General features: G+C 34.9%; 45 protein-coding genes and 2 pseudogenes. 16 read left to right on the top strand and 31 right to left on the bottom strand.

The window, feature by feature from the left end; translation table 11 throughout:
• The first annotated feature begins 183 nt into the window (after window positions 1–183).
• Together NPY00_RS05935 and NPY00_RS05930 are read left to right on the top strand one after the other, a co-directional pair.
• A complete protein-coding gene (locus tag NPY00_RS05935) occupies window positions 184–438 on the top strand; it encodes a type II toxin-antitoxin system RelB/DinJ family antitoxin (protein ID WP_269021157.1) in 255 nt (84 codons plus the stop codon).
• A complete protein-coding gene (locus NPY00_RS05930) occupies window positions 428–721 on the top strand; it encodes a type II toxin-antitoxin system RelE family toxin (protein ID WP_269021156.1) in 294 nt (97 codons plus the stop codon). Before NPY00_RS05935 ends, NPY00_RS05930 begins: the two co-directional genes overlap by 11 nt.
• Before the next feature lie 59 nt (window positions 722–780).
• Here the strand turns inward: NPY00_RS05930 and NPY00_RS06320 are convergent.
• From NPY00_RS06320 to NPY00_RS05920, 3 genes and pseudogenes are all read right to left on the bottom strand, one after another.
• Window positions 781–855 (bottom strand): annotated as a pseudogene (locus NPY00_RS06320) (hypothetical protein); the annotation flags it as partial.
• A 164-nt stretch (window positions 856–1,019) separates the two neighbouring features.
• The gene (locus NPY00_RS05925) at window positions 1,020–1,187 is read right to left on the bottom strand and encodes a nucleotide-binding protein (RefSeq protein ID WP_269021155.1); all 168 of its coding nucleotides are present in this window, start codon (window positions 1,185–1,187) and stop codon (window positions 1,020–1,022) included.
• Window positions 1,187–1,537 (bottom strand): TraK family protein, encoded by a 351-nt coding sequence (locus NPY00_RS05920; protein WP_269021154.1) that lies wholly within the window; start codon window positions 1,535–1,537, stop codon window positions 1,187–1,189. The genes NPY00_RS05925 and NPY00_RS05920 overlap by 1 nt, the downstream gene beginning before the upstream one ends.
• Before the next feature lie 420 nt (window positions 1,538–1,957).
• Here NPY00_RS05920 and traJ point away from each other — a divergent pair, with 420 nt between their 5' ends.
• From traJ to NPY00_RS05895, 5 genes are all read left to right on the top strand, one after another.
• On the top strand, window positions 1,958–2,326 hold the full coding sequence (traJ, locus tag NPY00_RS05915) for a conjugal transfer transcriptional regulator TraJ (protein WP_442864037.1): 369 nt from the start codon (window positions 1,958–1,960) through the stop codon (window positions 2,324–2,326).
• Window positions 2,275–2,553 (top strand): type IV secretory system conjugative DNA transfer family protein, encoded by a 279-nt coding sequence (locus tag NPY00_RS05910; RefSeq protein ID WP_442864036.1) that lies wholly within the window; start codon window positions 2,275–2,277, stop codon window positions 2,551–2,553. Before traJ ends, NPY00_RS05910 begins: the two co-directional genes overlap by 52 nt.
• On the top strand, window positions 2,550–3,086 hold the full coding sequence (gene traF / locus NPY00_RS05905; RefSeq protein WP_269021153.1) for a conjugative transfer signal peptidase TraF: 537 nt from the start codon (window positions 2,550–2,552) through the stop codon (window positions 3,084–3,086). The genes NPY00_RS05910 and traF overlap by 4 nt, the downstream gene beginning before the upstream one ends.
• 82 nt (window positions 3,087–3,168) lie before the next feature.
• On the top strand, window positions 3,169–3,384 hold the full coding sequence (locus NPY00_RS05900) for a hypothetical protein (RefSeq protein ID WP_269021152.1): 216 nt from the start codon (window positions 3,169–3,171) through the stop codon (window positions 3,382–3,384).
• A complete protein-coding gene (locus tag NPY00_RS05895) occupies window positions 3,377–4,132 on the top strand; it encodes an ArdC-like ssDNA-binding domain-containing protein (RefSeq protein WP_269021151.1) in 756 nt (251 codons plus the stop codon). Before NPY00_RS05900 ends, NPY00_RS05895 begins: the two co-directional genes overlap by 8 nt.
• Here the strand turns inward: NPY00_RS05895 and NPY00_RS05890 are convergent.
• Window positions 4,024–4,299 (bottom strand): hypothetical protein, encoded by a 276-nt coding sequence (locus NPY00_RS05890; protein WP_269021150.1) that lies wholly within the window; start codon window positions 4,297–4,299, stop codon window positions 4,024–4,026. The two genes, NPY00_RS05895 and NPY00_RS05890, sit on opposite strands and share 109 nt — an antisense overlap.
• A 337-nt stretch (window positions 4,300–4,636) precedes the next feature.
• On the opposite strand from NPY00_RS05890, the gene NPY00_RS05885 reads away from it, so the two are divergent.
• Window positions 4,637–5,269: a recombinase family protein gene (locus NPY00_RS05885; protein WP_269021149.1), complete on the top strand. Its 633-nt coding sequence runs from the start codon at window positions 4,637–4,639 to the stop codon at window positions 5,267–5,269.
• Between the two features lie 396 nt (window positions 5,270–5,665).
• On the top strand, window positions 5,666–6,775 hold the full coding sequence (locus NPY00_RS05880; protein ID WP_269021148.1) for a Fic family protein: 1,110 nt from the start codon (window positions 5,666–5,668) through the stop codon (window positions 6,773–6,775).
• Window positions 6,776–7,274: 499 nt separating this feature from the next.
• On the opposite strand, the gene NPY00_RS05875 is transcribed toward NPY00_RS05880, so the two are convergent.
• From NPY00_RS05875 to NPY00_RS05840, 8 genes are all read right to left on the bottom strand, one after another.
• Window positions 7,275–7,649 carry a HipA N-terminal domain-containing protein gene (locus NPY00_RS05875; protein WP_269021159.1) on the bottom strand — a complete coding sequence of 125 codons (375 nt, stop codon included), beginning with the start codon at window positions 7,647–7,649 and terminating at the stop codon, window positions 7,275–7,277.
• Between the two features lie 71 nt (window positions 7,650–7,720).
• A complete protein-coding gene (locus NPY00_RS05870) occupies window positions 7,721–7,936 on the bottom strand; it encodes a type II toxin-antitoxin system Y4mF family antitoxin (RefSeq protein ID WP_269021147.1) in 216 nt (71 codons plus the stop codon).
• Window positions 7,937–8,197: 261 nt separating this feature from the next.
• The gene (locus tag NPY00_RS05865) at window positions 8,198–9,316 is read right to left on the bottom strand and encodes a phosphoribosyltransferase (RefSeq protein ID WP_269021146.1); all 1,119 of its coding nucleotides are present in this window, start codon (window positions 9,314–9,316) and stop codon (window positions 8,198–8,200) included.
• Window positions 9,317–9,361: 45 nt separating this feature from the next.
• Window positions 9,362–9,535, bottom strand: a complete 174-nt coding sequence (locus tag NPY00_RS05860) for a hypothetical protein (RefSeq protein WP_269021145.1) — start codon at window positions 9,533–9,535, stop codon at window positions 9,362–9,364.
• Between the two features lie 103 nt (window positions 9,536–9,638).
• The gene (gene repC, locus NPY00_RS05855) at window positions 9,639–10,928 is read right to left on the bottom strand and encodes a replication initiation protein RepC (RefSeq protein WP_269021144.1); all 1,290 of its coding nucleotides are present in this window, start codon (window positions 10,926–10,928) and stop codon (window positions 9,639–9,641) included.
• 317 nt (window positions 10,929–11,245) lie between these two features.
• Window positions 11,246–11,638, bottom strand: coding sequence for a hypothetical protein (locus tag NPY00_RS05850; protein WP_269021143.1), 393 nt, complete (start codon window positions 11,636–11,638; stop codon window positions 11,246–11,248).
• Window positions 11,638–12,318: a ParA family protein gene (locus NPY00_RS05845; protein ID WP_269021141.1), complete on the bottom strand. Its 681-nt coding sequence runs from the start codon at window positions 12,316–12,318 to the stop codon at window positions 11,638–11,640. The genes NPY00_RS05850 and NPY00_RS05845 overlap by 1 nt, the downstream gene beginning before the upstream one ends.
• A gap of 143 nt (window positions 12,319–12,461) precedes the next feature.
• On the bottom strand, window positions 12,462–13,469 hold the full coding sequence (locus NPY00_RS05840; protein WP_269021140.1) for a transcriptional repressor gene korB: 1,008 nt from the start codon (window positions 13,467–13,469) through the stop codon (window positions 12,462–12,464).
• Window positions 13,470–13,614: 145 nt separating this feature from the next.
• Between NPY00_RS05840 and NPY00_RS05835 the strand changes: the two genes are divergently transcribed.
• The 4 genes from NPY00_RS05835 to NPY00_RS05820 all read left to right on the top strand — a co-directional run bounded on the left by NPY00_RS05835 (window position 13,615) and on the right by NPY00_RS05820 (window position 15,268).
• The gene (locus tag NPY00_RS05835) at window positions 13,615–13,998 is read left to right on the top strand and encodes a helix-turn-helix domain-containing protein (RefSeq protein ID WP_269021139.1); all 384 of its coding nucleotides are present in this window, start codon (window positions 13,615–13,617) and stop codon (window positions 13,996–13,998) included.
• Between the two features lie 203 nt (window positions 13,999–14,201).
• Window positions 14,202–14,633 carry a hypothetical protein gene (locus tag NPY00_RS05830; protein ID WP_269021138.1) on the top strand — a complete coding sequence of 144 codons (432 nt, stop codon included), beginning with the start codon at window positions 14,202–14,204 and terminating at the stop codon, window positions 14,631–14,633.
• 84 nt (window positions 14,634–14,717) lie between these two features.
• Window positions 14,718–14,978, top strand: coding sequence for an entry exclusion lipoprotein TrbK (gene trbK, locus NPY00_RS05825; protein ID WP_269021137.1), 261 nt, complete (start codon window positions 14,718–14,720; stop codon window positions 14,976–14,978).
• An 8-nt stretch (window positions 14,979–14,986) separates the two neighbouring features.
• On the top strand, window positions 14,987–15,268 hold the full coding sequence (locus NPY00_RS05820) for a hypothetical protein (protein WP_269021135.1): 282 nt from the start codon (window positions 14,987–14,989) through the stop codon (window positions 15,266–15,268).
• A gap of 9 nt (window positions 15,269–15,277) precedes the next feature.
• Here NPY00_RS05820 and NPY00_RS05815 read toward each other — a convergent pair whose 3' ends face one another.
• The 4 genes from NPY00_RS05815 to NPY00_RS05800 form a co-directional block, all read right to left on the bottom strand.
• Window positions 15,278–15,571, bottom strand: coding sequence for a hypothetical protein (locus tag NPY00_RS05815; RefSeq protein ID WP_269021134.1), 294 nt, complete (start codon window positions 15,569–15,571; stop codon window positions 15,278–15,280).
• A 161-nt stretch (window positions 15,572–15,732) separates the two neighbouring features.
• Window positions 15,733–16,077, bottom strand: a complete 345-nt coding sequence (locus NPY00_RS05810; protein ID WP_269021133.1) for a type II toxin-antitoxin system HicB family antitoxin — start codon at window positions 16,075–16,077, stop codon at window positions 15,733–15,735.
• A complete protein-coding gene (locus NPY00_RS05805; RefSeq protein WP_269021132.1) occupies window positions 16,055–16,297 on the bottom strand; it encodes a toxin HicA in 243 nt (80 codons plus the stop codon). The genes NPY00_RS05810 and NPY00_RS05805 overlap by 23 nt, the downstream gene beginning before the upstream one ends.
• Before the next feature lie 84 nt (window positions 16,298–16,381).
• On the bottom strand, window positions 16,382–16,588 hold the full coding sequence (locus NPY00_RS05800; RefSeq protein WP_269021131.1) for a helix-turn-helix domain-containing protein: 207 nt from the start codon (window positions 16,586–16,588) through the stop codon (window positions 16,382–16,384).
• A 308-nt stretch (window positions 16,589–16,896) separates the two neighbouring features.
• On the opposite strand from NPY00_RS05800, the gene NPY00_RS05795 reads away from it, so the two are divergent.
• Window positions 16,897–20,001, top strand: a complete 3,105-nt coding sequence (locus tag NPY00_RS05795) for a hypothetical protein (protein WP_269021130.1) — start codon at window positions 16,897–16,899, stop codon at window positions 19,999–20,001.
• Window positions 20,002–20,808: 807 nt separating this feature from the next.
• On the opposite strand, the gene NPY00_RS05790 is transcribed toward NPY00_RS05795, so the two are convergent.
• The 11 genes from NPY00_RS05790 to NPY00_RS05740 all read right to left on the bottom strand — a co-directional run bounded on the left by NPY00_RS05790 (window position 20,809) and on the right by NPY00_RS05740 (window position 31,400).
• Entirely contained in the window at window positions 20,809–22,473 is a 1,665-nt protein-coding gene (locus tag NPY00_RS05790) for a BID domain-containing T4SS effector (RefSeq protein WP_269021129.1), read from the bottom strand.
• Between the two features lie 251 nt (window positions 22,474–22,724).
• Entirely contained in the window at window positions 22,725–23,795 is a 1,071-nt protein-coding gene (gene virB11, locus NPY00_RS05785) for a P-type DNA transfer ATPase VirB11 (RefSeq protein WP_269021128.1), read from the bottom strand.
• Complete coding sequence (gene virB10, locus NPY00_RS05780) at window positions 23,792–24,964, bottom strand: type IV secretion system protein VirB10 (protein WP_269021127.1); 1,173 nt, start codon at window positions 24,962–24,964, stop codon at window positions 23,792–23,794. Before virB10 ends, virB11 begins: the two co-directional genes overlap by 4 nt.
• Window positions 24,957–25,823: a P-type conjugative transfer protein VirB9 gene (gene virB9, locus NPY00_RS05775; protein WP_269021126.1), complete on the bottom strand. Its 867-nt coding sequence runs from the start codon at window positions 25,821–25,823 to the stop codon at window positions 24,957–24,959. Before virB9 ends, virB10 begins: the two co-directional genes overlap by 8 nt.
• Entirely contained in the window at window positions 25,820–26,488 is a 669-nt protein-coding gene (locus NPY00_RS05770; protein ID WP_269021125.1) for a virB8 family protein, read from the bottom strand. Before NPY00_RS05770 ends, virB9 begins: the two co-directional genes overlap by 4 nt.
• A 63-nt stretch (window positions 26,489–26,551) precedes the next feature.
• The gene (locus tag NPY00_RS05765) at window positions 26,552–26,788 is read right to left on the bottom strand and encodes a type IV secretion system protein VirB7 (RefSeq protein WP_329958001.1); all 237 of its coding nucleotides are present in this window, start codon (window positions 26,786–26,788) and stop codon (window positions 26,552–26,554) included.
• Window positions 26,789–26,994: 206 nt separating this feature from the next.
• Window positions 26,995–27,951 (bottom strand): type IV secretion system protein, encoded by a 957-nt coding sequence (locus NPY00_RS05760; protein ID WP_269021124.1) that lies wholly within the window; start codon window positions 27,949–27,951, stop codon window positions 26,995–26,997.
• Window positions 27,951–28,400 carry a type IV secretion system protein VirB5 gene (locus NPY00_RS05755; RefSeq protein ID WP_269021123.1) on the bottom strand — a complete coding sequence of 150 codons (450 nt, stop codon included), beginning with the start codon at window positions 28,398–28,400 and terminating at the stop codon, window positions 27,951–27,953. The genes NPY00_RS05760 and NPY00_RS05755 overlap by 1 nt, the downstream gene beginning before the upstream one ends.
• Entirely contained in the window at window positions 28,397–30,742 is a 2,346-nt protein-coding gene (locus NPY00_RS05750; RefSeq protein ID WP_269021158.1) for a VirB4 family type IV secretion/conjugal transfer ATPase, read from the bottom strand. Before NPY00_RS05750 ends, NPY00_RS05755 begins: the two co-directional genes overlap by 4 nt.
• A gap of 14 nt (window positions 30,743–30,756) precedes the next feature.
• The gene (locus NPY00_RS05745) at window positions 30,757–31,068 is read right to left on the bottom strand and encodes a type IV secretion system protein VirB3 (RefSeq protein WP_269021122.1); all 312 of its coding nucleotides are present in this window, start codon (window positions 31,066–31,068) and stop codon (window positions 30,757–30,759) included.
• 14 nt (window positions 31,069–31,082) lie between these two features.
• The gene (locus NPY00_RS05740) at window positions 31,083–31,400 is read right to left on the bottom strand and encodes a TrbC/VirB2 family protein (protein WP_269021121.1); all 318 of its coding nucleotides are present in this window, start codon (window positions 31,398–31,400) and stop codon (window positions 31,083–31,085) included.
• Window positions 31,401–31,741: 341 nt separating this feature from the next.
• Between NPY00_RS05740 and NPY00_RS05735 the strand changes: the two genes are divergently transcribed.
• Window positions 31,742–32,488: a hypothetical protein gene (locus NPY00_RS05735; protein WP_269021120.1), complete on the top strand. Its 747-nt coding sequence runs from the start codon at window positions 31,742–31,744 to the stop codon at window positions 32,486–32,488.
• A 141-nt stretch (window positions 32,489–32,629) separates the two neighbouring features.
• On the opposite strand, the gene traG is transcribed toward NPY00_RS05735, so the two are convergent.
• From traG to NPY00_RS06315, 4 genes and pseudogenes are all read right to left on the bottom strand, one after another.
• Window positions 32,630–34,543 (bottom strand): Ti-type conjugative transfer system protein TraG, encoded by a 1,914-nt coding sequence (gene traG, locus NPY00_RS05730; protein WP_269021119.1) that lies wholly within the window; start codon window positions 34,541–34,543, stop codon window positions 32,630–32,632.
• Between the two features lie 154 nt (window positions 34,544–34,697).
• The gene (locus tag NPY00_RS05725) at window positions 34,698–36,347 is read right to left on the bottom strand and encodes a BID domain-containing T4SS effector (protein WP_269021118.1); all 1,650 of its coding nucleotides are present in this window, start codon (window positions 36,345–36,347) and stop codon (window positions 34,698–34,700) included.
• Window positions 36,348–36,909: 562 nt separating this feature from the next.
• Entirely contained in the window at window positions 36,910–38,541 is a 1,632-nt protein-coding gene (locus NPY00_RS05720) for a BID domain-containing T4SS effector (RefSeq protein WP_269021117.1), read from the bottom strand.
• Window positions 38,542–39,031: 490 nt separating this feature from the next.
• A pseudogene (locus NPY00_RS06315) lies at window positions 39,032–39,184 on the bottom strand (plasmid mobilization protein); the annotation flags it as partial.
• 409 nt (window positions 39,185–39,593) lie between these two features.
• On the opposite strand from NPY00_RS06315, the gene NPY00_RS05715 reads away from it, so the two are divergent.
• Window positions 39,594–40,646, top strand: a complete 1,053-nt coding sequence (locus NPY00_RS05715; RefSeq protein ID WP_269021116.1) for a replication initiator protein A — start codon at window positions 39,594–39,596, stop codon at window positions 40,644–40,646.
• Window positions 40,647–40,844: the final 198 nt, after the last annotated feature.

Below are 40,844 nucleotides of genomic sequence, written 5' to 3'. Positions count from 1 at the left end.
TGGAGCAAGAGATCCAGCGTCGGAAAAAAGAGAGAGAAAGAATGCGGATTGCAAATTCGAAATTAGCCAGTGATTGGGATGCTATATTTAACAGTATAATGTAAAGAAAAAATACTATATTGCATTACAAATGTAATTACGATATATTGAATTGCGTAATTACACTATAAAGGAAAAATAGAGATGAGCACAATACAAATTAGGGTTGATGAAAATTTGAAAAGGGATGCTTATCAAGCATTTGAAAAATTGAATCTATCACCATCTGATGCTTTACGTTTGTTTTTACGTTATGTTGCAGAAAATAAAAAATTACCTTTTTCAGAAGTTTCTATTATGTTAAGCAATAACGATGAAGATAGTGATATTTTAGAAATTGTTCGTCACCGCCTTAAAAATCCAGCAAAGCGTGTTAAAGTTGATCTCAATGATCTTTAATATTGAGTTTGATGAACGGGCACTAGATGAATGGAAAAAGATAGATAAAACTATTCGAGAACAGTTTAAAAAGAAGTTACAGAAATTACAAAATAATCCATATATTAAATCTGCACGCTTACATGGTGATTTAGCCAGTTGTTATAAAATAAAGCTGCGTTCTGCTGGTTTTCGTTTAATTTATCAAGTAATAGATGAAGAAATCGTGATTTTGGTTATTGCTGTTGGTAAACGTGAAGATAAAAAAGTTTATGAATTAGCAAGTGCTCGAATTCAGAAATGAAGCTTTATTAATTTATAGTTATTTGAAACATTCTTCTCCGTTTAAAAACATAGGATGTTTTATAAGACTGCCCACAGAATTAGACCTGCGGCAATAATTGCCATGCAGCTGGCTAGCATATTCATCGTTGCTACACGTTTTGCGTCTTAGAGTGGAGACAAGAGAAGGTTAGTCGCTTTTTCAAGTTTGCGCTCTACAGCTTCAACAGCTTTATCAGTTCCTTTTCAGTTGAGGCGATAATTTCGATTAAGGCATCAAAATTACGGGTATTAATTTCGTCACCATCCATAATATTAATTCATTGGACATTGAGAGCTTTGTATCCTTCAAATGTTGCATTGACCGGATCCGTATCAATGCAAAGTGGCATATGTTTTTTACTTGCTTTGTATTGTGCAAGTATTGCGGCAATCATGGATTTTCCAACACCACCTTTTCCTTGCAAAATCATATGAACTTTAGCCATTAAATTAAATCCTCTTTTTTCGGAGTAGCATTAAATACAAAGCCACTAACATTAGGGGAATTATTTTGAGTTGGTTTTCTATCTTTTTTTATCTTTTCTGATGGATTCAATGGTTCCATGTTCTTGATATACTGACCAACATATTTAAGAAAGGTTTCATATCTGCATGGAATTTTTCCTGACTCATGCATATGCTCCCATATTGTTTTTAGTGAATATCCCGCATCCATAGCTTCTTTCACATCAGCTTTTACTGCCAAGAATGCAACTAAACTTTTACCTTTCCTTATTCTGGATGTTTCGTGTTCTTTTACCCATTCCGCTAATTGTTCGATGTATTTTTTTGTCATTATTATTAATCCATAGTCAAGTAATTGTACTACAAATGCACAGTTATAATCGATTATACGCAATAATTGCGCAGTTATTGTACATTAAATGCGAATAAATTATGCTTTTACATTATTACTGCACAATAACTGTACATTTACTATATAATATATACGAATAACGATATTTTCAATAGATTGTTTTTTGAGCAGTTGCTGCATTAAAATGAATAATTATTGCTATAAATTAGTAGTAATATTGATATATATAATATATATTTCCTATGGTATCAAAACTGATTATTTTAACGATCAGTTAAGAAGGGCAGGATGGGTGAAGTTAGCTAACTTCACATTTTTTATTCGCACTTAAAGTGCTCAATAAATATCCTGCTCTACGAGATTAACCGACTACCGTTGATAAGATCATGAGGTTGAACAATGAAACAATCCGATGAGCAAATGATCCGTAAACGGCAACAGCATTTGCGAGTTCCTGTTTTTCCAGAGGGAAAAGAGGTAATTGAACGCCAAGCAAGACAAGCGGGAGTGAGTGTAGCGCGTTATTTGCGAGATGTCGGACAAGGTTATCGCATTACTGGAGTGGTTGATTATGAACAAGTTCGTGAGCTAGCACGCATCAATGGTGATCTTGGTCGCCTTGGTGGATTGCTGAAGCTTTGGCTCACCAACGATAAACGAACGGCACAGTTTGGTAAGGAAACTATTCAAGAGTTGTTAGGTCGGTATTTGCAACTATGCTTGGCCAAGTATCCCGCACTATTCAAGAAGTGCAACGTCCATTGCTAACTCTTGATGAATGTTTGCGTATGCCAGGACCTCGTAAGAATGCTGATGGTGGAATCGAACAAACTGGAGATATGGTAATTTATGTTACTGGTTATCCAGCGATTTACGGCAAGCAACTGCTTTATTTTAAAGATCCCGTGTTTCAGGCGCGTGCTGACGTTCAAGCGCCGAAGCAAAGCGATAAATTGCGTATCGTACAAGATGATACGGATATGGTTACAATATGAATCACATTCTTAAACGGTTTACAATTGGTGTAGCTGTTGCTTGTTTCTTGATTTTTGGGCTTGGTGTTATTTTGAGTATTATTGGTATTCGTGTTAATACGACACCCAGTATTCCAGTTGGAATTTACTGGGCAAGCAAAGACCCAATCGAAAAGGGCTCTTATGTTATGTTTTGTCCGCCACCAGTGAGCGTGTTTGCCCTTGCTAAGGAATGGGGTTATATAGCTAGTGGATTTTGCTCTGGTGGTTATGGTTATATGATGAAGAAAGTTGTAGCCGCTAAAGAGGATATTTTAACTGTAACACCAAATGGAATCCTTGTTAATGGGCATCTATTGCCGCATAGCAAGTTATACATAGCCGACGAAAATGGCAGGTCACTACCACGTTATCAAGTCAATAATTATACACTGGACGATTCCGAACTTCTTCTCATGTCAGATATTAATGACCTATCTTTTGATGGTCGCTACTTTGGGCCAATTAATCGCTCTCAGATTAAGACAGTCATTCGTCCGCTTATCACTTGGTAAGTAAGAGAAAATAATACATGAGATTTTTATTACAAAAATTAATTATTGTTAGAACAGCAATATTAACTAGGGGAGTAAAATTATGACAAAACACAACGCCATCAACTTTGATGAAACGATCTCTAATGAACAAAAATATGCTGATGAGGTGCTGAATGAAAAAATGAAAGCACTTATGACACCAGGATTGAAAGTAGAATGTGATCCCGATGAAGCAGAAAGACTTGGAGCGTTTGCTGAGGATGCATTGTCTGAGGAAGATGCTTTTGAAGGAGTTATAGATCTATTGAATGAATGATCGTCTCAATCGCGGGGAAGGGTATGACATGATCAGCAAAAAAGAATTATTTTCAGAAATTGTTGCCAAAAACCTTATTAAACAAATTAAAGCCGGTACAGCGCCATGGCAAATACCATGGAAAGCAGGATCAGTGGGTAGCAATATGCCGATGAATCCCATAACGGGTAATCGTTATAAAGGAGTCAATGCATTACACTTGATGTCGCAGAATCGCGCTGATTCACGCTGGATGACATATAAGCAAGCCAAGACAATAGGCGCTCAGGTTCGTCGAGGTGAGAAAGGCACGTTGATTAAGTATTGGCAATTCAGCAAAGAACAAAACAAGGTTGATGAAAATGGAAATCCCGTGAAGGATTCTCAAGGTATTCAAATTAAAGAAACCTTAAGGCTTTCACGTCCTTTGGTGTTTATTTCTACGGTTTTTAATGCTGAGCAGATTGATGATCTTCCCGCTCTAGAGGTTAAGATTCCAGATTGGAATCCAATTGAACGCGCAGAGAATATTATCAAAAATTCTGGCGTAATCATTCGACATGGAGAAGATAACAAAGCTTTTTATAAATTGGCTACAGATAGTATCTATCTTCCCAATAAAGTCAGTTTGCAGATGCAGCGGGTTATTATGCAACGGTTTTATTTAAGCCAATCTGGACCATATTCTTCATCGGCATTCTTGGTATTAAACCCCATATCACGAATAAATTGTGCTCCACACCTATGTTTAAGAAATAAAAGCGTATGAGCTGGTGGCTCCGTCATAGCTAACCATTCCCACGCTGCTCTCTCGTCACCAACACGATCAGCCGCTTCTGATTCAGAAAGATAAATACACTCTTGATCTAATCCACCTACTCGCAATTCCTCACGTTCATCATCAGTCATATAACTCTTTGGTAATTTATTTTTCATGGTAGTCTCCTTATCTTGGTGTATATTCTTATATTAATTTAAGAACTGAATCTGAGCAATCTTTAACATCTATATAACACACCCTCATCTCAGTAAGATTATCAGTTGATATTACAAGTGTAGTTACATTATGCAGGAAAAATAGAGATGAGCACAATACAAATTAGGGTTTGATGAAAATTTGAAAAGGGATGCTTATCAAGCATTTTTCATGTAAGTTCTAGGTCGTTTTGACCAGTTAAAAAGACTATAGACAAATAGACTTGGCTAATTTTATTTTTAGCTATAAACAACAAAATAGTTCATTTGGGTTACCCAAATTAACTAGGAGAATGTCATGAAGATTGCTAGGGTGTATATGCGTGTTAGCACCGATGAACAGGATTTGACGAGGCAAGCTAGCATTATTGAAGAGGCTAAGGCGGCAGGTTTTTACATCGCTGGCGTTTATCGTGAAAAAGCATCAGGTGCGAGTGCTAATCGACCTGAGCTGTTGCGCTTGATTGCGGATCTGCAACCGGGTGATGTTATTGTTGCTGAAAAAATTGACCGCATTTCGCGTTTGCCGTTACCAGAGGCGGAACGTCTGATTGCCTCAATTCGAGAACGTGGTGGACGGTTATCGGTGCCTGGTGTGATCGATTTATCTGAATTGGCTGCCGATACTGATGGTACTACCAAAATTGTTTTGGAATCTGTTCAAGATATGCTTTTAAAGTTAGCTTTACAGATGGCTCGCGATGATTACGAAGATCGACGAGAAAGGTTACGCCAAGGGATAGAGTTGGCAAAAAAAGCCGGCAAATATACTGGTCGAAAAACCGACTACGCTATGCACGATCGAATTGTGGCCTTACGTACCGCAGGGCACAGTATAAAGAAAACGGCAAAATTAGCTGGATGTAGTGAAAGTCAAGTTAAACGCGTGTGGGCCATGGCTCAACAGAAAAAGACCAATAAACCTACATAATATGTAGTGCAACAAATATCCTCTACTTGTTTTATAAACAATTTAATTATTATCAATAATGATATTATTTTAAATTGTGAGCAAGAAAATTGAAAAAACAGTCAACTTGATGAAATCATCACCAAAAAACATCAAGTTTTCGGATTTATTGGCTGTGTATCCTTATTTCTTTGGAGAGCCACGGAACAACGGTTCAAGTCACTCTATTTTTTAAACGCCATGGCTAGGTGATCCACGCGTAAATATTCAAAAAAACTAAAGCCGTGTAAAGTTCATGAGATAGCTTTGCGGTGAATAGAAACCTTAATCGCCGCATAATATACGGTGAATTATCTTGCTTTGCGGTGAATAACACCTATAATCACCTTAAGTAATGCGGTGATTAAGGTGAAGAATATGTGGATTCATGAACATAAAAACTGGCCAAAGTTTACATGGGATGTGGGAGTGTTTGCCTCCAAATTGGTCGATATACGCCATCGTCAAGGTTTTTTGCTTGGGCGCATGGAAAGGCTTGGCTTTCAACTGAAGCGTGAAGCTAGTCTTAGCACGTTGACGAAAGACATTGTAAAATCCTCAGCTATCGAAGGTGAAAATCTGAATCTCGAAGAAGTCAGATCATCAATTGCTCGCAGGCTTGGAATTGGTAGTGCTGGACGTGTCTCAGCAAGCCGAGATGTTGAAGGCGTCGTTGAAATGATGCTAGATGCCACGCAGCAGTTTTCTAAGCCATTGACAAAAGATCGCTTGTTTAACTGGCATGCCACGCTGTTTCCAACAGGGCGTAATGGTATGCATAAAATCATCGTTGGCGGTTGGCGGACTGTTGAGGCCGGTTCTATGCAAGTTGTTTCCGGCTATACAGGTAAAGAAAAGATTCATTTTGAAGCGCCGAGCGCAGATCGTCTGGAAAAAGAAATGGCGGGATTTCTTACGTGGTTTAACAACGGTAATGACATTGACCCTGTCATTAAGGCAGCTATTGCTCACCTATGGTTTGTAACTATTCACCCCTTTGAAGACGGTAATGGACGAATTGCTAGAGCGATTAGTGATATGGTATTGGCTCGTGCAGATGGTAAAGCAGATCGCTTTTATAGTATGTCATCGCAAATTGAGGCAGAACGCAAACACTATTATAATCAACTTGAAAAACAGCAAAGAGCTACACTTGATATAACAGATTGGCTCGCTTGGTTTTTGGATTGTCTTGGTCGAGCGATTATGAATGCTGAAACGACACTCGGCAAAGTCATGTTCAAGGCACAGCTCTGGGATACCATTAATCAAAAGTCGGTGAATGACCGTCAGCGTTTGATCATTAACCGCATGCTTGAAGATGATTTTGAAGGCTTCATCAATACTTCCAAATACGCCAAGCTGGCTAAGTGTTCAAATGATACAGCTCTCAGAGATATTCAAGATCTAAAAGAGCGAGGGATCTTTATTCAAAATTCCAGCGGTGGACGCAGTACCAGTTACAGGTTACCAGATCAAGAAGGTTAATCACGTTTCCAATGATGGTCAACAGAGATTCTAACTTAAAAAGGGTTAATACAGCGCTATTGATTTAAAACAAACCTTCATACGCCTCAGATGACAGAATGCGAAAAGTTTGGCGTTTGCAGGCTTTTTTGTATGTGTAATTGACAATAGTTACCGAAAATATTTGAGCCACTGGTTGCATTTGTTAGCAACCACCCGTAAAAACCAGTAAATATAATGAAGCGGAAAAATTCTGCAAATAATAAGGGTGTATATTTTATACTTTGAAAATTAAATATAGCTAAATGATTGTTATCGTTATTAAATATATGCAAAAATAATGTAAAATTCAATTACTTTATTAAAAATAAGAATACCAAATCAAAAAAATGTGAGGAGAAGTTTTATATAACTTCATCATGGGTGGAGTTCGTGAAATGACTTTGAAATATTTTCCTTGAAAATAACAGAGTTAAAGCTCATTGTATTTGTGAGATACTTTTTAGTATAATACTATATCTTATAGTATATTATAATATAGTATTATATTTTTATAATGTTCTTTATTCATTTCTATAACACGACACAGAATTTTTTTGAGCTGAGCATCATTAAGAGTTTCTGCATTATTAGTTGGAACATGTGGAATCTGCCCATGCAGATATAGAGCAAGGGCTCCAGCACAATCCCTCCCTATAACTTCAAGTAAAGCGAAAGCATTCTGTTCAGAGAGTCCTAAATAAGCCGCTAAGCGCTCTCTTACAGTTTCATCGGGTAAAAGATCGGAGAAAAAAGATTTGACCAATTGGCCTTCATAAGCTTCAATACGGGGAGGAAGAGAAATAGAAATACCATGTAAATTTTGATTTAAATAATCTGTATTGTAGCAAAATATGAGATTGTCACTGTCCTATTGATGCAATTCACCGACAAATTGAGCTTGTAAGTAAACATCAAATATTCGCGTCACAATTTTTTATCCTTAATTTGAATATCAATGCCTAATGTTGCGAGTACATTGAGGGTTTTTTCAATTTGACACGACTCTTTTCCTCGTTCTAAATCACGAATAAAGCGAACACCAACTCCAGATGTTGCTGCTAGCTGTTCTTGCGTGAGTTTTTGCTGTTTGCGTACATCTCTAACAATAAGCCCTAGTGTTTTCGTTCTACTTTGAATCATAATCATCCCTTTCGGGATTGTTTTATCATTTTATGTGCTTAATACAAGAAAATAAACCCGTACGGGATGTTATTTTCAAATAAAGATAAAACTGTCAAATAGAATGATTAATCCAGTATAGCAAATTATATTGGAAAAGTACCTTTTAGTATAATACTATATCTTATAGTAAAATATATTAGTGTATGTTATTTCAATAATAAAACCTCTGTGGGGCGTCTTATGAAGTTGATAGAAATAATCTCGATACTATTAGCCTTTTTACGAATGTCTGGATAACCCTAATTTTTGACCTCTATTTTTCTCTAAGCTTTGTTTGCGTTTCTTCTGATGATCCAACACTGTTTGACGCCGAATGGCTTCACGCATAGCATCCCAATCACTGGCTAATTTCGGATTTTCAATTCGCATTTTCCGCGTTGCCAATTCCTCTATCTTTGGAGCATACAAACCCATTCCCTTTTTGATTGTATGTACAGCTTCTAGGCGGGTGTGAAGTGTTTGCAAACGTGCTTGTTGTCGAACCTGCTGATCTCGCCACACACGTTTACTACGCGGCATGGAAAATCGACTGGGTTTTTGGATCCGCATCTGTTGTAATTTAGCTTGCTGCTGATCAATAAGATTTTCTAAGCGATCCTCATTACACTTCATCTGTTCATGCTTCGCTTGAACATAAAAAGCAAGGGTTTCTTGATAAGTTTGTTCCAGCGAAGCTGTTTCTAACAATGTTCGCTGTTCACGTTGCAAGCCCTCTGCTGCCGTTTGCAAACGATTACCAACACTGCCGTTTTGGAGAGACTTTATATCTATTTGCCCTCTTTCTCTCTCTCTTTTTTCCGACGCTGGATCTCTTGCTCCATCCAAGCGCCTGCTTCCCGCATCTCTTGCATCATGGATTCGTATTCGGATTGCGTCAACCGTCGGGGCGGCTCTGAAATGTCCTGCTTCTGCTTGTGTGAGTTTTTCGATACCATAGCCAAAAGTCTCCTCTACAAATTTATTCATCATCAAACCATGTTTGTTAGCAATGGCCGCTAACATTTTTGGTTTGATCGCAAGGTCAAGTGAGTTTTCATGTGCAGTCATAACACATGCACCAATAACCTTACCACCACGATTTTCGACATATCCACGCAGCGAGGCAATTGTGCCTCCCATTGTGAGATTATCATCAACAATGAGATACTCTTGTCCAGCTTTTACATTTCCATTAAAAGTCGGATTAAACGCCAAACGATGATCGGAGCCGGTTCCTGTTCGCCCAATCTTTTCGCGTTGACCAATACCTGATTCTACATCCAAACCTAAACGATCTGCAAGAACCTTAGCTATTGCCATAGGAATCTTATTATTGCCAGCACCCTCAACGGCCAACACTGGGAGTATAAGAGGTTTGCGATTGCCTATCTGTTCTTTGAGTTGTTATACTGTATCATTTGTTAGCACCTTCTCTACAAGATCAAGGGCGGATTTTTTATCACCCGACTTAGCGGCTTGGTATTCTGGTTCTTTTTTGAGTGAGCCCAAATCGCCATTTCGGATAACCCTTGGAAAATCATCCCAAGGAGCGCGTTCCCCTCTTCCTATCTTATCCAAATTTTCCCCCTATCCCCGCTTTCATAAACACAATTTACATGCCCAATTGCAGGTACTAAGCCTTTATTTTAAATCCATTTGTTCCATTCTAAATTTAATAGCTTCAATAAGCAAATCTGTTGAGTTCTTTTGGTATTTCCCATTTTTTAAGAACTTCATTTAATTTTGATTTAAACAAAGGCATTCTTTCATCATTTAGTTTGGTTTTATCGTTTTCTACGATGAGTAAATCACTAAATTTTTCTTCAAATTCTTCGTTTAATAAAGCATAAAAAGAACGTTCTAGATACAATTCACCTTTGTTTTCTTTGGCAATCATACCACGCAGATATCCCTCTGGGGATTTGATAAGTTTTTTGCAATATTTTTCAACGATAATGGCAAGAGCAGCTTTTTCAAAACCCATAGTTTGTATGGATTCTTGAATGGCATGAGAAGAAATACCCACCATTTTTGATAAAAACTCCATAGAACCAATTAAATCTCTTTCAGATTGCAGTTTATGTTTAAGAAGCATAGCAGTATTAGGCAATGCCTTTGCTAATAACTCCGGTTTTATTTGCTGCAATGTAGAGTTATTTGAAGATGATGTACCCTTGGTTTTGCCTTTCTCTTCATTTTCATGAGCTTTTTTATTACAATTACATTTATAGTTAAGGGTTGTATGTTCTATATGTATGTCACTGGCGACATGCTTGTATGTCATTTTTGATGTTTTTTGTTTAAAAAAATATCGTAAAATACGCTCAAAAAGACGATTTGCTTTTTGCAATTTTTCAAAAGAAGCTTTGGTCGGCTGACCAATAATATCGATGATTTTTTGCATTCTAGAAAAAAGCATTGATACAAACGGAGTTGTTTCTATTGCTGCGTAAGATGCTTTAATTTGACGCACCAATCCTCTAAAATAATGCAAAGCATCTTTTTGCTTTTTTTGAATTTCCAGTATTTCATCAACTTTCTGTTTTAGCTCGTAATATCGAACAACAAGAATACGTAAATCAATACCACAAGCCATCTCGTTATTATGGCCGCGCATTGAATAGCGTTTAAAATTACCAGAATCGCGCATAACAATAAGACCGCAATCATAAAGACGTGAAAGCAGTCGACTAACACGTCCTTCACTACGACGAATATCATTACCAAGGCAGTAATTGCTTTTGAAAACGATAGGCATTCCACCTTTTTCAAATGAAACTTTTGGGGCTGTGTTCAATAAAGCAAGAAGAAGTTTTCCTTCGGTTTCTTTAATAAAACCAGACATCTCCAACTTTCTAGCCAATCCAATCAACTGACCACGACTTATTGAACCAATCTGAGCACTTTCTGCTAGTTTTCTATATTCTATATGATGTGCAGATATTTGTCTTCCAGATATTTTCTTAACCATAATTTTCAAAACCTCTTTTTAGAGGCAAAAAAAATGTAAAAAATATCCTATTTTACAAAATTCTTCTTGCAGAAGATATCACAATATATTAAATAGATAGCAACTTTTTATCTAAAAAATCTTCCTGAGAAGTTTTAGGATATTTTTTAGGATATTTTTAGAAACCCTTCTGTTAACGCAGTTGGGTTTTTATTTTTTTGCCGTTTATCTCCCTATTTCAGTAGACTCATCACCTTATAAAATAAGTCAACACACAGATTATCTTTAAAAGAAAAAAATTCAATATAGTTAAAATTTAAATTCACGACATTCCGTTTTTATTTATTTTCCTTACATTCAGTATTAAAAAAAGTGGAATTATTATAATGGTGTATTAAAATCTGTAAAACGTCTCCAAGCGTTAAAAGATTTTGTCTGGGCGGTGTCAATTTCTCTGCAAGTGCTCGAAATTCTTCATCGACGTCCGGTCGAATTGCAAGAGTTATACGATTTGTTTTCATACTACGACGCTTAGATCGACCATCAATATAACCAGATTTAGTTAAAATAGGCTCTTTTGAATTTTCAAAAGATGCGTGACGTGTCGTAAAACCACTTTGTTGTGCAATTTTATCGATATCTTGTTTATCGCGTTTAGGAGCTTTTGTTGTAGGTTCTATAGTAGATAAATTATCTAAAGTAGTAAATGTTGGTTTACGCTCTTTTGTCATCACACCACTCCTTCAAGCTTTAATGCTTGTACAATATCAGTGGCAATTTGTTCAGCATTCTCTATGGCAGATTCAATATTTGATACATCTTGTTTATTTAACTGATAAAGAGTACATCCAAAGCCAAATATAGCAGAAAACACAGCGTTATTCATCATTCCATGAGCTAAAACAGGAAGCTTTGTTTCAATGAGTTCTTTGCGTATCTCTTTTTCTTCACGTGTCTGTAGTGCTGAACACTTTGAAAACATAATACGATAAGGAACATCACTTCTTCTTGCTTTTCCCTCGCGTACTATAAAAGAAATAACTTTTGCAGCTTCACGACTGTCAAGTTTTGTTCCCCCCATAGGAATAATAACCATATCAGAACGGCTAATAGCATATGATGCTGTTATATTCGCCGAACTTTCAAGATCAACAATGACAAAACTATGTGTATTTGCTGCTTCATCTATAACATCTATAATAGTGTTCTCATTAACTCCCCCCTGAACATCTATGTTTAATGGATAATTGGGACTGGCATTTTGCCACCATTCATCCGCAATAGGTTGGTTATGATCAGTATCTATTATTTTAACTTTTGAACCATGTTGAGCTAAAACCTGTGAAAGAACAAGTGCTGATGTTGATTTTCCAACCCCCCCTTTTGTGGAGCAAAATACAATCGTTGGCATACGTTAAAATCCCTGCTTATGTCCTGAATATACTAGATATATACAGCATACACTTAACATATATAAGCAGTTATATAACATATGTTTTTTTAATTTATTTTAAAATTCATTTAAAAATTAATAAAAATGCGAAGTAATAATTTTTATCCCTCTATCAATGAAACAAGCTGTACTTCGGTCAAATCAACTTCGAATTCTTGATTGTCATCATCATACTTCAACCAAGCATATCCTTTAGCTACCGGACGACGATTAAGCATAAGTCGGGCAGGGCGCCCATCATGTTCAACTTGAACAATAACCTTTTTCAATTTGTCGTAATCTTGCTTTTCTTGCTTCTTCTCCTTGATATTTGTCCTTAGTCTTTGACTATCTTCACCATCAATGATTTCAGTATCCGTTTTTCCCGTGAAGACATCAATGGTATTGGGATCACGATTGTTATCAGTTTTGTGTAGGTGTTTTTGATCTAGAAATTCGCGCAATATTTTAAATGATCCGCGTGTAAATTCTTGACTGTCATCTGCAAACCAAGCATTAACTTCATCAGGTTCTTTCTTCAATAATTTCACTAGTTCATTAACTATCGTAATATCTCGAACTCTGCCGGAATGGAATGCTTCTGCAATTGGCTTAGGTAAATCCAATAGCGTAGCATATTGGGTAACAAACGCTGGCGATTTACCAATGTTCTTGGCAATATCAGCCTTCTTTACACCCTTTGCTAACTCACGGCCTATAAAATCAGCAATCTCACGAGCTGTTAGTTCATTGCGTTGCAAGTTTTCGATTACTTGGTCTACTTCGTTATAGTCCTGGTCGATAAAAGCAGGGATTGTATCCTTACCAGCTAGTTTTGAAGCCCTCAAGCGACGTGCTCCATGATTGACGATAAAGCGACCCACTTCTTTTGGATGTTTGCGCACAGAAATCGGAGTTTTAACACCACGCAAACGGATTGTTGCCGCTAACTCTTTTAAGCTCTCTCTCGAAAAACCAGGATTATTTTCTGTTCTGGGCTGGTTTGGATCTTCATCAATCAAGTTTAGAGGTATGTTGAGCGGACCATCATCAGTACTCTTGAGAAACAAATTAGGTGTTTGCGACTTCTGTGTAATCGTGCTGTCTTTTTTAGTAGTATTGTCACTCATACAGAAATCTCCCCATTTCTTTTAGTTAATTTAGATATATTCTTGTTTATTAAATCCTAAAGTAGCTATAATTCAATTGAAAAACTATAGAAGAGTTTTTTAATTAGAGGAATAGAATTGCAACAAAGGAACTAGGAATTCGTCCGTGAGAATTGATGAATCAGTATATGTTTTCATTTTTTTAAAAAATGTGCTTCGCATCCTCAAAGAGCGGCGCATGACAAAAACAATGCTCGCAAAAAAATCTGGCATTTCCATAGCGTTTATTTCTGAAATTACAACAGGAAAGGCTAATCCTTCTTTGCATGTAATGGAAGCCATCGCTATTGCTCTTGAAACTCCGCTTTCGCTTCTGCTCGAATCCACCAACCTAGATCAATCGACCCTTGGTGTATTAACTAGAAAGAAACTGCCAGATAATTCTCCGCCTGGTTATGAGCGAGTTTATGTCACATTACCGCAACATCGAGCTTTTCTTGTTAAAAAATGGGGTGAAGAAGCAAAAAAGAAACTACAAGATAAAATTTAACACTAAAGAGGAAAAGTGAGTGATAATTGTCTTTTAGCGTCTAAACCTCATTGAAAACGATTCAAAAACATTGTCATTTTTGTGGATTGTTATTTTACAATGTTGCACCAAACAAAATTTCGATATACTCGATGTTTTTTAGTATTTTATATATTGGAGGATTAAGGGTTTGTTGACTCTATCAAAGCGGGGAAACATTCAAAGTGAACAAATCGACAGGAACAAACAGTTCCGTCAAAGAACGAGCGAAGAGCAAGCTGCAACGCGATATGGGACCAGAGCTTCTTGCCGCTCTCAATGATCCTAAAACCGAAGAAATTTCAGTCAATGCAGATGGCAAAATTTGGTGGTATTGCCATGGAGAAAAACCATACTGCATGGGAACCATTAGGCCCGCTCTAGCACAAGCTATTATCGAAACTGTCGCAGGATTGCCAGTTTTCGATCCAGCTAATCTAGCACAAAACATCATATCGGTATCTGAAGCCGTCAAACAAACAGCTCAAGCAGCTCGAATGACAGCTGAACTAGATGAGAAAGCGCGAAACGATGCAATGATGAAACACTTGACTACATGGACGTTTAAACCAAGCCCAAGAAAAGACTGGAGCAAATACAGATTTAGTGAGAAATAAATATAAATTGGTTTTTACAACAGATAAACTTTTGAATTTTTTAATCCTAATTCATCAGAAAAATACTAATAGGGGGGTCATAAAATGACAAAAAAACTTTTTATTTTTACAACTGCAATCCTAATGACAGCAGCTTTAGTGGGATGTGGTGAAGAAGAAAGACCGTATCCAAATGAGGAAAACTGTTCACCTGGAGTATTCCAAAAAGAATTTAAAAAGCTGAAAAGTAAAAGAAATCGAGACGCTTACAAAGCTGAATGCGATGCTTTCAACGCTCACAAAGCTATGCTCGAATGGAATTCTAAACCGGTCAAAAATAAAGATTGGAGTCGAGCTCCTTTTTGAGAATGACAATGAAAAAATATTTTACTTTAAGTGTCTTAATAATAATAAGCACAGTTATGCTTCTTGAGCCAGCAATGGCTGAAACGCTTAGCCACAATGGAATTTTAGATGGTATTATGCAGCGTTTTCATGATGCTGTATCTACATGGCAGACAGTTATTAGTGCAGCTGCATCACGGTTATTTTGGTCTTTAGCCTTAATTTCTATGATTTGGACATTTGGAATGATGGCTTTACGCAAAGCGGACAGGTGCAGCAACTGGAGCAGCAGGAGGGGCTTCTGCTCTTAAAGCTGCATTTCAAAAAGCATCCGAATCCGCACAATCCAGTGAAAGTACACCGAGTCTTGGTTCCGTACTTAATAAAAATAACAATAACAAAAAAGGAGAAGGAACATCTAATAGCACGCCTTTTGCTAAGGCGGCTGGATTTGGTAATAAACAAAATAATTCAGCAAGTAGTATGTTATCAAATGTTGCAAAAGTAACTGCAGGAACTGTTGCGGAATTAGGAAAAGGTGCTGGAAAGCAAATAGCAAAAAATGTCAAAGAACGTATAGAAGAAACAACCGGTGGAAAAATTGCCAAAAACATTCGTGATAGCATGGAACCACAAAAAGAAAGCAATAGCTTAAGTGGGACTAGTAACGATGAATCCAAATAATACTTAAAATAATAATGCTTATTTTACATGGCCGTATTTCGGCCATGTATAAAACACCAAGAAAATAAACAATAATTTTATTTTTAAACAACTAAAGTTTAGAAGAAATATACCGATTTAAACTCACACCGTTTTCAGCTGCTTGAATGGCTAATCGTTTATGAAGTTCTGGCGGTATTCTTAACTGAAATTTACCACTATATTTTATATGCGACAAATGGATAGGAACCGCTTCTCCATTCTGTTTCATATCCTCAACGACTTCTGAAACAAGATTCATAATACCTTTCAAGGCATTTTCTGGTTTAAGGTCTAACCATGAAAGAGACGGGAACTCAGCGCATAAGCCAACATATTCTTCGTCTTCTTGTGACCATAAAACACGATACGTATATAAGTATGTCTTTTCTTCATCATTGCCGCCTACGCTGGGCATAATTTTTTCTTTCTATTCTTTCTACTGCTTCTAAAGCTTGTTTTATTTGATATTTCTTTGCTTTATTGCCGGAAGCTTTTTGAAGATTGATGCGTGGATCACCTCGCCATGGCGTTTCAAAAATAAAATGACTTGAACGGTTGTTCCGTGGTTTTCCAAAAAAATGTTCACATACAGTAAATAAATCCGAGAATCTCACATTATTAGACGATGATTTCATCAACTTTATAATATTTTTTTAGTCATTTATAATCTCAAAAAAAATCCAGCGCACAATTACAGATCCGGTAGAGTTTCCTTCGCTCTAATTTAAAATAGTATCATTATTGATATTATTCAAGCTTTTTATAAAAAAAATAGTAGATTTATTGGATTTTTTCTGTTGAGCCATGGCCCACACGCGTTTAACTTGACTTTCACTACATCCAGCTAATTTTGCCGTTTTCTTTATACTGTGCCCTGCGGTACGTAAGGCCACAATTCGATCATGCATAGCGTAGGGTGCTAACACGCATATACACCCTAGCAATCTTCATGACATTCTCCTAGTTAATTTGAGTATACCCAAATTAACTATTTTGTTATTTATAGCTAAAAATAAAATTAGCCGAGTCTATTTGACTATGGCTTTTTTAACGAGTTAAAATAGCCTAGGCAATCACTATAATGTAATATAGGTAGATTTATGCTTAATTGTGTATAAAACATAATTATTGTATAATTATACTTATATACTGTGATATTCATACAATTCTAATATTTTCTTTCTTATAAAGTATAACTTATATTACATAATAAGTGACAGTGATAACTATTTTTATGGATTTAATAATTAGCTTTATGATAGGTTGGGTGCTTAATAAAATAATTCACTTTAGTTGGAATATAATACAAAAATTTATTCAGAAATATAGAAATAAGAAAAAAGTCGATAAAACAAATCTTAGCTTTTTTTTTCAATATTTAGCACTTAAACAAGCTAACATCTTTATCTCTATGCTAGATTGTATTGGTTATTATAAAAACATTGAAAGAAAAAAGGATAATCCTTTAAAAAAATATATTTCCGTGAATGATTTGAAGCTTTACTGTAAATACCTAGCAAAGGAATATCACATCGCTTATTATGAGCTATTTTATTCGTTTATTATTGAAAATTCTGGGAAAAACAGTAATCCATATTTGACAGAAACGCTTGTTTCAGCTGCTCAGGAAGTAGGAGAAGAATATAAAAAATCCACTGAACATCCTTTTGTTGCTTATTTAATACACATCGCTGAAAAAGACTCCTTTTTGTTTATTCGCTGGTTTTATTATATAATGCTATTTTCAATGGACAATGAAAATGATAAAGAAAGGATTTCTTATTTAAAACGTATATTTCTTGATGCGTTTAATAAAGTATACGAAAATAAGAAAATATGCTTAGTCTCTTTGTGTGAAGATTTAGCAAAACAAAATCATACTGAAATAGTTTCTCAACCATTTATTGATATACTTAGTGCAGTTTATTCTGATCAATGGATTGATGAATATCCTCAACAAGAAATGCCATTAAAAAAGTCTATTATTCTGGACGGTAACAAAAAAGGACTGCATTTTTTTCGTAAACACGTAAACTTGCAGTATGTAAGCCGTAACATAAAATCGATGTATGACAATTCTAACATAAAATTGCAAGATGAAAACTCTAAGCTTTATTTAATATATCTAGCAAATTATGATGATAAATGTTTTTTAAAATTATTTAAGAAAATTTTTTTCTCTCACGAAATTGAAGCAACGTCTAATTTTAAGGATGACATTATCAATGCAGCTCAAGAAATAGGAAAAAAATACGATAATATTGTATTTTATTTTTGCTTAGCAATTCAAAATTACGATGAGTATCGTCCTCTATTTGAAACAGCTATAGAAGCTGTAGACGCTATAAATAAGGAAAAAAAAGAGGATAGTGTTTTAAAAAAAGAGAGGAATGTTTTTCATTTTAAAAAAGCTATAACAGAAATTGCTAAGCAAATTTGTAAAAAGTTATATATCGTAGCATATGATGAAATTGATACATATCTTGAAAAGTTAGTAACTAAAAATTACAAAACATGTTATATCATATTTGATAAAATTTGGTATTATCATACCCACAAAAGAGTAGACTGTAGACACGATCACACATTACATAATTTGATTGATAAAAAAGAAAAATCAATACAAAGCAATCTCATTTCTTATTTCAGCTACTTGAGCCAAAAAGATCCTTCAGAATTTAGTGAATTATTTTGTAAGGTTTTTTCTAACCAATGGATTAATAAACATAATAAAGAAAAAAATTTTCCTTTTTTAAAAGAAGTCATTGTCCAGGCCGGTAACAAAACAGGAATGAATTTTTTAAAAAAAAATTTTCCTAAATATTATTTTGTTCAAAAAAGAGAAAATCAGTACAGCAAAAATAGCTTTATGCCTTATTTAATATATTTAGCATACGAGCATCCTGTTCATTATTCTTCACTGTTTCAGAATTTCTTGTTATTTCCCAAAAATGCTCAATATGACAGATCTCTAAAGCAAAATATTCTTTGGGCCACTCAAAAAACCGCAAAGTTATATACAAAAAAATCTTTATTTTATTACTTTGCTTTAGCAACTAAAAATTACGATGAGTATCGTTCTTTATTTGAAGAAGCTTTAAAAGCTTTTATTTCTAAAAAAAACAAATTTGCAAAAAATATTTTTTTTCTGAAAAAAGAACCTTGCTTTAATGACGCTATAAAAAAAATTACGAAAACAATTGATGAAAAATCAGAGATTGAGAATATAGATAAACATATAAATAAATATTATTTCATGTTCGAGAAAGTTTCTATTCTTCAAAAAAAGCAGAAAAATGAGTTTTCTTTAAAAAAAGCTATTATTCTGGCTCTTGAAGAGACAGAAAAAAGGTGCAGTATTATTTCTTATTTTATCCACAACACTCAATTGCACCATACAAACATTGATCTAATTAAAGCTGTCTATTCTGATCAATGGATAAAAAAATGGACAAACAAAGACGCAGCTGCTTGTTTAAAAGAGGATCTTATCGAGGTTATTAGAATAATAATAGAAGAAAAATACAAAAAATATTCAACTGAGTTACATTTAAATTTTTTTCCTTCTTATTCAAAAAAAGCAGTTACTGATATTCTCAAAGAGATAGAAAAAAACTGTAGTAAAAATACTCTTGTCTTCTATTTTATTTTTTTAGAAAAAGTAAATAATAGCAATTTTATTAAACTACTCAAGGAAGTTTTTTTTCTACATGAAACTGAGGATAAGTATGATTTTTCTTTTAAAAAATCTCTTATTCAAGCTCTTGAAGAATTAGGAAAAAAATACGATAAAAATACTAAAAATGGTTTAGTATCTTATTTTGTGACGTTAGCAGAAAAAGATCCTCAGAATTTTTCTTCTCTTCTTTTTTCTATTATTACATACCAATATAATTTCTTTTCAAAATGGTTTGGAAAAAATCATTATAATTATTTTTTAAAAAAATCTCTTATTCAAGCTCTTAAAAAATTAGAAAAAAAATACGATAAAAATACTAAAAATGGTTTAGTATCTTATTTTATGAAGTTAGCAGAAAAAGAGATTCAGAATTTTTCTTCTCTTCTTTTTTCTGCTGTTACATATCAATATAATTTCTTTTCAAAATGGTTTGGAAAAAATCATTATAGTTATTTTTTAAAAAAATCTCTTATTCAAGCTGGGTGTACTATAGGAAAAATACTTCACAAAAATGGCTTATGCTCAGAAGATATTGTCTCAAAAGGAATAAAAGTACCTGTCATAAAAAATTCAAACAAATCGAACACACAAAATCGTTCCCAATATTGGTATGAACTAAATGAAGAGAACAACAATTATATTACTTTTAACGACAGTTGAATAAAAAATATTTTTTGCTTGAAAATATTTAACAAAGAAGTTTTTTGATAACAAATCAAAAGTTACATTATAGAAATGGTGTGTTTATTCCTTCGTTTTGCTTCTCAGGAATTTTTAAGACACAGAAAATTCACTTGGAGTGCAATTTATTTGTAACATAGGTTTTTATAAGAAAAATGCTGACACAAAATACGCAGCAGATTGATTAAATCGTGATATCATTGTTGAAGACTTAAATTGGCTTTTGCTCCAATAAAAAGATATATGCAAAATCTTAATAAGACGCTAGAAGCCAAAGAATTGCACGATGTACAAAATGAGTTATGCAATCATATGCGTAATATTGGTCAAAGCGGTGATTTGCCATTACTTATTACTGCGAAGCACTACATAGTATCAGATGATTTAATACGATATTCTAATAGCCAAGTAATGATTAATAATTTGAGAACCGCATTAGGAAAATAGATGTCATAAATAGGTCCTGGCTTTTGTCACTAACCCTATACAATATCATATAATAAATGAATCCTACAGTTTATCAAAAAATCGGAAAGGAAATCCGTCTTACAATGAAGTGCGACAAGCAATAGCTTCACATTAAATAATCTAGATAAATCTCGTTTCACAGCTATTTATTGAGGATGTTAAAGCGTGTAGCTGACATCTGTGAAATGTAAAAACAGTAACCTTAAATTATTCCACAATGTTTTCAAATTGATAGTCATATATCAAAAATATCCTAGGCAGGTATTGTTGTGGCAATTCCCGCCTAGGATATTGAACAAAATGTAAAATTTATACTTTTTAGCTAGCCATAGACATCGCTTTTGATTTTTGAGGTTTTGCTACTCTAGCGTACAGATTAGAACAGCTCAAATCGTGTTGTGCTTGTTCAGATTGCTTACAAATTTTTACAATTTTCTCCGCTTTCATTACTGATGTACCAAGACTTTGAGCAAGATCTTTATGATTACCTTCTCTGATTGCTTTACGATCATTTGGTGATAAACGCTCATTGAATGATGTCACTAAACCACGAAGTTCTTTTTGCAATGCAGTAGAACCTTCTAAGGCAGTTTGCCGCGCTCTTGAATCCAAATTAAGAACTTTTTGCAGCTCTTGACTTGGCGTCCGGATCTCTTGTCTGCCACGTTCTTGTGCAGCTTGATGATCTCTCATAACCATTCCTTTTGTATTCGCTGCAATATGTGCATAACTCGTAATTGTTTCACTCAAAAGCACAACAGAATTTTCTGCTGTTTTGCGCTCTTGACTTTTAAAGCCAAGACTGCTTTTTCCTACAAGAGCACCTATAGCTTTAGGATTTTCTGAAATCTGTTGAGCAAGATGAGAACCCAATTCTGGATTGTAATTAAGCTCTTTCAACTTATCATCTAATGCATTAGGATTGCCATAAACAACTTGTGATAGACCTTGAACATTTGCTTTGATCATTTTAACAGAAACGTCTTCTTCAACTTTTTGACAGATGTCTGTTTTAGTCAAAGGCATTACATCTTCTTCTGGTATTAAGCATTTTCCAAGCGCTTGCGATGTTAAAGCTTGAATGCGAACTTCATCACCAAATTTAAATGCCTTTATTTGTTCTGGATTCAAATTATCTTTTGATAAAACGATAAATTCGTTATTTACTCGCATTATAGCACTATTCTCAGTATGAGCTACGTAAGTCCCTGTATAAGTTTGACCTGAAACTGCTAAAGAAACGCCGCGTGCTTCCACATCTTTGATCCCTAAACCTTTCATGTGCTCCACAGCTTCTTTAAAAGTAACTACTCTCTCTGGATCAGACATATCTGCAAACATACGACTTATTGAACCAAAATCATTATCTTTGATTGCTGCACGACAAGCATCATCTAAATGCTTTTTTGACACAACTGAAAAATCGAGATCATATCCTGCAGCGTTAGCAAGATGCTTTAAAAATACCTGATGTGTGACATCATTTCCGGATACAAAAGGCTGTGTTTTCTCTAAAAAAATAAACGACTGCCATGCATTATCAACAAACTCTTCATACGAAGAACCTTTAAAATAATGACAACTTTTAAGTGTTTTATCCAGCTCTTTTAAATTCTGTGTAACTTCTGGACCTTTTGCAAAAAACTTTTCCTCTATACCGTATTTTGTAACTGTTGGCATACTACAACGAGTACCATCTTCAAATCTAAAGGTTTCATTGCGGGTTTGGCCGGCCCATTCATAAGCTTTGTGATGCAAGCGATGATGAAGTGTTTTTAGATAGTTAGAATCAAGAGGTCCAGCGATAGGAGTATCCTGCAAATCGAAGTTTGCTATACGCGCATCGCGTTCACATTGCTGTTGCAATTTTGCCGCATCTTTTATGTTATATTTATTTTTTAGTACGCCAGTATTAGCTATAAAAAAACTATTGTGAAAAGCCAAATCGGCATATATGGGTTGAGGTTGTTGTGCTTTTTTCACGGTTATATTCCTTTAATGAATAATCCCCTCCGTATATTTTTCTAAAACTTTCAGCGTTTTTGAATGCAGCATTTTATCCCTTCAATATGACGTGAATACTGATGGCAACATTCGCTTATTCTTAACGCTTTTTTAATTTCTCTGATGTGAGAAATAAAAAAAATTCTGTTATCTTTTCTGATCATTATCCTCCTTCTCCGTTGTTAAAATTCGTTTTTAAAAATCTTTTGAGAGAGATAAAATGTTCATTTCTAACCACCTCCAAAGATATTTCGTTGCTTGAACGGGTCATAATAAATTTCTGTAACCTTAAATTTTCTATCAACCCGTTTGCATTGAACAATGATATCAATCATTGAGATCAATAAACCTCGGATATCTTCGCGCTCTAAATAGCTCCCGCCATCACTTTCTTTAACCAAAAGAGTCATTTGCTCAAAGGCGGCAAGCGCTGTTGACGCATGAACGGTTGTAATTGAACCTGGATGACCTGAATTAACATTGCGGATATAATAAAAAGCTGTACCATCACGAAGTTCTTGTAAAAGAATCCGATCAGGACGCATTCGTAAAGCAGATTCAAGCAATTCTTTTGGACCAACAGAAGCTAACCCTTGGCCATCTTTAGAATAAACCATAGAAACATGATTATGTTGTGGCACAATTAATTCTTTTGTGTCTTCAATAGTAATAATCCGCTCATCTTCGGGAATTTTAGCGATTAATGCTTTTGATAGCGTTGTCTTTCCCGAACCTGTTTTCCCTGCAATAAGAATATTTTTTTGCAGCTGTACAGCTTGATTTAAAAAAGAGACAAAATCTTTATTGCAATAAGCAGTCGCTAAATCACGCTCAGAGCTTTTAAGTTCGTGAAGACGAACTTGATAATCACGCAATGGTGTAAATGATACATGTTCGCATATTGAAAAGAGGCCTTTATCCGCCAAATCTTCAAGTAAAAAATTATGCGAAAACGGTTTGCGAATTGTCATGCTTACTGTATCTTTTTCTACAACTGGCGGAATGACAATTTGAATCCGCTCATTACCTGGTAACGTGGCGGATAGTATTGGATTTTTATCAGATATATTTTGTTTAGAATAAGATGCTATAACCTTAGCTATACTCATTAATTCATCAAATGATAAAGCTGGAACCTCTATAGTTTGCCATCCATGAATACCTTCAATCATCACTTGACGGGGATGATTAATAACAATTTCAAAAAGAGTCTCGTCTTTCAAAAAAGTGTTAATTGGCTCAAGCTTTGTTAAAACAACCGCGACAGCTTCATCAACTCTATTTGGCAAATTTTGATTCATTTAAACGTTACCGGATTTTTATAAAAGTTTCCTAAAAGAGCCCGATTTAAAATACGCTTTTTGTTTTCAGTTACTTTTAATTTGTAAACACTGGAAAAATCTAAATCTCTAGCGACAAAGACATTAACTATTTCACCCTGATTTTTAGTCAATGTTGGCGGAATATTTGCGTAATTTTCAGCAAAAATATTTGCAATATCTTGCCCAGTAGAAACTGTATTAGAACTTTTTGTATTTTGATCTTTTGGGAAATAGTGCTCACCAGCATAACGTGTTATATCTTTTACAAATGATATAAGAAATGCAGATCCAATTCGTTCAAACCAATGATTATCAACCTCACCATCTATACCAGAACGCCCTAAGGCATCTGTTGCTGGAGACGCTAATGTTATAATAACGCCATTTGGTGTTTTTGCTCTGTTCCACAAAACAAAGAGACGATTTTGTCCTTTTTTTAATTCAGAACGATATTCACCAACGATTTGTGTCCCTTTATCAAGTAAAACAACACGACCATTGTCGGATAAAATATCCCTAGAAACAATACAACTCACAAATCCCTGTTGATCACTACTGATAGCTGTTTCTAATATACATGGAATAGAAGCGCCCATCGCGATGATGTAGTTTCTATTACCAAGTACCGAAGCGCGTACACCTTTAGAAACTGTAGGTTCAAGAAGGTGATTAAAACGTTGTGCCGCTTCATCAGGCTTATTTTCAAAACTGTGAAGCGAAGTTTCATTGTTCGTTTCTCCATTTGTTTGCGCTTGATTTTGATTGGAATAAGCCAATACAGGAGCACGCTGTGCTGCTTCTAATAATGAATTATCAAAATTTTGTGTATTTGTTTTTTGCGGTGTTGGCAACTCAATCGTGGGCAACAGAGTTTTGTCTTGTTCAGCCGTCTCAAGAAGTACAGGAGGCTTTGGATCTGCAGGAGAAAAAAACTCCGTTTGTTTAATAATCCCCTTCTTTGGAGGTTCAACGGACTTTTTTTTATCCGTTGAAGTTGAAAGCGTTAAATATACTAAATAACCGCAAACGCCCAAAAGAATAAAAAAAGCAACTGATTTACTTACATTAGAGTTCTCTTTTTTCGCTTTTCCGTCTTTTATTGTGTCGCGATCATCAATATCATTTTCATCATATACTTCATTACTCATGGCCGCTTCCTATATTCACTTGACGTTGTACAGATGGTGATGTTGTACCTGTTTCGGGAGTAAATCCTGCAGGTGTAAATCTTCTATTGAAGATGCACAGTACTTCCTTATCGCGGCGCAAAGTAAATTGTAGAGCTGTAGCGTGAACAATAACTTTATTTCCGTTAATTGATTTTGGAACGAGAGATTCTTGTCCATCAAGCGATACAATATAAATAGCAGGAATTTCAGTATTGCCTAAAAATGTAAATGTTGTTGTTTTTCCGTTATCATAAACAGAAACTGGTTCAATTAAAACGGAACCTTGCGCTTCATAAGCCCAATTACGTGGACCAAAATCTTCATGAATGCTTAAAACGTTATCAACAAATTCTGCTTCGCGCTGTTCAATTTTTGCTTGTTCAGCTAATTTTTTACGCAACGCTTCATCTTGTGGGTAACGAAACTTAACAAGAAAATACGTATCATTTCCAGCTGAAACATCACCTTCACGTACTTGCAATTCAAACTGATAAGACCGTTTTGTTCCATCTTCGCGCGTTGTAACAATTTGCAAATTAGTAATAGGCTGAATTTCACGTGGTTTTAAAAAAACAAAATGACCAGCTGGCGCAACTTGCCAAGCAACAGAATTACCAATCCCCACATGAGTTACTTCTTCATAGTCGGCAAATTCAATCTGCACTGAAGAGCGAATGGATCCTATGATTTGTGTGACATTGTGTGGATCATAATTGACGAATCTTATGCGATTATCTTTTGGTGCACTAACAGGTGTTGTTTCTGCAAATAATATTCCTGTGTAACAACTTACGACAACGATAAACGCTAAAAAAAGTATTTTTAAAAATCTGATCATTGTACCACCTCTGGATCAGACCTATACTCAAACACTTGAAACCCAAGTGGATTGATTAATCTATCTTCGACTCCAATAAATGCATTAATGTAGGAAAAATTTAAAACTGCAACTTCGTGAGAAATACTTTCTTTCCCAGCAAAATCTCTAATCATTTTATAATAGCGCACTTGAATAAGATCCTTGCTTAAAAAGGAAATCGATTTGATTGTAACTGTAACAATCATATCTCGATAAATGTTTTGTGGGCTTTGTGGATTATTGCCAGCATACCATTTTGCAAAACGGTTTTGTTCTTCTGATGAAGATAAAAGAGAAACAGTTCGGAAATTACTTTCTGCTTCTGATAATAGAAAACCTTCACGTGCACGAACATATTTGCTAGCAAAATAGCGTGTTATCGCTTCATCATAATTTTGAGGAGCCTCTTTTAATGCGCTAACAGTATCTACAATCCCCGTTGAATTATCAACGCGAATAACAAAAGGCTCTACTGTTTTTAAAGGTGTTAATGCTACAACAGCTAAAGCCAAAGCGATTGTCATCAACCCAAAAAGTATGGTCAAAACCATAAAAAGCCTCATCTGCAATCGCATACCATGCATACGATCTATATCGAATGATCGTGCTTCTTTTACGTATTCATCAAATGCATCACTTTTCACGCATTCTCTCCGCAATTTTTATAAAATAATGTTTCATGCATTCACTCATTTTACGAAGTCATGTTAACTGGCCGCATCAATTTTTAACTTTTCATTTTCCTGCATATTAAGGATCACTGGTTTTACAACGGGCTTGACGTTTTTTCCTTGCGGAAGAGTGCTTTTATTGTTCCAATCCCACTTATCTTTGTTTAAAATACGGGTGTGCTTACCATCACATCGTTGTAATTTTTTAGTACCACTAAGAGAAGTACAACCAGAAAGAACTATCGCAAAAGTTGTAATAATAATTATTTTCATTTTTTGAACTCATAAATATTTTTGTAACAACACATCGGTGTTTTTATTCTGAATTATCTTCCAAAAGCCTTGGACAAAACACTTTGATTCAACTTTTTAAATATAAATATAAAAACGATTTCCCGTATTAGTTGTATAATGAGCCTATTTTTCGACGTGTTCAGTTTAAAGATAAAAAACATGATCTTTTTTATAGGTGTTTGATATTAAAACCGGCCACGACCTCGAACTCCATTTTTTGCTGCTGTTAATGCACTCCCAGAAAGTTTTGAAACAACACTTCTTGTTGCATTTTCGCCAGCTTTTAAGCCACCAGACATCATAGCGAAAATCTGTCCTCCTGAAGACGCTGCAGCTTGAAAATATGGTCCGCCATTAGCAAGTGCAGAAGCAATTCCTGGAAGCATGCGAAAAATAATACTTCCTACGAAAGCTGTAACAACTACAGGCGGGAAAAGGTAATAAATTGAATCATATGAAGCACTGAGAACAGACATGATAATTTTACACATAATAGTCCCAAGCATCATGACCAAAATTTGCAAAATCGTAAAATTAGCCAATGTCGTAATCCATGCATCAGTGAATTTTCGTGTTGCATTGAATAAATATAAACTGATAAAAAGAGGCCCAAGACCTATAATCATCACAAGAGCAACTTTTGCAAATATTTGGACAGTAAAACCAGCTATACAAAAGATAATAACCGCCAAAATCATAAAAGCGCCAATAAAGCCAACGATGATTTTTTCAAAAAGCCAAGCAGCAGCTAGAACCTCTTGGTAACAAGCACTTGTCTTTAACAAAATATAATCAAAAACATTGGCATCAGCAGGACTACTGTTAAAAGCATTACCAACCGCTGTTGCTAAATTACCAAAGAAAATATCCTTAACATAAACATTAAATGTATCTGCATTTGTTGCCATTGTTGTCACGACAACAATTTTAACAACATTATTAATAAGACTATTTACCGAAAGAGCAGCACGACCACTCATAACATTATAACCATACAGAAATATAAAAATAATTCCTGCAAGATTCAATGGAGCAGCGATAGCAGAAGCTAAACCAGCAACTGTCGTATCAACAACACTAGAAAGTGGTTGTAAAATATAATCAGAAATACTTTCGAATGGAGCAAAATTAAAATCCGACATTATCTTAAATTCAGTTTCCCTTTAGATTGTGCAAGTTTTTGATTTAATTTTTCTTCAATCTGTTTATGCTTTTTCTGTTGTTCTTCTTCACGTATTTCTTCTTTCGTTTTTTCCGTTTTTGCTTTAATCATAGAAAGAGATTGAAGTCCTAGAGCGCCCATTTGCAATTCCGCTTGAAGAAGCGATATTTTTATTTGAAGTTGTTGTAATTCTTCTGTTTTTGTTTCACTTGTACTTGCACTAACATTTATAAATTGCTGTTCTAAATCAGAAATTTCCTGTTTCTTCTGCTCAACCAACTTATAAATGTCTTCTGGATTTATATCATTTAATGTTTGTGTACTTTTTAATGCTGTTTGATAATATGCATCAACATTTGAAATATCTTGTGACATCGCATTAGAGATAAAAAACAAAGGCAAAAATGCCGCTAAATAATATTTTTTCATTGATTTTCTCTCCTTTGATAAAATATCGGAAGCCACTGATCAGGGTTGTCGCCATATTCATTTATAATTTGGTTCATGAGTTCGATATTTTTGGTTGTACCACTCAAGACAGCAATTTCATCGCTCATTCCACGTAAATTCAGTTCTGCAACAACAGAGCTTTGTCCTTGTTTTATGAGAAAACGGCGAGATTCCCTGCTCAATTCTGACTGAAGTAATTCAAATTCGCGCTCAGTCAGTTTAAAGTTTTCGACATAATCATTGTAATTTGCTTTTTGATTTGGAAAAAATATTTGAGTAGGACATTGCTCAATAATGGTATGTGCAATTGTTGAATTTAAAGCGTCTTTGGGACTTTGTGTAGCAAAGAGCATCATGCCATTTTGCTTACGAATTGTTTTCAGACGATCTTGCGCAAAAGCTTTGAATGAATCATCTTCAAGTGCTTTCCAAAATTCATCAACAACAATAATAATACGCTGACCATCAATAAGATCGAGAATCCGATTAAACAAATACATCATCAAAGGACGCCGAATTTCATCATTGTCCAAAAAATCGGTCATATCGTAACCAATAAATTTTGCATCTAGACTTAAATCATCGTAATCGTTATCAAAAACCCAACCCAAGGCATTACCTTTAATCCACTGTTGTAAGCGTATAGCAATGCCTTCTTTTGATGTATTATCCAAAAAGAGTTGGAGAGCACCAAGAGAACGTTGTTCAAGAGGCAGGCTTTCTAAAGCATCTATAGCTTTTGCAATATCTTGTTTTTCTTGTTCCGTCACCGCTTGTCCTTCAGCTGTTACAAGCTTTAAGACCCAGTTTCGAAGAAAGACTTTATTTTTTGCCGTATATTCCATCCCTTTTAATGGCGCAATGCCAGTAGGATAGCCATTTTTCAAAGGCTTATACTTTCCGCCTCCAGCCCGTACAAAAATTTCTGCACCTTGATCTTTATCGAAAAAAACCATGGTAGGATTATGTTTTTGTAATTGTGCGAGAAGAAAATTCACAATCACTGTTTTACCGGATCCGGATGGACCACACACAAAGGTATTACCAAGATCGCCATAATGAAAATTAAAATAATAAGGTGAACCAGCTTGTGTTTTCAACAATGCAACAGCAGATCCCCAAACATTACCTTCGAGTTTTCCAATGGGGAATGAATGAAATGGAGATAAAGCTGCAAAATTTCTGCTTGTAATTGCTCCAGATCGTGCGCGATAGCTAAAATTTCCAGGCAACTGCGCCCACCACGCTGCTTCCAATCCTAAATCTTCTCTAGCTATTACCGCTCCACCATTAGTTAAATGGGCGCGTGCTTTTGATAGATATTCTGTCAACTCTTTTGGACGATTAGCAAAAATTGCTAGCGAAAGATGATGTTCACCCAAAACAAAACGATTAGACTCTAAATCATCAAGCGCGTCATCAAGCTCATCAATTTGTGAACTTGCACGATCTGCCGCATTAATCATTTGATTTTGTTTCCGTCCCATAATAGTGCTGGCGGCCGCCTTACTTTTAAAAACAAAAGACTGTGTTAAAATAAACTCGAATGGTACTGTCAGCAAACCATCCGTCATACCTGGCCGTGTTTTAGATGGATATTCTTTCCATCCAAATATACCAACAAAGCGTTCATTACTTTCATGACGAATTTCAATAATTTCTTTGCCAAAAATAAGACGATCTGAGTAAATTGTTGATGCAATAGTCCCAAATGTGACTGGCACACGCTCACGTCTTCCACCTACCAATTGGTGTAAAAATTCACTTTGTTCAGAAAATAAAATGCCATCATGCTCATAAATTGATAAAAGGCGCGCTCCATAGCTTTCTAAACCTTGTATAAGATCCTCACTGATATCTTCAACCTTACGAATAGCTTCAGCATCTGGCTCAGATTGTGTTTTTTTAGCTTTTGTTAATCGCTGAAAAAATTCATTGATTTGTGCAGTTTTATCTGCTGCTGGGTTCCATAACAATGAAATGAAAAGATCATTTCTATACAAATCTTGTGAAACCATTTTTGCTTTGTATTTTTCATCTAATCTTGTTGCAAAAGATGAAGTAAATTTACTGTCTGGGTAAATAGTTTCACGTCGACGAATAACATGAGAATATAAAGCAACTCGTTCATCAGCAATATTTTTTAATAAGATGTTTAATTGATCATGCAAAGAATTTAATTGATCAATATCTGCAGTATCAAAATTTATACCCTCAACAGCGATCACACTCATTAAGCAGCGTGAGTTTAACGCAATGACATGTTTATTGACGTAGCGTACGTAGGGAATATAATCTTCAGGTAAAGATTCCCTTTTCATAATTGACGTCTGTTTCAATGACTTAATTCCTTATAAGTACGAATAAGACGTAATGGGGATGTAGATCCACCACCCCATTTTGTGAGATTTTTTTGTTTTCCTCGCGTATTCAGCCAAGCAACTAATACACGAAACTGATTGTGATCGTATTTAGTGACTTCACGCAAAACAAAGTGCATTCCAACACCAAAACCAATCATTGTAAAACTACTTGTCAAAATAAAAAGAGTAGATGTGGCCATGATATTAAGCGCCATCGCTTCCATTGTTACACCAGCAAACATGGCTGGTCTTGTACATGCAAGAAAAAGGGTATCTTCATTCATCTCTCACTATCCCATTAAGCTGGAGTTGTTTTTACCATCAATGTACCAACGAGATTGGGGGCACCAAAAACAATACCAATACCGAGAAGACAATAAGCTGCTTTGCGTAAGTCAATAAATCCGTACATCCAGCCAATCCCCACAGCAGCAACACATATAATTGCCATAAGCCTTGCGGTTGTACCTGTCATCATATCAACAATGCTTTGTAAAACGTTATCAACATTCCCCAAAGTACTAGAAGCCGCATACGCAGGATTGAAGACAACAACTGCTGTTAAAAGCATCATGATAATGATAAAATATGTATGTTTGGATGTATTGTCTGTCATTTTACCTCTCTTTAAAAAGAATGTTTAGTTTTGTCCCAACACCAAAAACTCTTATTATCTTAGGCTTTCTCAATCTCATTCACCTTAAATCGCTCTTGCTTTATTAAAATCTTTCGTGATGATTGCTTGCTTACTTTCAAAATGCCTTATCTAAGATACAAAATATGGTGCATTATAATACAACCATAAAGTGTATTATTTTATCAAAATGACAATATTTAAAGTATAAAAATAGTTTTTATATTTACGGAATGTTGTTAATTTACAACACATTCTGTTTTTAAGTTCTCTTTTTTGAGAGAGGAAAACTATGCTTACAAATCTTAATGGATATAAATAAAATGGGTTTTTTTAGTAAACATGCAAAGAAAATACAATTTAAAACAATCGTTATTATATACATTATAGGTTCTGTATTGTGGGGGATAAGTAGATACAAAGGCGAAATAGATTTAAGCGCTTTTAATGGATTCAAGATGGAAAATTTCCAAGATATCGTTGATATATATTTAGAAAAAGGAAAATCCTCTGAATCCAATATTCAGCCACAATTGACAAAATATAAACAGGATTTGAATTTGCAAAATAGTGTTTTGCCTAATAATACGATTGTTTTTAATGGCAAAGCATCTGTCACGAGTGGTGCTACATTTAAATTAATAACCCCTGTTGCAGAATCTTGGCGTAAGCATATTGCTCGCAATATTCATTTATATGGTGTAGATACATGTGCACCACGTCAAAGAGCAAAATTAAATAATCAAGCATGGCCATGTGGTGCGGTTACAACAGCTTGGTTAGTTACGAAAACACTTGGTAAAGATTTATCATGTAAGCAAGCTGTTGTGCGTAATGGAATTAGCTATGCACAATGTTTTGTCCAAGGCGTTGATTTAGCTGAAGTAGGCCTTGCAGAAGGCATGTTAGTGATATCAAAAGATAATAAAGATCCTATTCCAATACAATATCTTAATACTGAAGAAACTTCACGAAAAAATAAGGTTGGTATTTGGTCAAGCGATTTTACCGAACCTTTACAATGGCGTCAAAATAATGGATCTTATAATCCCTTTGAAATTTATGATTGATGATTTTTAATAAGTTCTTTTCATTTTATGTCAAAAACTTAAAATAAAATTGTTATGGAAATGGTTCATTGTTCAGAATATCCATTGCTCTTTTTGCATTATCGTTTTGATATCAATTATCAATAAAGAATTTTATATTTTTTATTCACTTTTTGGAGCAAAACGATTTTTAGCAACGGCAGCAAGCATTTCTTTTCTTCTGAAATAGATTGATCGTCCACATCGTAAGGGTGATTGTCCTTGCATAAGAATAATCTGCTCATCTTGACGCATATTTTGAATAATTTCGTGAGGTAAAATCAGTGCTCTTTGTTGATAATTGATGTTTTGAGAACCCCTAGTAAGAGACAATCCTCTAGATTTGCTTATTCCAGATACTTCAACAGTCATTTGACCACAGCGTTCTGAAATATCTTTGGCTGTATGGAGATCTTTAATGGCGGCATAACTCACAAATGAACAGCTTTCAAACCATGATCGTGCTCCAGATTCTCCAAAGTGCTTAACCAACTGACCAGACGATTGATAAAACAACATTAAAGATATACCATATTTACGACCACGGTCGCGTGCTTCTTCTAAAATATCCATATAACCTAAAAGGTCGACTTCATCTAAAACAAACAAAACGCGTTTTTTATAATTTCCATCAGCTGTAACCATTGCATTTAAAAACGCTCCAATGATCACACGTCCAATACCTGGATAACTATTCAAAATGCTTGCAGGAAGATTGAGAAAAACATCTATATTTCCATTTGCAATATCCGAAGACGCAAAATCATTGCCACAAACAAGATCTGCATAATTGGATAAAGAAAGCCATTGGGTATCTTTGGATGCAGTTGTATAAACTCCCGAAAACGTTTGCTCTGCCATTTCTGTAAAAATACCAACCATTTCACGAATAAAAGGAGAAGGCGAAGTTTCTTGAATATTGCGTAACTGATTAACAACAGCGGTTTCTGACTGAGAAAGAATTTTTCGTAATGTTTTCAAATTACGTTCACTCTCTTTATACTCATCAGAAAATATAACGTGGGCCAGAAGAGCTGTTAAAAGATTATGAGCCTGTGTTGAAAAATATTCCGCCGAAGAATTATCTGATTTTTTATCCGTAAGAAGCAACTTGGCAAAACTCACAATATTAGCTTCACGTTGTGTGCGTGGTACACTGTCGTCTAAAAGCCAATCAATCACATTAATTTTTTTTGTTAATACTGAATTTGGATCAAGGATAATAACGTCCCTATTGTCCATTTTTTTACGCGCAAATTTGACCATTGGCGCAACCTCTGTTGAAGGATCAAGACAAACAACAGATCCTGAATATGTTAAACAGGTAGGAATGACTGTACTTGTTGTTTTATATCCACCAGAACCAGCAAAAAAGATCATATGGGTTGAACCAAAATCAAGATTAAAAGTTAATAAAGGTGCAGTGCCACCTTTTCCCCATGTTGTTTTATTATTCGGTGAAAACGGAATATCGCGCACATTATCTTTATCTACGCGATATCTTTCACCAATAACAATTTGACCATTCGCAGGAAAAATTTTGGCTGCATCACTTAAATTCATCCATGATGCATCGCCAAAAATTCCTTTTTTTGCACGCTTTATATGATTTGTGTGCGGATAGCTTTTAACAGTTTGTAACACTAAAATAAGAACACCAGCAATGACACCAAAAATCACCATGTTATCCATGAATTGTAGAGCATAACTCCAGGTAACACCATTTTGGCCAACATATGGGCTTAATCGTTTAATTTCATTTCCAATATAATAAAGAGCAAGGACAGCAAAAAAAACAGCTGAAACGATCGTTATTGCTTTGCGTATATGGAGTTTTTGCGATGTTGTATACATCAATGATACAATAGAAACCATTATCATTGTTACTAAAGGTTTCGAACGAAGATACCAATAAGCATGACGATGATCCATGTCTTCTATTATAAAAGATAATAAATGAGGAACAAAAAATATTGTTAGAGAACCTAAAGCGATTGGCGCTAAAATAAACACGAACTGTGCTTTTGTATATTTCATTGTACCTTTCTTTCGGTTTTACTGAGATATATTGTAAAAAACACTCTTAAAATTAGAAATAGAAGGCTAAACGATAGAATATTCATGAGCAAAATATTGTCATAACAATTTCTACCCATGAATATTACAATTCAGACTTAAAATCTTGCACTTGTTAACTTGCCATAGACATTGATCTTGGACGTTGCAACTTAACTACTTTCTCTTGCTGTTGGTTTTTTTGGAGTTCATTGCAAGCCTTTTGGGCTTTATCAGCAATTGTTGCAATTTCTTTTGCTTTGTTTTTTGATATTCCCATACTGCTAATAAGTTGCCCATAATTTTTGTTACGAGCAGCCTTTAATTCTTCTTGTGTAAGACGATTGTTAATTTTTTTCATAAAATCATTAAGTTCTTTTTGCAATGAAGGGGATTCCGCTAAGGTTGCTTGTTGTGTTTCTTGTGACACAGACAAAAGAGACCGTAACATTTTACTTGGCATTTCTACCGCCTGTCCGCAACGGGCTTGTTTCGTTTGATGCGCTTCGAGGATTTCCTTCTTAGCATTCCCTGCAAGCGTTACATAAGTTTGAAAGGCATCTCTCAGTTTTCCAATATTTTCTACTGCCTCTTGACGTCTGCTACTTTGAAAGCCACAAAAATTAATACCTGCAAGTCTACCAAAAGACCTAGGACTATTTTCAATCTGATCTGCAAGATGACTTCCCGCACCTGGAACTCGACAAATTATATCCATTTTATTATCAAATAATGATGGTTTATTATAAACAAGATTTGAAAAATATCGAACCGTTTCTTTTGCGGCTTTAACGATAACATCTTGTGAAACCTTTTCAGCAACTTGATCTTTCGTTAAATCAGCTGCTTTTTCTGCAGGAATAAAAACTTGGCTAAGGTCTTTTTCCATGGGAGCTGTAAAAGTGATTTTATCACCAGGTTGTAACGTCTTGCGCTGTTCTGGGGTAAGATAACCTGCTGGAGCAACAACATAAAGATCAGTTTTCGTTTTAAGAGCAAATCCTTCTTCGCCACAACCTTGATAGATGCCTTCGTAGGTCATGCCATCTTTTACACCTAAAACAAGATATTTATGAATATCATCTCCCACAGTATTTTGCATTTTCTGCATAAATTCCCCTAAAGCAACTGCTTTTTGTGGATGAAGCATATCACTCAACATTTCTTTCATGAGAGTTTTATCGCCATGTTTTACTGCAATTTTGCATACAGTTTCCATACGTTCTTTTGTTACAAGCGAAAAATCAAGTTCATGACCTGCAGCTTCAGAAAGCTTCTCCAAAAACATATTAGATGTACGCTTATTTCCATCTACAAAAGGCCGTATGCGATAAAGAGAGGTCATTAAATCGGTAACCTCATCGATAAAATCTTCACGCGATAAACCTTTTAAATTATTCTTATCGGCAAGTTTTTGACTCATGTCTCGTAAGCCATTTTCAACTTGTATACTGACTGCATGAGAAAGACCATCTTCTCCTGTTTGTATCTCTGCCATAACGGCAGTAGTACCATCTCGCAATATAGTGGGAACCTCGCGAGTCCGGCCAGCCCATTCATAAGTATTACCAAACAAAGTTTTATGGATATTCGTTAGATATTGTGAATCGAACCGTTCTGGCAAAGTCTCATCGTACAAAAATTCCATTGCTCTTGTTGCATCATAATGACATCTTTGTTGAAGTTCTTTAAAATCCGTTATTCCGTATTTATTTTTTAATACACTACCATTGTTGTAAAAATAATTGGAAGCGTGACTAACATATCCTTGTTTTGACTTTGCCATGGTTGTTTCCTTATAAATTGATCACAGTTTGCTCATAAGAGGACAAAAATCTCTTACGAATGACTCCCCCATCGCATCTCTTTCTAAAAATTTTATTTGTAACAATGAACTCTCTTCCAGAGTAAAATTTTAATAACAAAATCAATTGCTTCGCAGAATACTTGTGATCTTTTACATAAAAATATACAATGATCCGCTGGAACTGCTTTTGTAAATCGCTCCTTTTTAAAAAAGCCTTCTCTATAGTTTTTTCTGTACTATTGTTTTTTACTTCCAGAGACGATAACATTTCACCATGTATTTTCTTTAATAAAACTGTCTTTAATAATACACTGATGAATATCGGAAGCTCTAAAAAGTCATTTCGTAATTTTTATATAGGGGACTACAACCAATAAACCATTTGCATAAATGCAACAGTTTCAGTTTTTTATTTTTTTGCAAACTGAATTTTTAAAAATTGGCGGTATAATATAGAATAATATTCATTATAAATAGAACATTGATAAAACAACGTTCTTATTCAAGAATAAGAAGACTGTAATATAAAATTTAATATTTATTAATTTGCCATAGATAATGTTTTTTGATGTCGCGAAAGCTTAATTAATTGAGCTTTTTGATACTGGTGTGCATTTTTTGCATGCTCAATGGTTCTTACAATTTTCTGTGCTTTGTGTAACGGAACACCAAGACTTTTAGCTAAATCTTTAGAATTTCTATTATTGATAGCCTGCTTTTCTTGTAATGAAAGACGTGTATCAACGGCCTTTAAAAAATCATTAAGCTCTTTTTGCAATCCAGAAGAAGATAATAAGGTTTTTTGCTGCATTTCTTTTGATAAATTAAGAACATTTAGCAATTCTTTACTTGGCATCTTGACCTGTTTTTTACAGCGATTTTGTTCTTCTTGATGCTCTTGACTAATTTCTTTTCTAACGTTCCTTACGGCTCTGTTATACAGTTCAAGCGCTTCACCAAGACCCCAAACACTCTCTTTGGCATTTTGATATCTTTTATTTCCAAAACCACAACAAGTAAAACCTGCAAGTTTATGAACCCTATGAGGAGTACTGATAACTTGTCTTTGGAGAAGTTCACCTGCATTGGGGTTTGTAAGAATTTGCTCTAGATTATCGTCTAACACATGAGGTTTACCATAAACGCATCTGGCATAACGTTGAACGCTATCTTTGGCTGTTTGAACAGCAAGATCGCTTCTCAGTATTTCAGCAATTTCCTCTTTTGTTGGAGGATTTATTTTTTCTGCAGAAATAAAAAAATTTTCAAAGTCCTTAGCTATTGGAACTGTAAAAGTAATCTTATCACCGGGCTTAAATGTTTTGCGTTGTTCTGATGTAAGAGAGTCTACGGAGCAGACAATAAATGTACCATCCATTTCAATTGCAAAACCTTCTAAACCACAACCTTTATAGACACCCTGATAGGTTTGACCTTCTTTTGCAGCGACAATCATATTATTATGAATATCATCCCCCACTGTATTTTTCATACTATCCATAAATTCTTTTAAAGCGTGCTTTTTTATAGGATCAGAAATACCTTTAAGCATCTCTATCATAGGTTTCAAATCACCATATTTTGCTGCAATTGCAGTGACATTTTTTATATGTGTTTCTGTTACAAGAGAAAAATCAAACTCGTAACCTGCGTTTTGAGCAAGTTTTGTAAAAAATACCTCTTGTGTGTGGTAATTACCTGCTACAAATAGATGCACACGGTTAAAAGAAGTCATTATCTCCGCTACAGAGTTGATAAAATCTTCACGCGATGAATTTTGAAAACCGTTATTTGTAACAAGTGTATGATCTATTTTTGCTAAGCTTCTTTGAAGTTCATCACCGTTTAGACAAGTAATACCAGATTCTGTTGTATTCATTTCTTTCATGACAGCAACCGTGCCATCATCAAATTTATGGTGCATATAGCGTGGTTTTCCAGCCCATTCAAAAGTATTGCCAAATATTTTTTGATGAATCTCCATTAGGTAAGAGCTATCAAAACAATCCGGTAAAGACTCTTGATACAACTTCTCCATCGCTTGTTTTACATCATTTTGACACCTTTGTGTAAATTCTTGAAAATCTGCTATTCCATATTTATTTTTCAGCACACCATTATTGTAACAATAATTAGCTGGAGTAGCTGAAGTTGTGCTTTGTGATGGCATCATAATAATTTTCTCACAACGTAATACTGTTTCATAAGAGTATTAAATTTCAAACTCTCTTATGAAGAACTACCCCTCACTCGACTCTTTTAGTTACATATTTGGAGATTTTAAGCTCTTTTTTTTGATAAAAACTTATCAGCAATAAATCTCTTCAAGTACATAAGTATTCCCCAGTGTATCACTCTCTTTGTGGCATTTTATAGTTCTTCAGGATGAAGTGTGTAAAAAATATAATTCCACATTGTGTGCGGTTAAGAAATTTAGATAAATCTCGCTTAATAACAATTAAAAAATCTATTATCGATGCACAAAAAGAAAATATAGAAATAGTGCAAAAACTTTATGAAAAAATGTCAGCTAACGCTATTGGTGCTGATTTTTCTCATTTCGTCTTGCATTGCTTCTATCTGACCTAACAACTCTTGAATAGTTTCCTTACCAAATTATACTGTTCGCTTATCATTGATGAGCCAAAACTTCAGAAATCCGTTCAGATAACTAAAATCACCGTTGTGCATGCTCGCTCACGAACTTTTTCATAATCAATTACGCTAGTAATATGATAATTTTGACAAACATTTCGCAAATAATACGTTGCACTCATCTCCGCTTGTTTTGCTTGGCGTTTAATTATCTCTTTTTTCTCTGGAAAACAGGAACCCGCAAATGCTTTTGCTTCTTACGGGTCATTTGTTTATCGGATTGTTTCAATGAACTGTAAACTAGTGAAAATTTCTTTCTAAATTTGATTATGTGCTAATTCGTAATTTTTTAAATTTAATATTTATCAAAAGATGAAGTGGTGCATTATTTAAAATTACAGTGTGTTATATAAGTGTTATATTAAGTGTTAAAGCATTTTGCGAATTCTTTAACACTTTGAAAAGATAGAAAAAAATGCTTCTATATTGAGCTAAATGGTTCTTAAAACCACGAAAAAAAGTTCCTGATAACACGTTTTTTAGTTCCTAAAACCACGAATTAGTTCATTAGAACTGTTTTTAATAGTATAAAACTTGACAAATGGTTCCTAAAACCACAAAAATAATAGTATGGTTCCTGATAACACAAATTCTTTTGAAAATCTCTTACCAGAGCGTCATCCACAGCATGATCTTTTTATCTGTGATGTCTCTGATGCCGTATTCAAAGATTTAATGGCACATATGGAGCATCCTTTTTATTCTCTTTCAAAAAAACCAGAAATGACTGTACGACGCTATGAGGATGGGCGAGGAAATTGGCTAGAAGTAACACCAAGTTATAAAGGATTAGCAACCATCTATGATAAGAGCATTTTAATTTATTGTATCTCGCAGATCATGCATAAACTCAAACGGGGTGAAAAAGTTAGTCCACGTGTTCGGATTAATTCTTATGAATTACTTGTTTTTACTAATCGTGGAACTTCAGGTCGAGATTATCAGGCTCTTCAAGACGCTTTGGAAAGGATTCGCGGTACAACAATAAAAACGAATATTAAAACAGGAAATGAAGAACAAACAAATATATTTGGATTAATTAACGGAGCTTCAGTGCGCCGAAAACATGGGCTCGATGGCCGCTTGCTGTGGTGTGAAGTTGAACTTTCAGAATGGGTATTCAATGCCATTAAAGCACAAGAAGTATTAACTCTTCATCGAGATTATTTTCGTTTGCGTAAACCTCTTGAGCGGAGAATATATGAAATTGCCCGGAAACATTGCGGACAACAAGATAGTTGGAAAGTTGGGTTGCTGCTATTGCTTAAAAAATGTGGTTCTCAAAGTCCTGAAAAGAAATTCCGTCTTATGGTTAGGCATTTGACCAAGCACAACCATCTACCTGATTATTATGTGCATTATGATAAAGAAACCGATATGGTAACATTTACCAATCGTGGCACGATGTTGAAAAAATCCATACCGCAGCAATTTGTTGTTGCCATACTCAATGCAGAAACAATGCAACAAGCCAAAATTGTGGCTCCTGGATGGGATGTATATTATCTAGAACAAGAATGGCGCAATTGGATGGCCGATGGAGGTCTTGATGCTCCACGTGATCCTGACAAAGCATTTATTGGTTTTTGTCGCAAATGGTTTGAAAAACGTGGTCATCCTTAAAAAAGCCGGAGTTATTTTGCTACGATCAAATTTTAAATTCGCAAATGAAATAACAAATGTTCAGTTTCTACTATAAGGTATAATACTATACCTTATAGTAGAAATTTTTTTTAAAAATTAGCGACGCTGTTGTCTTGGAGATGATTTACATCTCTTTGTTTTCTTTCTCTTTTTTCCGACGCTGGATCTCTTGCTCCA

This window comes from Bartonella sp. F02 (genome assembly GCF_026929975.1).
Lineage (GTDB): Bacteria > Pseudomonadota > Alphaproteobacteria > Rhizobiales > Rhizobiaceae > Bartonella.
This window is presented reverse-complemented; position numbering and strand designations above follow the sequence as displayed.

Excerpts from the sequence above, each read along its gene's own strand:
- virB11 (WP_269021128.1), bottom strand. The coding sequence starts at position 23,795 with ATGAATCAAAATTTGCCAAATAGAGTTGATGAAGCTGTCGCGGTTGTT.
- NPY00_RS05930 (WP_269021156.1), top strand. The coding sequence starts at position 428 with ATGATCTTTAATATTGAGTTTGATGAACGGGCACTAGATGAATGGAAA.
- NPY00_RS05805 (WP_269021132.1), bottom strand. The coding sequence starts at position 16,297 with ATGAAATCATCGTCTAATAATGTGAGATTCTCGGATTTATTTACTGTA.
- NPY00_RS05935 (WP_269021157.1), top strand. The coding sequence starts at position 184 with ATGAGCACAATACAAATTAGGGTTGATGAAAATTTGAAAAGGGATGCT.
- NPY00_RS05720 (WP_269021117.1), bottom strand. The coding sequence starts at position 38,541 with ATGATGCCATCACAAAGCACAACTTCAGCTACTCCAGCTAATTATTGT.
- NPY00_RS05815 (WP_269021134.1), bottom strand. The coding sequence starts at position 15,571 with ATGTTTTTGGCAATTTTTCCACCGGTTGTTTCTTCTATACGTTCTTTG.
- NPY00_RS05820 (WP_269021135.1), top strand. The coding sequence starts at position 14,987 with ATGAAAAAATATTTTACTTTAAGTGTCTTAATAATAATAAGCACAGTT.
- NPY00_RS05885 (WP_269021149.1), top strand. The coding sequence starts at position 4,637 with ATGAAGATTGCTAGGGTGTATATGCGTGTTAGCACCGATGAACAGGAT.
- NPY00_RS05810 (WP_269021133.1), bottom strand. The coding sequence starts at position 16,077 with ATGCCCAGCGTAGGCGGCAATGATGAAGAAAAGACATACTTATATACG.
- NPY00_RS05910 (WP_442864036.1), top strand. The coding sequence starts at position 2,275 with ATGCTTGGCCAAGTATCCCGCACTATTCAAGAAGTGCAACGTCCATTG.
- NPY00_RS05755 (WP_269021123.1), bottom strand. The coding sequence starts at position 28,400 with ATGAAAAAATATTATTTAGCGGCATTTTTGCCTTTGTTTTTTATCTCT.
- virB9 (WP_269021126.1), bottom strand. The coding sequence starts at position 25,823 with ATGATCAGATTTTTAAAAATACTTTTTTTAGCGTTTATCGTTGTCGTA.
- NPY00_RS05890 (WP_269021150.1), bottom strand. The coding sequence starts at position 4,299 with ATGAAAAATAAATTACCAAAGAGTTATATGACTGATGATGAACGTGAG.
- NPY00_RS05765 (WP_329958001.1), bottom strand. The coding sequence starts at position 26,788 with ATGAAAATAATTATTATTACAACTTTTGCGATAGTTCTTTCTGGTTGT.
- NPY00_RS05740 (WP_269021121.1), bottom strand. The coding sequence starts at position 31,400 with ATGACAGACAATACATCCAAACATACATATTTTATCATTATCATGATG.
- NPY00_RS05870 (WP_269021147.1), bottom strand. The coding sequence starts at position 7,936 with ATGATTCAAAGTAGAACGAAAACACTAGGGCTTATTGTTAGAGATGTA.
- NPY00_RS05925 (WP_269021155.1), bottom strand. The coding sequence starts at position 1,187 with ATGGCTAAAGTTCATATGATTTTGCAAGGAAAAGGTGGTGTTGGAAAA.
- virB10 (WP_269021127.1), bottom strand. The coding sequence starts at position 24,964 with ATGAGTAATGAAGTATATGATGAAAATGATATTGATGATCGCGACACA.
- traJ (WP_442864037.1), top strand. The coding sequence starts at position 1,958 with ATGAAACAATCCGATGAGCAAATGATCCGTAAACGGCAACAGCATTTG.
- trbK (WP_269021137.1), top strand. The coding sequence starts at position 14,718 with ATGACAAAAAAACTTTTTATTTTTACAACTGCAATCCTAATGACAGCA.
- NPY00_RS05880 (WP_269021148.1), top strand. The coding sequence starts at position 5,666 with ATGTGGATTCATGAACATAAAAACTGGCCAAAGTTTACATGGGATGTG.
- NPY00_RS05845 (WP_269021141.1), bottom strand. The coding sequence starts at position 12,318 with ATGCCAACGATTGTATTTTGCTCCACAAAAGGGGGGGTTGGAAAATCA.
- NPY00_RS05795 (WP_269021130.1), top strand. The coding sequence starts at position 16,897 with ATGGATTTAATAATTAGCTTTATGATAGGTTGGGTGCTTAATAAAATA.
- traG (WP_269021119.1), bottom strand. The coding sequence starts at position 34,543 with ATGAAATATACAAAAGCACAGTTCGTGTTTATTTTAGCGCCAATCGCT.
- repC (WP_269021144.1), bottom strand. The coding sequence starts at position 10,928 with ATGGTTAAGAAAATATCTGGAAGACAAATATCTGCACATCATATAGAA.
- NPY00_RS05900 (WP_269021152.1), top strand. The coding sequence starts at position 3,169 with ATGACAAAACACAACGCCATCAACTTTGATGAAACGATCTCTAATGAA.
- NPY00_RS05895 (WP_269021151.1), top strand. The coding sequence starts at position 3,377 with ATGAATGATCGTCTCAATCGCGGGGAAGGGTATGACATGATCAGCAAA.
- NPY00_RS05715 (WP_269021116.1), top strand. The coding sequence starts at position 39,594 with ATGGTTCCTGATAACACAAATTCTTTTGAAAATCTCTTACCAGAGCGT.
- NPY00_RS05840 (WP_269021140.1), bottom strand. The coding sequence starts at position 13,469 with ATGAGTGACAATACTACTAAAAAAGACAGCACGATTACACAGAAGTCG.
- NPY00_RS05750 (WP_269021158.1), bottom strand. The coding sequence starts at position 30,742 with ATGAAAAGGGAATCTTTACCTGAAGATTATATTCCCTACGTACGCTAC.
- NPY00_RS05920 (WP_269021154.1), bottom strand. The coding sequence starts at position 1,537 with ATGACAAAAAAATACATCGAACAATTAGCGGAATGGGTAAAAGAACAC.
- NPY00_RS05725 (WP_269021118.1), bottom strand. The coding sequence starts at position 36,347 with ATGGCAAAGTCAAAACAAGGATATGTTAGTCACGCTTCCAATTATTTT.
- NPY00_RS05760 (WP_269021124.1), bottom strand. The coding sequence starts at position 27,951 with ATGTCGGATTTTAATTTTGCTCCATTCGAAAGTATTTCTGATTATATT.
- NPY00_RS05735 (WP_269021120.1), top strand. The coding sequence starts at position 31,742 with ATGGGTTTTTTTAGTAAACATGCAAAGAAAATACAATTTAAAACAATC.
- NPY00_RS05850 (WP_269021143.1), bottom strand. The coding sequence starts at position 11,638 with ATGACAAAAGAGCGTAAACCAACATTTACTACTTTAGATAATTTATCT.
- traF (WP_269021153.1), top strand. The coding sequence starts at position 2,550 with ATGAATCACATTCTTAAACGGTTTACAATTGGTGTAGCTGTTGCTTGT.
- NPY00_RS05745 (WP_269021122.1), bottom strand. The coding sequence starts at position 31,068 with ATGAATGAAGATACCCTTTTTCTTGCATGTACAAGACCAGCCATGTTT.